At 70.8% G+C, this 55008-nt stretch carries 49 protein-coding genes, 6 pseudogenes and 1 riboswitch; of the genes and pseudogenes, 21 read left to right on the top strand and 34 right to left on the bottom strand.

Translation table 11 applies throughout. From position 1 onward, the window contains the following. Positions 1–77: 77 nt before the first annotated feature. Positions 78–755 carry a site-specific integrase gene (locus ACIRR8_RS29515; RefSeq protein ID WP_404070495.1) on the bottom strand — a complete coding sequence of 226 codons (678 nt, stop codon included), beginning with the start codon at positions 753–755 and terminating at the stop codon, positions 78–80. Positions 756–878: 123 nt separating this feature from the next. Here ACIRR8_RS29515 and ACIRR8_RS29510 point away from each other — a divergent pair, with 123 nt between their 5' ends. Further along, complete coding sequence (locus tag ACIRR8_RS29510) at positions 879–1277, top strand: hypothetical protein (RefSeq protein ID WP_404070493.1); 399 nt, start codon at positions 879–881, stop codon at positions 1275–1277. Here ACIRR8_RS29510 and ACIRR8_RS29505 read toward each other — a convergent pair. The 3 genes and pseudogenes from ACIRR8_RS29505 to ACIRR8_RS29495 all read right to left on the bottom strand — a co-directional run bounded on the left by ACIRR8_RS29505 (position 1272) and on the right by ACIRR8_RS29495 (position 3951). After that, on the bottom strand, positions 1272–2114 hold the full coding sequence (locus tag ACIRR8_RS29505) for an IS5 family transposase (protein WP_404070491.1): 843 nt from the start codon (positions 2112–2114) through the stop codon (positions 1272–1274). The genes ACIRR8_RS29510 and ACIRR8_RS29505 overlap by 6 nt on opposite strands. Before the next feature lie 522 nt (positions 2115–2636). After that, positions 2637–2999, bottom strand: a pseudogene (locus ACIRR8_RS29500) (transposase); the annotation flags it as partial. Positions 3000–3372: 373 nt separating this feature from the next. Then, on the bottom strand, positions 3373–3951 hold the full coding sequence (locus tag ACIRR8_RS29495; RefSeq protein WP_365944093.1) for a TetR family transcriptional regulator: 579 nt from the start codon (positions 3949–3951) through the stop codon (positions 3373–3375). Between the two features lie 69 nt (positions 3952–4020). Here ACIRR8_RS29495 and ACIRR8_RS29490 point away from each other — a divergent pair, with 69 nt between their 5' ends. Further along, complete coding sequence (locus ACIRR8_RS29490) at positions 4021–4614, top strand: dihydrofolate reductase family protein (protein ID WP_404070489.1); 594 nt, start codon at positions 4021–4023, stop codon at positions 4612–4614. Continuing rightward, positions 4553–5503 carry an IS5 family transposase gene (locus ACIRR8_RS29485; RefSeq protein WP_404070487.1) on the top strand — a complete coding sequence of 317 codons (951 nt, stop codon included), beginning with the start codon at positions 4553–4555 and terminating at the stop codon, positions 5501–5503. Before ACIRR8_RS29490 ends, ACIRR8_RS29485 begins: the two co-directional genes overlap by 62 nt. 11 nt (positions 5504–5514) lie before the next feature. Here ACIRR8_RS29485 and ACIRR8_RS29480 read toward each other — a convergent pair. Further along, a protein-coding gene (locus ACIRR8_RS29480) for an IS5 family transposase (protein WP_404070719.1) occupies positions 5515–6374 on the bottom strand; the annotation gives its coding sequence in 2 pieces (ribosomal slippage) (positions 5515–6000 and positions 6003–6374; 858 coding nt in all). A gap of 157 nt (positions 6375–6531) precedes the next feature. Further along, positions 6532–7386: pseudogene (locus tag ACIRR8_RS29475) on the bottom strand (hypothetical protein). A gap of 166 nt (positions 7387–7552) precedes the next feature. Between ACIRR8_RS29475 and ACIRR8_RS29470 the strand changes: the two are divergent. Continuing rightward, a pseudogene (locus ACIRR8_RS29470) lies at positions 7553–8063 on the top strand (protein phosphatase). A 67-nt stretch (positions 8064–8130) separates the two neighbouring features. Here ACIRR8_RS29470 and ACIRR8_RS29465 read toward each other — a convergent pair. The 4 genes and pseudogenes from ACIRR8_RS29465 to ACIRR8_RS29450 form a co-directional block, all read right to left on the bottom strand. Then, the gene (locus ACIRR8_RS29465; RefSeq protein ID WP_404070485.1) at positions 8131–8694 is read right to left on the bottom strand and encodes a hypothetical protein; all 564 of its coding nucleotides are present in this window, start codon (positions 8692–8694) and stop codon (positions 8131–8133) included. Further along, the gene (locus ACIRR8_RS29460) at positions 8691–10187 is read right to left on the bottom strand and encodes an ATP-binding protein (protein WP_404070483.1); all 1497 of its coding nucleotides are present in this window, start codon (positions 10185–10187) and stop codon (positions 8691–8693) included. The genes ACIRR8_RS29465 and ACIRR8_RS29460 overlap by 4 nt, the downstream gene beginning before the upstream one ends. A 20-nt stretch (positions 10188–10207) precedes the next feature. After that, positions 10208–10889, bottom strand: a pseudogene (locus ACIRR8_RS29455) (response regulator). A 60-nt stretch (positions 10890–10949) separates the two neighbouring features. Further along, entirely contained in the window at positions 10950–12212 is a 1263-nt protein-coding gene (locus tag ACIRR8_RS29450) for a lipid II:glycine glycyltransferase FemX (RefSeq protein WP_404070481.1), read from the bottom strand. A gap of 258 nt (positions 12213–12470) precedes the next feature. Between ACIRR8_RS29450 and ACIRR8_RS29445 the strand changes: the two genes are divergently transcribed. Then, positions 12471–13673, top strand: a complete 1203-nt coding sequence (locus tag ACIRR8_RS29445) for an Ig-like domain-containing protein (protein WP_404070479.1) — start codon at positions 12471–12473, stop codon at positions 13671–13673. On the opposite strand, the pseudogene ACIRR8_RS29440 reads toward ACIRR8_RS29445, so the two are convergent. The 5 genes and pseudogenes from ACIRR8_RS29440 to ACIRR8_RS29420 form a co-directional block, all read right to left on the bottom strand. Further along, a pseudogene (locus ACIRR8_RS29440) lies at positions 13657–13944 on the bottom strand (IS5/IS1182 family transposase); the annotation flags it as partial. The gene ACIRR8_RS29445 and the pseudogene ACIRR8_RS29440 sit on opposite strands and share 17 nt — an antisense overlap. Before the next feature lie 137 nt (positions 13945–14081). Beyond that, positions 14082–14369: pseudogene (locus tag ACIRR8_RS29435) on the bottom strand (hypothetical protein); the annotation flags it as partial. Positions 14370–14694: 325 nt separating this feature from the next. After that, on the bottom strand, positions 14695–16173 hold the full coding sequence (locus ACIRR8_RS29430; protein ID WP_404070477.1) for an alpha/beta hydrolase: 1479 nt from the start codon (positions 16171–16173) through the stop codon (positions 14695–14697). Between the two features lie 190 nt (positions 16174–16363). Next, positions 16364–17215, bottom strand: coding sequence for an LLM class flavin-dependent oxidoreductase (locus ACIRR8_RS29425; RefSeq protein ID WP_404070475.1), 852 nt, complete (start codon positions 17213–17215; stop codon positions 16364–16366). Between the two features lie 100 nt (positions 17216–17315). Then, entirely contained in the window at positions 17316–20018 is a 2703-nt protein-coding gene (locus ACIRR8_RS29420) for a BTAD domain-containing putative transcriptional regulator (protein WP_404070473.1), read from the bottom strand. An 85-nt stretch (positions 20019–20103) separates the two neighbouring features. Here ACIRR8_RS29420 and ACIRR8_RS29415 point away from each other — a divergent pair, with 85 nt between their 5' ends. Then, on the top strand, positions 20104–20796 hold the full coding sequence (locus ACIRR8_RS29415) for a hemerythrin domain-containing protein (protein WP_404070471.1): 693 nt from the start codon (positions 20104–20106) through the stop codon (positions 20794–20796). Between the two features lie 423 nt (positions 20797–21219). Then, a complete protein-coding gene (locus ACIRR8_RS29410; protein WP_404070469.1) occupies positions 21220–22758 on the top strand; it encodes a S8 family serine peptidase in 1539 nt (512 codons plus the stop codon). Positions 22759–22826: 68 nt separating this feature from the next. Here ACIRR8_RS29410 and ACIRR8_RS29405 read toward each other — a convergent pair whose 3' ends face one another. Beyond that, a complete protein-coding gene (locus tag ACIRR8_RS29405; RefSeq protein ID WP_404070467.1) occupies positions 22827–23387 on the bottom strand; it encodes a VanZ family protein in 561 nt (186 codons plus the stop codon). Between the two features lie 149 nt (positions 23388–23536). On the opposite strand from ACIRR8_RS29405, the gene ACIRR8_RS29400 reads away from it, so the two are divergent. The 3 genes from ACIRR8_RS29400 (at position 23537) to ACIRR8_RS29390 (ending at position 25958) form a co-directional block, all read left to right on the top strand. Beyond that, on the top strand, positions 23537–24775 hold the full coding sequence (locus ACIRR8_RS29400) for a sensor histidine kinase (RefSeq protein WP_404070465.1): 1239 nt from the start codon (positions 23537–23539) through the stop codon (positions 24773–24775). Then, positions 24772–25422, top strand: a complete 651-nt coding sequence (locus tag ACIRR8_RS29395; RefSeq protein ID WP_404070463.1) for a response regulator — start codon at positions 24772–24774, stop codon at positions 25420–25422. Before ACIRR8_RS29400 ends, ACIRR8_RS29395 begins: the two co-directional genes overlap by 4 nt. Positions 25423–25511: 89 nt before the next feature. Beyond that, positions 25512–25958, top strand: coding sequence for a Rieske (2Fe-2S) protein (locus tag ACIRR8_RS29390; RefSeq protein WP_404070461.1), 447 nt, complete (start codon positions 25512–25514; stop codon positions 25956–25958). Here ACIRR8_RS29390 and ACIRR8_RS29385 read toward each other — a convergent pair. Next, positions 25945–26631 (bottom strand): cysteine hydrolase, encoded by a 687-nt coding sequence (locus tag ACIRR8_RS29385; RefSeq protein ID WP_404070459.1) that lies wholly within the window; start codon positions 26629–26631, stop codon positions 25945–25947. The two genes, ACIRR8_RS29390 and ACIRR8_RS29385, sit on opposite strands and share 14 nt — an antisense overlap. Before the next feature lie 154 nt (positions 26632–26785). On the opposite strand from ACIRR8_RS29385, the gene ACIRR8_RS29380 reads away from it, so the two are divergent. Beyond that, positions 26786–27259, top strand: coding sequence for a pyridoxamine 5'-phosphate oxidase family protein (locus ACIRR8_RS29380; RefSeq protein WP_404070457.1), 474 nt, complete (start codon positions 26786–26788; stop codon positions 27257–27259). Here ACIRR8_RS29380 and ACIRR8_RS29375 read toward each other — a convergent pair whose 3' ends face one another. Beyond that, complete coding sequence (locus ACIRR8_RS29375) at positions 27260–28183, bottom strand: LysR family transcriptional regulator (RefSeq protein ID WP_404070455.1); 924 nt, start codon at positions 28181–28183, stop codon at positions 27260–27262. A 133-nt stretch (positions 28184–28316) separates the two neighbouring features. Between ACIRR8_RS29375 and ACIRR8_RS29370 the strand changes: the two genes are divergently transcribed. Next, complete coding sequence (locus ACIRR8_RS29370; RefSeq protein WP_404070453.1) at positions 28317–29324, top strand: DMT family transporter; 1008 nt, start codon at positions 28317–28319, stop codon at positions 29322–29324. A 38-nt stretch (positions 29325–29362) separates the two neighbouring features. Here ACIRR8_RS29370 and ACIRR8_RS29365 read toward each other — a convergent pair whose 3' ends face one another. Then, the gene (locus tag ACIRR8_RS29365; RefSeq protein WP_404070451.1) at positions 29363–30694 is read right to left on the bottom strand and encodes an aminotransferase class I/II-fold pyridoxal phosphate-dependent enzyme; all 1332 of its coding nucleotides are present in this window, start codon (positions 30692–30694) and stop codon (positions 29363–29365) included. A gap of 35 nt (positions 30695–30729) precedes the next feature. Between ACIRR8_RS29365 and ACIRR8_RS29360 the strand changes: the two genes are divergently transcribed. After that, positions 30730–31395 carry a pyridoxamine 5'-phosphate oxidase family protein gene (locus tag ACIRR8_RS29360; protein ID WP_404070449.1) on the top strand — a complete coding sequence of 222 codons (666 nt, stop codon included), beginning with the start codon at positions 30730–30732 and terminating at the stop codon, positions 31393–31395. Positions 31396–31465: 70 nt separating this feature from the next. Here the strand turns inward: ACIRR8_RS29360 and ACIRR8_RS29355 are convergent, their stop codons facing one another. The 3 genes from ACIRR8_RS29355 to ACIRR8_RS29345 form a co-directional block, all read right to left on the bottom strand. Then, positions 31466–32431 (bottom strand): DMT family transporter, encoded by a 966-nt coding sequence (locus ACIRR8_RS29355; protein WP_404070447.1) that lies wholly within the window; start codon positions 32429–32431, stop codon positions 31466–31468. Between the two features lie 158 nt (positions 32432–32589). After that, positions 32590–33621: an EamA family transporter gene (locus tag ACIRR8_RS29350; RefSeq protein WP_404070445.1), complete on the bottom strand. Its 1032-nt coding sequence runs from the start codon at positions 33619–33621 to the stop codon at positions 32590–32592. Positions 33622–33696: 75 nt separating this feature from the next. Then, positions 33697–34266 carry a Clp protease N-terminal domain-containing protein gene (locus ACIRR8_RS29345; RefSeq protein WP_404070443.1) on the bottom strand — a complete coding sequence of 190 codons (570 nt, stop codon included), beginning with the start codon at positions 34264–34266 and terminating at the stop codon, positions 33697–33699. Between the two features lie 255 nt (positions 34267–34521). Between ACIRR8_RS29345 and ACIRR8_RS29340 the strand changes: the two genes are divergently transcribed. Continuing rightward, positions 34522–34737 (top strand): hypothetical protein, encoded by a 216-nt coding sequence (locus ACIRR8_RS29340; RefSeq protein WP_404070441.1) that lies wholly within the window; start codon positions 34522–34524, stop codon positions 34735–34737. Between the two features lie 61 nt (positions 34738–34798). Next, a complete protein-coding gene (locus ACIRR8_RS29335; RefSeq protein WP_404070439.1) occupies positions 34799–35236 on the top strand; it encodes an SRPBCC family protein in 438 nt (145 codons plus the stop codon). Between the two features lie 56 nt (positions 35237–35292). Here the strand turns inward: ACIRR8_RS29335 and ACIRR8_RS29330 are convergent, their stop codons facing one another. Then, positions 35293–35913 carry a PadR family transcriptional regulator gene (locus ACIRR8_RS29330; RefSeq protein ID WP_404070437.1) on the bottom strand — a complete coding sequence of 207 codons (621 nt, stop codon included), beginning with the start codon at positions 35911–35913 and terminating at the stop codon, positions 35293–35295. A gap of 352 nt (positions 35914–36265) precedes the next feature. On the opposite strand from ACIRR8_RS29330, the gene ACIRR8_RS29325 reads away from it, so the two are divergent. Together ACIRR8_RS29325 and ACIRR8_RS29320 are read left to right on the top strand one after the other, a co-directional pair. Further along, a complete protein-coding gene (locus ACIRR8_RS29325) occupies positions 36266–37513 on the top strand; it encodes an MFS transporter (protein WP_404070435.1) in 1248 nt (415 codons plus the stop codon). Positions 37514–37650: 137 nt separating this feature from the next. Further along, positions 37651–38472 carry a PhzF family phenazine biosynthesis protein gene (locus ACIRR8_RS29320; RefSeq protein WP_404070433.1) on the top strand — a complete coding sequence of 274 codons (822 nt, stop codon included), beginning with the start codon at positions 37651–37653 and terminating at the stop codon, positions 38470–38472. Between the two features lie 19 nt (positions 38473–38491). Here the strand turns inward: ACIRR8_RS29320 and ACIRR8_RS29315 are convergent, their stop codons facing one another. Next, complete coding sequence (locus ACIRR8_RS29315; protein WP_404070431.1) at positions 38492–39271, bottom strand: CPBP family intramembrane glutamic endopeptidase; 780 nt, start codon at positions 39269–39271, stop codon at positions 38492–38494. A gap of 196 nt (positions 39272–39467) precedes the next feature. Between ACIRR8_RS29315 and ACIRR8_RS29310 the strand changes: the two genes are divergently transcribed. Continuing rightward, the gene (locus ACIRR8_RS29310; RefSeq protein ID WP_404070429.1) at positions 39468–41258 is read left to right on the top strand and encodes a substrate-binding and VWA domain-containing protein; all 1791 of its coding nucleotides are present in this window, start codon (positions 39468–39470) and stop codon (positions 41256–41258) included. A gap of 64 nt (positions 41259–41322) precedes the next feature. On the opposite strand, the gene ACIRR8_RS29305 is transcribed toward ACIRR8_RS29310, so the two are convergent. Continuing rightward, on the bottom strand, positions 41323–42828 hold the full coding sequence (locus tag ACIRR8_RS29305) for a glutamate--cysteine ligase (RefSeq protein WP_404070427.1): 1506 nt from the start codon (positions 42826–42828) through the stop codon (positions 41323–41325). A gap of 482 nt (positions 42829–43310) precedes the next feature. On the opposite strand from ACIRR8_RS29305, the gene ACIRR8_RS29300 reads away from it, so the two are divergent. Together ACIRR8_RS29300 and ACIRR8_RS29295 are read left to right on the top strand one after the other, a co-directional pair. Next, on the top strand, positions 43311–43895 hold the full coding sequence (locus tag ACIRR8_RS29300) for a hypothetical protein (protein WP_404070425.1): 585 nt from the start codon (positions 43311–43313) through the stop codon (positions 43893–43895). 315 nt (positions 43896–44210) lie between these two features. Then, on the top strand, positions 44211–44417 hold the full coding sequence (locus tag ACIRR8_RS29295; RefSeq protein ID WP_007452228.1) for a DUF5999 family protein: 207 nt from the start codon (positions 44211–44213) through the stop codon (positions 44415–44417). A 95-nt stretch (positions 44418–44512) separates the two neighbouring features. Here ACIRR8_RS29295 and gcvP read toward each other — a convergent pair whose 3' ends face one another. Next, positions 44513–47398: an aminomethyl-transferring glycine dehydrogenase gene (gcvP, locus tag ACIRR8_RS29290; protein ID WP_404070423.1), complete on the bottom strand. Its 2886-nt coding sequence runs from the start codon at positions 47396–47398 to the stop codon at positions 44513–44515. A gap of 193 nt (positions 47399–47591) precedes the next feature. Further along, positions 47592–47689: riboswitch (glycine riboswitch) on the bottom strand. Positions 47690–47844: 155 nt separating this feature from the next. On the opposite strand from gcvP, the gene ACIRR8_RS29285 reads away from it, so the two are divergent. Further along, positions 47845–48216 carry a PRC-barrel domain-containing protein gene (locus ACIRR8_RS29285; protein ID WP_404070421.1) on the top strand — a complete coding sequence of 124 codons (372 nt, stop codon included), beginning with the start codon at positions 47845–47847 and terminating at the stop codon, positions 48214–48216. Here ACIRR8_RS29285 and ACIRR8_RS29280 read toward each other — a convergent pair. The 8 genes from ACIRR8_RS29280 to ACIRR8_RS29245 form a co-directional block, all read right to left on the bottom strand. Then, positions 48138–49580 carry a DNA polymerase IV gene (locus tag ACIRR8_RS29280; RefSeq protein ID WP_404070419.1) on the bottom strand — a complete coding sequence of 481 codons (1443 nt, stop codon included), beginning with the start codon at positions 49578–49580 and terminating at the stop codon, positions 48138–48140. The genes ACIRR8_RS29285 and ACIRR8_RS29280 overlap by 79 nt on opposite strands. 102 nt (positions 49581–49682) lie before the next feature. Further along, positions 49683–50309 carry a MerR family transcriptional regulator gene (locus tag ACIRR8_RS29275; protein ID WP_404070417.1) on the bottom strand — a complete coding sequence of 209 codons (627 nt, stop codon included), beginning with the start codon at positions 50307–50309 and terminating at the stop codon, positions 49683–49685. Between the two features lie 170 nt (positions 50310–50479). After that, complete coding sequence (locus ACIRR8_RS29270; protein ID WP_006123076.1) at positions 50480–50953, bottom strand: bifunctional nuclease family protein; 474 nt, start codon at positions 50951–50953, stop codon at positions 50480–50482. Positions 50954–51006: 53 nt separating this feature from the next. Next, positions 51007–51750: a MerR family transcriptional regulator gene (locus ACIRR8_RS29265; protein ID WP_404070415.1), complete on the bottom strand. Its 744-nt coding sequence runs from the start codon at positions 51748–51750 to the stop codon at positions 51007–51009. 41 nt (positions 51751–51791) lie between these two features. Further along, positions 51792–52577, bottom strand: a complete 786-nt coding sequence (locus ACIRR8_RS29260) for an FHA domain-containing protein (protein ID WP_404070413.1) — start codon at positions 52575–52577, stop codon at positions 51792–51794. A gap of 190 nt (positions 52578–52767) precedes the next feature. After that, a complete protein-coding gene (locus ACIRR8_RS29255) occupies positions 52768–53595 on the bottom strand; it encodes a DUF881 domain-containing protein (protein WP_404070411.1) in 828 nt (275 codons plus the stop codon). A 5-nt stretch (positions 53596–53600) separates the two neighbouring features. Continuing rightward, positions 53601–53933, bottom strand: coding sequence for a small basic family protein (locus tag ACIRR8_RS29250; protein ID WP_003970459.1), 333 nt, complete (start codon positions 53931–53933; stop codon positions 53601–53603). Next, positions 53930–54844, bottom strand: a complete 915-nt coding sequence (locus tag ACIRR8_RS29245; RefSeq protein WP_404070409.1) for a DUF881 domain-containing protein — start codon at positions 54842–54844, stop codon at positions 53930–53932. Before ACIRR8_RS29245 ends, ACIRR8_RS29250 begins: the two co-directional genes overlap by 4 nt. Between the last annotated feature and the right edge of the window lie 164 nt (positions 54845–55008).

The following is a 55008-nucleotide window of genomic DNA, read 5'->3' as shown; positions in this document are numbered from 1 at the left end:
TCAACGGAATGCTTCTCTGGAGCGTAGAGGCCGCGAACACGGGTCAAAAGCTCTGGAGAGAATCTGGGGGGTTTCGGCTAGCAAGCTGATCTCCCACGTTCCCCGAGCAGACCGTCGATGGCGCCGCGCCCCTTGCTGCCGGCCTCCGGCATGAAGTGAGCATAGTAACCAAGAGTGATCGCAGGCGAGGAGCGCCAGAGCCACCGAGACAGGGTCACGACGGACTCTCCGGCTACCGACATGATCGAGGCGAAGGTGTGCCGAAGCACATGGAAGTCGTCCTTCGGAGACGCCGCCCACTGCCAGGCTTTCGCTCCCTCGGCTCGCGGCGGGATGACGCCCGCCTTGGCCAAGGCGGGCTTCCAGGTGTAGGGGTTCCATGTGTTCACCGCTACGGCGTTGCCGAAGCGCGTGGTGAGCAGCAGGGAGAACTTCTTCCTCTCTGTCTCCGGCTTCCCCCACGGCAGCTCCACTTCTACCGGCGGGAACGCTTCGATGTGACGCTTGAGTTCCGCGGCTACCGAAGGTGGCAGATCCATCGTGCGGATCTTCTTTCCCTTCGGCAGGGCGAAGTACAGCCGTCCATGAATCGCCTGCACTTGGCGCCGAACGTGCAGCTGGCCGCGCTCGTCATCGATATCCTCGGGACTGAGCCCGAAGACCTCCCCCTGGCGGAGTCCGCACCCCGGGCCGACGACGACGGCGATCCTGTTCCGCTCGCTGACGGCGTCGCGGACGCGCAGTGCCGTGTCCATCGGCCACGCGTCGCGCCGCTCCCGTGGCGACTTAGAGAGCGTTTTGTCCTGGCCAGGGCGTTTGATAACTGGCGCGATGTTGGCCGCTTTGGTAGGCCCGTGCCGGCGTGTGAGGATCCGCCTGTGGAGTGTGATGTGTGCGGGCGGTTGATGTGGCGGTGGCCGGTGCCACCGACGGCCTGGGAAGAGGAGATCTGGTCCTGTTCCTGGTGCCATGCGGCCACCCATGTGGGCGGCGAGTGGTTCGAGATTTCGCGACCGCCGTATCTGCCCCTGGGGATGCGCTGGGAGAAGGCCGTCGCGGACGGCCTTGCCTCTGGTGCCTCCCACGCGTTCGGCATCTTCGACAAGACGATGTGCGGCATTCAGGAAGCCGGCATGTCACCGTCCGACTACTTGTGGCTGCCGGAACGGGAAGATGCGTGCGGCGCCTGTCGGGAAGCGGCGAGTCTCATCGATAGCCGCTGGCCGCAGTCGATGAGGAGTAAGGATGCGCGGGTCACCGTGGCCCGGCGGCTATGAGTCCTTCCAGTTCGGAGTCGACTCTCGGGTGAGCCTGCGGCTCATCAGGTCGATCATCGCGAGGTGGATCATCGCCTCGGAGCGATGGGGGTGGGTTTCGTAGTCGCGGGCGAGGCGGCGGTGGTGCATGAGCCATCCGAAGGTCCGCTCGACGACCCAGCGTCGCGGAATCACCTTGAAGCCCTTGAGAGCGGGGTCGCGGCGGGTGATTTCGACGTCGATGCCGAGGCGGGCGCCGTGGTCGATGACCTTGGTGCGGTAGCCCGTGTCGGCCCACGTCTTCGTGATACGCGGATGGTCTGCGGCGATGCTCGAGAGAACCTGAATGCCGCCGACGTTGTCGGAAACGTTGGCGGCTGTGACCAGCACGGCCAGGAGGAGGCCGAGCGTGTCGACGCCGATGTGCCGTTTGCGGCCCGCGATCTTCTTGCCTGCGTCGATGCCCTGGCCGGCCGCGGGCACATTGGCCGAGGTCTTGATGCTCTGGGCGTCCAGGACGCAGGCGCTCGGCTCGGCGTCGCGGCCTTCGGCCTCTCGGACCAGTCGCCGCAGGAGACCTTTGAGTTGGTCGAAGACCTCGTCCTTCTGCCAGGCGGCGAAGTACCCGTAAACCGACTCCCATGGGGCGAAGTCGTGAGGCAGGTATCGCCAGGGGATCCCGGTCCGGTCGACGTAGAGGATGGCGTCCATGATCCGGCGCAGATCGTGTTCGGGCGGTCGGCCGATGTCCAGGCCCTTCCCTCTTCGCTCGGCCCGCCAGGCTGTCAGCGTTGGTTCCAGCAGTTGCCAACGGGCATCGGACAGGTCACTCGGATAGGGCCGCTGCTTACGAGGCATGTTTCCGTAGTACCGATGGCCGCCGCCCTGCCACAGGGCGCAAACCAGTGCGACCGGGGGCGCGTTAGGATCAGACAGGAGCGAAGGGGCCGAAACGGGCCCTCGAAGGCCGTCATTCGTCTCACCTGTCGCAAAACACGTCTACTGCCCCAGTCGACCTGAAGCGGTCCGTTACCTAAACGGCAATGAAGCACCCCTATAGGGACAAAACGCTCTCTTAGAGAGCGTTTTATTCTGGAAGGAGTGTTTGGTAAGGCGGCGGATCGCGATCGCTCCTGGGTGCGGTCCGTGGGGTTCAATGCGGGTATGGGGAATGCTCTGTGGGGTCGGCTCTTGGTTGAGGTGCAGGCGGAGGTGGACGGCCTCGTTTCGGCCGGACGGAATGTGCAGGCCATTGCCGTGATGCGTGAGCGTGCCGGTCTGCCGACTCCGGCTCTGCATGAGTGTGTTGACCTGGTGGATCAGCGATTCAGGGTGTTGCGGCAGAGGTCGGCGAGCTCGTGATGATGCGGCGACCAGTGGTCATGCTTCGCGCCAGTTCGGGGTCGATTCGCGGGTGAGCCGTCGGCTTATGAGGTCGACCATGGCTACCTTGATCATGGCTTCGGAGCGGTGGGGGTGGGTTTCGTAGTCGCGGGCGAGCCGGCGGTGGTGCATGAGCCAGCCGAAGGTCCGCTCGACGACCCAGCGCCGCGGAATCACCTTGAAGCCCTTCTGGGCAGGGTCGCGGCGGGTAACTTCGACGTTGATGCCGAGGGGGGCTCCGTGGTCGACGACCTTGGTGCGGTAGCCGGTGTCGGCCCAGGCTTTGGTGATGCGTGGGTGGCCTTCGGCGATGTCCGAGAGTAGATGGATACCCCCGGCGTTGTCGGAGACGCTGGCTGCCTCATCTGCCACACGACACGTCCACTACCCCCAGTCGACACGAAGCAGTCCGTCACCTGAACTGCAATGAAGCGCCCTCCCCGGGACAGAACGCTCTTTTAGCTCAATCGGAGGCGAGGCGATCTGGTCGCAGGCACGGTGTCCGTAGGTGATGCTGGCGCCGCACCCACACCTCGGTCGGACACCCGCCTCGTAGCCGTGGCTCCACCTCGTACGTCACGGCCGACGTCACCAACCAGGTCGGGTGCGCTGCAGTGCTGGACTAGGCCGTTTCTTTCGGATCAGCGGAGGGGAGCAAAGGCGGGTACATGCCGAGGCCGGTCCGGTCCGCTTCCACTGCAGCCAGGTGGCGTCAATTCTGGGGCCGAGTCAGCTACTCCGCCGCCACGATGCGCTCCACTGCGGCCGTCACCAGTTGTTCGCGCTCTGCCTCCGTGAAAACGTCCGGCAGGGTGAGCTGCTCAACGATCATCCAATTCAGCGTCAGCATGAGCAGCTTGACGGCCGTGGCGTCGCCGGGGAGACCGGAAGCCTCGTGATAGGCAACATTGGCGGCGACGTCAGCCCGGACCCGTTCGGTGAGAACCTTACGCAGTTCGGGGCGCCGGGTGGCCTCAAGGCGAAGTTCGAGCAACGCGAGGTAGCCGGCGCGGAAGGCGGCCACCCGGCCGGCGAGCTCCCGCATCAGCTCCGCGTACGCATCCCGGTCCCGGCCAGCCGCCTGCTGACGCGCGATCGTGGCCTCATTGGGCTGGAGCCGCTCATAGACCCGGGCACCGGCCTGGGTGAGCAGGTCGTCGCGGCTAGCGAAGTAGTTGGACGCCGTGCCGGCGGGAACAGCGGCCTCGGCATCCACCGCCCGGAACGTCAGCCCTCGCGCACCTTCGCCGGCCAGCACCTCGATCGCCGCGTCGACGAGGGCCGCGCGCCGCTGGTCGTTCCGTCTCACCATTGACACCACTCCAGGTGTAGTACTACGTTGAAACCACTTCAACTAGAGTACTACGTATGGGGGACCACGTTGCGAAAGCTCGTCTACTACGTCGGCGTCTCGCTCGACGGCCGCATCGCCGGCCCCGGCGGCGAGTTCGACTTCTTCTCGCAGGGCAGCGAGCAGCAGGCCGCCGCCTACTCGACCCGGATGAACGCGCAGTACCCAGAGACCCTCCCGACCGCCTACCGGGCGGCCGCGGGCGTCACCGACGCGCCCAACCGCCGTTTTGACACCGTCATCATGGGCCTCGGCACCTACCGGCCCGCCCTCGACAACGGGATCACCAGCCCATACGCACACCTGCGCCAGTACGTCGTCTCCAGCACCCTCAAGCCGGACATCGATCCAGCCGTCACCGTCGTGTCGAGCGACCCGCTCGCCCTCGTCCGCGAGCTCAAGAGCGAGGCGGGCACCGGCCTGGACATCTGGCTCTGTGGGGGAGGCCGACTCGCGGGCACTCTGCTGCCCGAGCTCGACGAACTCCTGATCAAGACCTACCCGGTCATTGCCGGTACTGGAATCTCGGTAGTCAACGGCGCCTTTGACCCCACCGCCTTCGATGTCGCCGAGCGCACCACCTTCCCCAACGGGGTCAATTTCACCCGCCTCACCCGCCGCTAGGGGGTGTCCGCAATGTCGGTGGGTCGTTGGTCCGTTCGTGGTGCGTCGTCATGAAGTGACTGATCAGGCCTGGGCGGTGATCGGGCCGTTGTTGGCTCCGTCTCGGATGGGGCGGCCGGTGCGGGACCGGAGGCAGGTCCTCAACGGGATTCTGTGGAAGCTGTCCACAGGGGCTGCCTGGCGGGACCTGCCGGAGCGGTACGGGCCGTGGAAGACGGTCTACGAACGGTTCCGTCGTTGGTCGGCGGACGGGACCTGGGACCGGATCCTGGCCCACGTCCAGCAGCATTCCGACGCGGTCGGCGAGGTCGACTGGACATGTGTGTGTCGACTCGACGGTCGTGCGGGCCCATCAGCACGCGGCCGGGGCCCGAAAAGGGGGCCCTGGACCGGTGAGGCACTGGGCCGGTCCTGCGGTGGGCTGAGCACGAAGATCCATCTCGCCTGCGACGGGCAGGGCCGGCCGCTCGCCTTCACGATCACGGGCGGGAACGTGAACGACTGCACGCAGTTCGAGCCGGTCATGGCCCGTATCGCCGTCAAGCGGGACGGGCCCGGCCGGCCCCGCACCCGGCCCGACCGGGTGGCCGGTGACAAGGGCTACAGCTCCCGCAAGATCCGCGCCTACCTGCGAAAACGCGGCATCGGGTGTGTCATCCCCGAACGCACCGACCAGATCAGCGGACGCCGACGACGCGGCGAGACACTCTGCCGCCTCGACCGCACCGCCTACCGGCGCCGCAACGTCGTCGAACGCTGCTTCAACAAACTCAAGCAGAACAGAGCCCTCGCCACCCGCTACGACAAACGAGCCCGCCACTACCAAGCCCTGGTCACCATCGCCTGCCTACAACTCTGGCTCCCCACCGACATTACGGACAGGCCCTAGGCGGTTTCGGCTCAGCGGGCGGACCAGGGGAAGATGCCCGCAATATGGAGTCCGGCCAGGTACATGGTCGCTGTCTTCTCGTAGCGGGTGGCGATGCCGCGCCACTGCTTGAGGCGGTTGATGCACCGCTCGACGGTGTTGCGCTGCTTGTAGGCGCCGCGGTCGAAGTCTGGTGGCCTGCCACCGTGGCTGCCGCGCCGCTGCCGGTGGGCCTGCTGGTCCGCCGGGACGAGGATCACTGCGCGGATCCCGCGCTTGCGAAGGTGGACGCGGATCGCGCGTGAGGAATACGCCTTGTCCGCCAGAACCACGTCCGGCCTGGTGTGGGGCCGTCCGCGTCGGCGAGGAACACGCAGACGCGCCATCACCAGCGCGAATGCGGGTGCGTCGCCGGCCTGTCCGGCGGTGAGATGGAAGGCCAGGGGGCGGCAACTGCCGTCGGCGGCGAGATGGATCTTCGTGGTCAATCCGCCGCGGGACCGGCCGATGGCGTGGTCGTCCGGCTCGCCGACCGGGGCCCCTTTTTGCGGGCCCCGGCAGCGTGCTGGTGAGCGCGCACGATCGTGGAGTCCACCGACACGGCCCAGTTGAGGTTCTCGTCCGCGTCGGCCTGGGCGATCAGCGTGGTGAACACCCGCTCCCAGGTGCCGTCGACGGCCCACATCCGCAGCCGGTTGTAGACGCCTCGCCAGTTGCCGTACTTCTCCGGCAGGTGCACCCACTGCGTTCCCGTCTGGAACTTGAAGGCGATCGCATTGATCACCTCACGGTGATCCCGCCAACGGCCACCCCGCTTCGGCGTGCGGTTGGGAAGTAACGGCTCGATCCGCGCCCACTGCGCGTCAGTCAACGGCACGCCCGGACCAACGATCCGGTGATCCAAACGAAACGGCCTAGGTCCGGTGTCGGCAACCGGCACTTGGGTCGCCGGCCAGACGATCACCGTTCGGTTCTGTGAGCGGCTATCTTGACCACAAGTTGCGGCTGAAAGTCGCAAAGGCGGGCGAAAACCCCTCTGAGCTTGTGCTTTATGGTCTGACCTGGTCGCGTTCGATGATGGTCTCGGGCCGTCTGACGGTCTTGCCCACGACGTGGCGAGCCGCTGGTTCTTCGAGCCGAGCGGGCGGCCGGGGCTGGGCCGGTTGGGTTTCGGTGCACGGGCCGGGCATGGCAGGTGGGCACGGAGGTTCCGAAACCCCCACCGGACGCGGGCCGGGGTGAGCCGGCCGGGCTCAGCGGGCTTCTCCCAGGGGCTGCGGAGGTTGCGGGCCGGCGGACGAGCCAGACGGAGCCGCGTGTGCGGGGTAACGACCAGCCAGGTCCAGCGGTCTGCCGCCTCCGGGGTGCGGAGCTTCGGGCGGGTCCGGCCGAGGGTCTGCTTGATCATCCGGAAGGTATGTTCCAGATCGAATCTCCGCAGGAACGCCTGCCACCGCAGGTCCACCTCGCCACCATTCATGCCTGTCCCCGAGGACCACAGCCAGACGGGCAGGGGTTCTCCGCGACCGGACAGGTGGTCGACCTCCGGACGGATCAAGGTGCCTTCGATGAGGGGCAGTTCGGCGTCGTGGTCGGTCCAGGACGAGCCGACGATCCGCGGTTTTGGACTGCGGCAGAGCGACCAGCACCCTCCGCAGCCGTGCAGTGCCGATACGGCCGTTGTTCAGGGCGGCGTACAACGCTCCGTCCCCACGCCGGTGCTCGGGCAGCAGCGTCGGTTCCACTGGCGCCATCACCTGTCCGTCGGCGCGGAGCAGGGCGTCCGTGAGCTCGAACAGTTCGTCGCGGTACGCGTCCAGGCACGCGTAGAGGTCGCTCCGGAAGCGTGACGCTTCGGCGAACGCTTCCCCTGGCTCGTCAAGGTGCGGCAGGCTCGTCCTCATGGCCTTCGTTCTGGTTCGGTGCATTCTTGGTCGGAGCACAGAATCAGGCGGAGGCCGGTCCGCTGTCCGGAGAATGCTCACGTGAAAGAGCATGTTCGAGGGACCATTCGAGCTGAGGGAGAGGCTGTGGCCTGTCCCGCTTTGCCTGGTTCAAGGGGTATCTCGGATGAGGACGCGTCAGAAACGTGGGGGCACACCTGAACCGTCGACTCCCTGAGCGAGGTCGCACCGAGGCTGTGGATGGGCGGTCATCAGTGGACCGACGCTCTTGGGCAGAGCCATGCTGCGGTCGTCGGTACCGAATTTGACCTGGTCATAAGCCTCTTCACCCAGCCCGACCATGGCCCTGAGCCGGAGGTTGAGCATCTGATCGGTGAGATCCCCGATGGCCCGCTCACTGCCGAGCAGATCCAGGCTGTCCAGCAGCTGGCCAATACCGCGGCCCACGCTATGCGGCGCGGGCGTACGGTTCTGGTCCGCTGCAACGCCGGCTACAACCGTTCCGGCCTGGTGGTAGCGCAATCCCTCATCGAGCTGGGCCAGCCCGCAACGACGGCGATCCAGCTCATCCGGAAAGGCGGTCGCCCTGGTCCTTGAGTAATCAGATGTTCGTGGAGTACCTGACCACCGGCCTCGACGTCGCCTCTCTCCTGGTTGGCCTGGACACCGGTACCTGAGCGTATGGAGGAGGTCGGAGATCGGCCTCAGACCATAAGGAACAAGCTGAGCGCTCTCCGCCTGCGCTCAGGGCGCCAGTCCGCAGGTGTCGGAGCTCGACGCCCCGTCCTGGCCCGTCAGCTTCACGACGACCTTGCCGTCGGCCGCCTGGCTGTAGGCGATCGTGCAGGTCAGCTGGCGGCGGGCGGTGGCGCTCAGGGCCTTGAGGGGGAAGGAGAGGTCGGTCGTCACCGTGCCGCCCGGGGTCATCTTCACCGTGACGGTAGTGCCGGGGCGAGCGGGCGGGAGGGCCGTCGTCAGGCCGGCGGCCCGGTCCACCTCGCGCGGGCCGGCCAGCAGCGCCAGGACGGTCTTCTCCGTGGAGGGCGGGCCGGGTGTGCTGCCGGGGTCCGACTCGACGTAGTCGCCGCCGAAGCCGGCCGAGGGCCTGACCGTCCTGAGTACCGGGTTCAGCCCGCCGTCGGGGGTGCGGAAGAACAGCATCATGTCGTCGTCGCGGTTGTAGAAGGCCTCGACGGTCGCGGGGCCGCCGGCCTCGATGGGGTCGGTCTCCTGGATGCCGCAGCCGGCCAGCAGCAGCGGTACGGAAGCCGCCGCGACGGCGAGGGACGTCACCCGGGTACGGCTCATGCGGTCGCCTCCCCGGTGTCGAGTGGGATCTCCACCGTAAAGACCGCGCCGCCGTCGGGGCGGTTCCCGGCGCGGATCGTTCCGCCGTGCAGGCGTACGTTCTCCTGGGTGATCGCCAGCCCCAGGCCGCTGCCCGCCGAGCGGGTACGGGCCGCGTCGGCTTTGTAGAAGCGGTCGAAGATGTACGGGATCGATTCGGCGCGGATGCCGGGGCCCCGGTCCGTGACCTCCGTTATCAGTACGGGTGTTCCCGCCGGGCGTTCGCCGGTGCGCAGGCCCACCGTGACCGGCGCGCCACCGTGCCTCAGGGCGTTGCCGACCAGGTTGGCGATCACGACGTCGAAGCGGCGCGGGTCGAGCCGGACGCGGATCCCGGCGGGGAGTTCGGCGTGGACCCGGTCGTCCTCGTGCCAGTGCCGGTTCAGGAGGGTCTTGCGGATCGCCTCGGCCACATCCACCTCGTCGGCGTTCAGCTCGGCCGCACGGGCGTCGAACCGGGAGATCTCCATCAGGTCCTCGACGAGCACAGCGAGCTTTCCGGTCTCCGCGCTGACCAGCCGGACCGCCCGGGCGGTGTCGGCGTCCAGGTGGTTCGCGTCCTCGTCGAGGACCTCGGTCACGGCGAGCATCCCGGCGAGGGGGGTGCGCAGTTCGTGCGAGACGTCGGAGGCGAAGCGGCGGGCTCGCGCCTCCGCCTCGCGTAGTTCGTTGACGGAGTCCTCCAGTTGGGCGGCCGTTTCGTTGAACGTGGCTGCCAGGTCGGCCAATTCGTCGTTGCCGCGCACCGCGATCCGGGTGTCGAGTCGGCCGCTGCCCATGCTGCTGGCCGCCCTGCGCAGTTCCCGCACCGGGCGCAACACACTGCGCGCGGCGATCAGGCCGGGTACCAGCGCGACGGCCAGGCCGGGCAGAGCACCGTCGCGAGCGGCCGTGAGGAGGGCGTCGACGTTGATCTGCTCGTCGGTCATCCGCATGACGGCGTACAGGACGAGCCCGCTGGGGAGCGTGCTGTACGGGCCGGTCTTGAAGACCGTGGGCATCGCGATCGTCAGGTACGGGACGCCGTCCTTGACGACCCGCTCGAAGCCGCCGTACGGGTTTGCCAGCGCGGCCCGGCGCAGTTGGGGGGTGATGACGGTGGAGACGGGGTTCTCGCCGGAGGAGGCGCGGAGTGAACCGTATTCGGCGAACACCACCCAGGGGCGCGGTTTGCCCTTGCGGGCGAGGTCGCGCAGAAACTCCTCCAGCCCCTCCTCCCGGATGGGCAGGCCGAAGCCCGTCTGCTGGACCTGCTCGCGGAACGTGGCGACCGCCGTGTCCTGGGTGGTCTTCAGCAGCGCGTTACGCGCCTCGCGATAGGTCAGCGCGGACGTCGTGCCCGCGCTGACGGCGGCGACCAGGAGGAAGGCGGCCAGCAGGCGTGTGCGCAGGCCGAACGCGCGGATCCGGGAACGCGGGCCGGTGGTCCTGCGTGGCCGCCGGTCGGTGAGCATCCATGAACGCCAGGCGGTGGTCACAGCGGGCCGAAGCGGTAGCCGAAGCCCCGCAAGGTCTGGACGTAGCGAGGGCTTCCGGCCTCGGGCTCGATCTTGCCGCGCAGCCGGGCGACACAGGCGTCCACCAGACGGGCATCGGCGTGGAAGGTGTGCTCCCAGACGCTCTCCAGGAGTTGCTGCCTGCTGAACACCTGCTCGGGGGCGGCGGACAAGTGCAGCAGGAGCCTCAGCTCCGAGGGGGCGAGCGACAGCGGCCGGCCCGCCTTGCTGACCGTCAGTCCGCCCCGGTCGATGGTGAGTTCGCCGTACACGTCGATGGCCGGACGGCCCGGTCCGCTGTCGTCCATGCGGCGCAGTACGGCACGGATCCGGGCCTCGATCACCTCGGGGCGGGCGGGCTTGACGATGTAGTCGTCGGCGCCTGCCTCCAGGCCGATGACCACGTCGAAGTCGTCGCCGCGCGGTGAGCATGATGATCGGCAGCTGGCTGTTCTCGCGGACCTGACGGCAGACCTGTACGCCGTTCATCCCGGGCAGCATCAGGTCCAGCAGGAGCAGGTCGGGGCGGAACTCGGCCAGTGCGGCGAGGCCGTCCTCGCCGGTCGCGGCCGCCCGCACGTCGTGGCCGCGGCGGCGCAGGCCGAGCTCGACCCCCTCGCGTACGGCGGGGTCGTCCTCGATGAGGAGCACGCGGGGCATCGGCGGTTCTCCCTGGGGGGTGGTGAGGTGGCGATGGTGGGGGCGGTGGTGGGGCGGTGATCAGCGGCGCCTCAAGTACGCCTGGAAGGCACGGTGAAGCGCGTGGTTGGCGCCGCCGCCCACGGACCTCTCCCATTCCCCCAGCGTCTCGACGACCTGTCCCCCGGTGCCGAGCTTCCACCGCAGCAATCCGTACGCACGTTCCGCCGGATCGAGAGTGGAGGGTACCCCACGCATGTCGTAGACGTCCGCGCCGCCCGCGTGGGCGTCCAGCAGCATCCGCCACTGCAACGCGTTGGAGGGCCGGACCTCGCGGCGATGGTCGGCCGAGGCGCCGGTCTGGTACCAGGCCCGGCGGCCCACCGTGATCATCGTGTGGGCGGCCAGGATCTCGCCCTGGTGACGGGCCAGGTACAGCTTCATCCGTCCCGGTTCCTCAGCGTTGAGCGCCGCGTACTGGCGCTCGTAGTACGTGAGCGAGCGGCCGAGCCGGAAGCCGTCGCGCCGCTCGGTGAGCGCGAGCAGCCGGCAGAACTCGGGGAGGTCCGCCGCGCTCCCCACCACCACCTCCACGCCCTCCTTCCTGGCGCGGCGCACATTGCGGCGCCACTCCTGGTTGAGCCCGGACCACAGGTCCTCGGTCGTGCGTCCGGCGAGCGGCACCTGGAAGACGTGGCGGGGCTGGGCGTCACCGCCCCCGCCTCCGGTCCCCCCTCCTCCGTCGCCGCCGGCTCCGTCCGTGCCGGTCGCGCCGCCGCCGCAGCGGCCCCATCCCCGGGCCCGCAACCGCTCGGCGACGGCAGTGCCGAGCGGGTCGACCTCACTGGCGAGGACGTCGCCCAGGCGGCGGCCCGGGCCGGTGAGCGGCTTGAGCCGGGCCGCGCTCCAGCGCCGGTGGGCGGGTGACGGGCCGATGCGTACGGCGAAGGCGCCGGTGCGGCGCAGGTGCTCCAGCAGCGGGGTGAGCCAGGCGTCGAGGTCCGGATCGCTCCAGTCGGCTACAGGGCCTTCGGGGAGGTACGCGAAGTACTTACGGGTGCCGGGGAACTGGCGCAGCAACACCAGCGCCACGCCCGTCAGTTCGCCCGCCTGAGGGTCCGGCCCCCAGCCGAGCAGCTGGGCTCGCCAGCCCTTCTTGACGTCGGCCCAGGACGGGCACTGCAGGAAACCGGCGCCGAGGGCCTCGCCGTGCGGGGAGGCGAGGAACGCGCGGTAGGTCTGCGTGGTGATGGGGCGCAGGACGACGCCCCGGTTCCTGTCGCCACCGGCGTTTCGGCTGGGGCGTGCGGGGCTGGACGACGACGGCACGAGCAGCGCTGACACGGGCTGGCCTCTCCTTCTCCCCGGCACCAGTCGCGGGGACGGCTCCCCGGGCCTTTCTCGGGGATGCAGAGGATGCTCACAGCGGTTCATGAGCGCTCCGCGCGGCGAATGTGACCGGACCATGACCGTTCCTCACCAGTCGCCGTCACACTGCTCCGTAGCCCCTGACCTAAGGTTTTCCGGCTCTACAGTCACGACATCGCCAATCGAACCGGCCTGGTGGCTGGTGCGGCTCTCGTCGCTCTTCCGGAGGTCCCGTTGTCCCGTATCCGCGTACTCGCTCATGCCCGCGTCCGGGCCGCCGTCGTCGCCGCCCTGCTGGCGCCGCTCGCCGCCTGCTCGCCGGCCGCCTCCCCCGGCTCCCCGGTCACCGAGGTGACGCCGAGCCCGGACGACCGCCCCGTCACGGTCACCGTCACACCCGCCGGGGCGAAGGCCCCGGCCGGTGAACCCGTACAGGTCACGGCCACCGGCGGCCGCCTCACCTCGGTGACCGTCACCAACACCGAGGGCCACCGGCTCGCCGGAAAGGCCGCCGCCGACGGCCGGTCCTGGGTCTCCGACCGCAAGGCCGTACCCGGCACGGCGTACACGGTGAAGGCGGCGACCCGGTCCTCCGGCGGGACCGCCGGGAGCACCGAGGCCAGCTTCACCACGGCGCCGGCGGAGAAGGTCAACAAGGTGGACTGGCGGCCGGGTACCGGCTCCACCGTCGGCGTCGCCCAGCCGGTCTCGCTGGTCTTCGACCACCCGGTCGAGAACCGGGCCGAGGTCGAGAAGCAGCTCCGGATCACCACCTCGAACGACACCGAGGGCTCCTGGGGCTGGATACGCGACTGGTCGGGCCGGGACCGGGTGGACTGGCGGCCCCGGACGTACTGGAAGCCCGGAACCGAGGTCACGCTGAAGGCCGAACTGAACGGCACCGACTCCGGAGCGGCCGGCGGCTGGTTCGTACGCGACTACACGACGGCCTTCACCATCGGCGACCGGCAGATCGTCGAGGTAGACCTCGACCGCCACCAGCTCTCCCTCGTACGCGACGGGAGGACGGTCCGCCGCATCCCGGTCTCGGGTGGCACACCCGGCGGCGACAAGCGGTCCTGGCGCGGCACGGCCGTGCTCATGGCCAAGGAGGGCACGATCAACATGAACTCCGAGACGGTGGGCCTCGGCGACGCCTACGACAAGATGGTCGACCACTCGATGCGGCTCACCTGGTCGGGCATGTACGCGCACGCCGCCCCGTGGAACGCCAAGCACTTCGGCCGGTCCAACCAGAGCTCCGGGTGCATAGGGATGAGCGACGCGGACGCGGCCTGGTTCTACGCGCAGGTGCGGCCGGGCGACCCGTTCGAGATCACCGGCAAGGACACCAAGGGCGTGGTCGACCCCGGGAACGGCTTCGGCGCGTGGAACCTCTCGTGGGCCGCGTGGCAGCAGCGGAGCGCGCTGCGCTGAGGGGGTGGCGCCGACGAGGGCGAACGCATCGACCGAGAGCCACAGAATCTCGCCGGCCGGGTCCGTGACGACCTGCACGCTCACCCCGTGCCGCTTGTGTTTCGAGGGCCCTGCCGTCGCCGACGCGGTCGCACTCTGCGAGCGTGCCGTCCAGGAGGACGAAGTCCGGGTCGTGCGCGCGCAGCGTCTTCAGCAGGCCCGGCGCCTGCTCGGCGAGGAGACCCCTGACTGCGGTGACGTAGGCATGGGCGGTACCGACGGATATACCGAACTCGTGCGGGCGCGAGAAGTTTTCACGGGCGAGAAACGTGCGTCCCGCCCGGCTGCGTAGGATCTCCTCGATCTCGTAGAGGTTGTGGCCGGTGGGCTCGGCCAGATCAGCGGCGGCCAAGCCGCCTCCCGACGCGGTCAGCAGGCCGAGCAGTTCACGTTCCGTTTCGGGTCCGGCCAGCAGTCGCACCAGTTCCCGCTCGCAGTCGGCACGGACCGCCGACGCGACGGTAGCCTCCGGTCTTCGAGCGGATCGCCGAGGCACGACCTCCGCATGAAGTGAGCATAGTAACCGAGAGTGATCGCAGGCGAGGAGTGCCCGAGCCACCGAGTCAGGCTCACGACGGACACTCCGGCTTCCAACACGGCCGAGGCGCAGGTGTGCCGAAGCACAGGGAAGCCGTCCTTCGGAGCCGCCGCCCACCGAGCCGTTTCCAACATGCTGGTGTGGTGCAGCAGTTGGCGTGACAGACGAGTGAAGCCTCTGGCGTACGGGTTCACGACCAAGATCACCCGTTCCGCCGGAGGCTGGGCCTCCGCCGTCGCCCGGGGCCCCGGTTCGCGCTCGGGTACCGCTACGCCTCTCCAGGCCGCCGCACGGCAACCCCGATGTGGCCGCCGCTCCTGGAGCGCGCTGCCCGTGGCGCCCGTGCGGTGCCTGTCGAGGTGCCGGGCCGGGTTGGTACGGGGAGCGCCGTATGGCCTGCCCCTGCGCAGGTGTGCCGCACGGGCAGGCCACGGGCTACCAGGGTCAGTTCGGAGGACAGGCGGTGTCTTCGTCGGGGCGTTCGCCGGTGGTGAGGAAGGTGGTGACGATGTCGTTGGCGCACTTGTTGTCGAGGAACAAGTACGCCAGGTGTCCGCCCTGGTCGGCCGTCACCAGTCGCGCCCGGTCCCCGAGTGCCGCGCGCGTCTTGAGGGCGCTGTGCAGTGGCGTCGCGGGGTCACGGCGGTTCTGTAGCAGCAGGATGTTGGACGGGCCGCGGTCGGTGAGCTCCACCGGCTTCTCGCTGGGCTCCGACGGCCAGAAAGCGCAGGGGGTGACGTTCCCGCCGGCGGCCCCGAACTTGGGGTATGCCGCGCGGTCCTGTTCGACGTTCCGGGCGTAGGCCGCGACGTCCGCGGGCCAGTCGGAATCGTTGCAGATGACGTGCATCTGACTCGCCAGATAGTTGTCGGAGGGCACACCGGACGAACCGCCTGCCGGACTCTCGCCCTCGGCCGGCTTCGGTTCGGGGATCGGCTTGCCGGTGTTCAGCGCCTTCCATATGCCTGCCAGTTCCGGCAGCTTGCTGTCGTAGTAGAAGCGGTCGAAGGTCACCTGCCGGAACGCCGCGCCAGTGAATCCCTCGACGCTCGGCTTCCTGTCGAGCTTCGCGGCGATGTCGAAGAAGGTCTCTTCGACCTCCTCGGGCGTCCGGCCCAGACCGTACTTCTCGTTCCGGGCGGCTGCGAACCCGGCGAAGTCGGGGAAGCGGTCCTCGAAGCCCCGACCGAAGTCTCGCGCGAACGAGGCGTTCCAGCCGCCGGGGCCGGTCACGCTGTCCAGGAACACCCGGTCAGTGCTGCCGGGGAACATGGTGGCGTAGACGGAACCGAGATAGGTGCCGTAGGAGATACCGAAGTAGGAGACCTTTGACTCTCCGAGGGCCTCGCGGACCCGGTCCAGGTCTCGGGCGGTGTTCGCCGTGGTGATATACGGAAGGAGGGACGCCGTCCTGGAGGAGGCGCACTTCTTCGCGACCGCTTCGACACGCTTGGCCTCGGCCGCAACGTCCATCGCGTTCCGTGCGTAGGTGGGAATGTTGCTCGGGTGGTCCGTCAGTTTCAGCCCACAGGTCACCGGCGTGCTGCGCCCGACACCCCGCGGGTCAATTCCGATGATGTCGTAGCTGTCCAGGACGCTTTTGGGAAGACCGAGCTTACGCAGTGTGGCCGGCATGGTGAGGGTTTCCCCGCCGGGACCCCCGCTGTTGGTGAGGAGGACGCCGCGGCGCTTGTCGGGGTTCTTGCTCACCAGTCGGGAGACGGCAATTTCGATCGTCTTCCCGTCGGGTTTCTCGTAGTCGAGCGGAACATCGAGCGTGGTGCAATCGACTCCCGCCGCTGCCACACCTGCGGGGCATTTCTTCCAGGAAAGCTTCTCCGTTTCGGCCTCGGCCGGCGAACACGCAGTTGACAGCGTTGTCAGCAGACCTATAGCGAGCACTGCTGCAGCGGACTTCCTCACGAGCGAGCCTTTCTGGGAAAGCCGGCGGATTGAGATGGTGCGACGGGGGCAGGACCGGTCGAGGTCCCGGCCGCCCGCCGGTCGACGGAATGCACACGGTCACTTCACGCAGGGCCCGAAGTGTCGGATGAATCCCAACTGCCCTCCAGATGGCGCCATATGCATGCGCAGGAGAGACGTGAGCTTCGCGTCAGAGGACGATGTCGGCCAGCCGGGTGACCTCGTCGAGGTCGTCGGTGCCGGGGCCCAGGATCAGTTCGTCGACGCCCAGGGCCTCGAATTGCTTGACGGCTTCGCGCAATGATTCCGCGTCGGTGTGGACGTTGTTGACGACGACGTCCTGGTAATCGCCGGTAGCGGCGTAGTAATCGGCGATGTTGGCCCGACCGCGCTCGGGATCGCCCAGCGCGAAGTAGTTGAGGGCGACCAGCCTGGGCTGTCCCGGCCGCCCGGCCGCCTGCCACGCGGCACGGGCAGCTTCGAAAGCACCGGACGCCAGGGCAGCCGGCACCGATCCGGCGATGTACCCGTCCGACGACTGAGCCATCCGGCGGTAGGCCGCCGCAGTGGTGGCGCCGAACAGCAGCGGCACCTGTCGGCCTCCGGCCGGCACCGCCGGGTTCGGGCTTCCCGGAACGGGTTCGCCGGCCCACATCGACCGGTAGGTCGCCACGTCACGGTCCATCCGAGCGCCCCGGTCTCGTGGGCCGTGCCCGGGCACGACGAAGTCGTCCTCGCGGATGCCCACCCCGATGCCGAGGGTGAGCCGACCGCCGGAGACCCCATCGATCGAGGCGGCTTCCTTGGCCAGCAGCGCCCCCGGCCAGGTGGTCGCCAGCAGCACCTGGCTCAGCAGCCCGATCGAGGTGGTGGCCCCGGCGGCCGCGGCCAGGGCGACGGTGTCCATCACGCCCGGGTAGGCGATCCGGCCGGTGGTGCCCAGAGTGGCGAAGCCCGCTTCCTCCGCCCGGCGGGCCCAGGCGGGAATCACCGGGGCGTGGACGTCGCGGACCTGGTTGGGTATTCCGATGCCGATACGCATCGAGAAGCTCCTTAGCTGGTACGGGTGTCGACGTAGTGCGGGCCGTCGACCGCTTCCAACCCGATCCTGGTCAGGCGCCCATACAACCGGGTTACATCGGTCAGACAGCGCGCGCCGAGGCGCTCAGGGCGGCGATGGCGTCGTCGAGTGCCGGCGGATGGGAGGGAGGAGCGCCCTCGTACCAGCCCTGAGGCACGGTCGACTGCAGAAAGGTGCCAGCCGGCCGGATGTCGCTGTGCGCCTGGTGAAAATGGACGACGTTACGGAGCAGCGCGGCGCCGACCGCGTCGTCGGCCGCGTCCAGGACCAGGGCCCCATTGTGCAGCACGGCCAACTGGTTGCTCAGGTCTCCTTCGATGAGGAAACGCCGCAGCGAGGACCGCAGCAGGGGCAGCGCTTCGCCGCCCTTCATGTCGACGAGGGTCTGGGCCAGCATCAGTTCGCTGAGCGCGGCTGTCCAGACGAACCCGGAGGCGTCGGCGAGCCGCACCGCGGCCCGCAACCGGGTTCGGCCTTCGGCGGTCCGGCCGACCATGACGAGGGCCGCGCCCAACGCCATCGCGGTGGCGGCGATCAGCCAGGTGGTCTGCGTCTCGGTGGCGATGGCGTGCGCCTCGGCCGACGCGTCCAGCGCGATCAGCGGGTCACCTCCCGGCAACTGGACCAGAGCCTGGTAGTAGCGGACCTCGGCGAGCAAGCTGCGATACCGCGGTTCCGAGGCCACCGCCAAGTTCGCCTCGGACAGCACGCGGCGTGCCGTGGTGACGTCGCCGGTGAAGTAGAGCAGGGCGGCCGACGAGGTTCTGGCACGCACGATGTCGCCGAGCGGGGCGTCCGGCGCTGCGGCCAAGGCCGCGCTCAGCGTCCGGTTGCCCTCGGCAAGCAGGCCGCTGCGGATCCAGAACCACATGAGCCGCGCGGCCGTACGCAATGCCTCGCCCGGGGCATGTACCAGGTCGTGTGCGAGCCCCGCGCGCAGGTTCGGCAACTCCGGACGCAACGCCGCCATCGCGGTCGCGGAGCGTACGCCCTGCAGGTCGCCCTCAGCCTGGGCGGCCAGCTCGCGGACCCAGAGGGCATGAGCAGCCCGGGTCGCCGCCGGATCTGCGTCCACGGACCGGCCGTACGCCCGGATCGTCTCCAGCATCCAGTAGCGCGCCGTGCCGCCGCCGGTCTCGGCGGTGATCACGGACTGGTCGACCAGTGAGACGAGCGTGCCAAGACCAGCTGCGGAACTCGCGGCCTCCAGCGGGAAGCCGCCTTCGTACGGCCAGAGCCGCACCGCCAGATCCCGCTCCTCACGGGAGAGGAGGTCGAAGCTCCAGGCGACGGCCTCCTGCAACGTCGCGTGCGGGGTCATCTTGCTGTGCGGAATCCTGCCCAGCACGGTGAAACGGTCGTCCAGGTTCTCGATCAGCCCCCGTACGCCGAAGGTCCGCACCCGCGCCGCCGCGAGCTCCAGGGCCAGCGGCAGCCGGTCCAGCGCGTCGGCGAGGCGGCGCAGATCCTGGCGGTCGGCGTCCTGCCCGATCCAACCGGGCCGACCCGCGCGGATGCGATCGGTCAGGAGCGTCACTGCGTCGTCGGCGGCCAGCGGACCGAGCGGCAGACTGTGCTCGCCGTCGACGCCGAGCGGGCTGCGACTGGTGGCCACCACCCTCAACGTGGGAATCCGGTCGAGCAGGTCGACGACGAGCCGGGCCACCTCGTCGACGAGGTGCTCGCAGTTGTCGAGTACCAGAGCTTTCCCGTACAGGCGCAGCCGCTTGATCAGCGCCTCGTACGGGTCCCCGGTGAACCCGGTGACGCCGGTCGCCGCGGCGACGGCTGAGACCAGGTGGGCGGGGTCGGCCACATCGGCGAGCCGGACGACTGCGTCCCGCCCTGCCCATTCCACGGCCAGGCGGGTCTTGCCCGACCCCGCGGGCCCGACGAGGGTGACGAGCCGGTGCACGCCGACGAGACGGCTCAGCAGGGCCAGATCGGCGTCGCGGCCGATGAACGACGACAGCGGCCGGTCAACGGGCGTCGCGGCCGGGGCGTCGGAGGCCGCCAGGCCCGGATCCTGTGCCAGGATGCGGCCTTCGAGCTGCCGCAACTCCGGCCCGGGGTCGACACCCAGTTCCTCGGCCAGCAGGCTCCGGACCCGGCGCACCGCGTGCAGAGCGTCTGCCTGGCGCCCCGCCCGGTAGAGCGCCAGCGCCAGCAGCTGCCAACGGCGTTCGCGGTACGGCGCGGTGTGCACGAGTGGTTCGAGCCCGGCCACCGCACCGGCGTGGTCGCCGGTGGCCAGCAGGGCCGCGGCGGCCTCCTCCTGAGCGCTGTCACGCTGTTCCACCAGTGAGGCGCGGATCGCCGCCGTGGACTCGTCGTCGATCAGATCCTCGTACGGTGTCCCGCGCCACAACCGCAGCGCCGCCTCGAAAGCCTCGTGCGCATCGGCGTGGCGGTCGTCGGCCACCAGCGCACGGGCGCGGACGAGGTGGCCGCGGAAGCGTTCGGCGTCGGTGTCGGCGGCAAGGAGCCGGTAGCCGCCGACGGAGCGTTCGAGTACCGTGCCCGGCAGCACCCGGCGGAGCCGCGAGACGTACACCTGCAGGGCACCCGCGGGGTTGCGTGGCGGGCGGGCGCCCCACACCCCTTCGGCGAGGCTGTCCTCTGAGACCGGCCGTCCTTCCCCGGCAACCAGGATCGCCAGCAGCCTGCGGGGTAGTCGGCCACCTACGTGGACCGGCTGATCACCCGCACGGACTTCGAACGGTCCCAGCACCGCGAACGTCAGCACCGCACCATGTAAGCCCATGTCATCGACGGACGGCAACGTCGTGACGCCCTCGCGGTATCCGGGCTGTAGGCAGTTTGAAAGGCACGGCCTCGAAGCTGCTCCCATGCACACGGAGAAGAACGAGAAGATGGCCGACAGCCGCGACATGATCGGCGCGCACGACGCCATGCGGAGGGAGTTCGGTGCTCTGCCCCAGCTGATCGCCGGTGTGCCGACGGGTGACTCGCAGGGCACCGACGTCGTCGTCGGCCACGTCCTGATGATGGTCGACTTCCTGCACGCCCATCACACCAGCGAGGACGACCATGTGTGGCCCCGACTGCGGGAGCGCTGCCCCGACGACGTCGAGCCCCTCATCGAGACGATGGACCAGCAGCACGCCTCCATGGACGACGAGTTGAAAGCGCTCGCCGCGGGCGGCCGGCGTTGGCAGGCCACCGCTGACGCCCCCGAGCGGGATGCCGTCGCCGCCGTCGCGGAACGTCTGCTGCCTGCGCTGTACGAGCATCTGGCGCTGGAGGAGGAGCAGATCCTGCCGCTCATCGATCGCCACCTGACCGAACACGAGTGGAAGACGACCGTCGAGGCGTCCCTGAACAAGGTGTCCTTCGCGCGGCGGCTGCTGATGCTGGGCATGGCCCTGCACGGGGCGAGCGAGGAGCAGGCCCGGCTCCTGCGCGCCGCCGTTCCCGCCGTCGTCTGGCATGTCGGCCGCCCGCTCGGGACCCGCCTCTATCGCACCCACCGTGACCGCCTGGCCTCCGCGAGTCGGGATTCAGGTATCAGCACCGGCTGATCGCCCACAACAGCAGATCTCACCCTCTCGTCCGTGCGACGCGTAAAGCCGTGGGCCGCTATCAGGGCACGGTCGAGACCAGCGGCAGTGCCGGGGCCATCCCGTCACATGTGTCGCGTCCGCTTCTCAGCATCTTCCCGGGCCACCCGTCCTCTCCGCCTCGCTTCTCCCGGCCGCCGGCCGTTCGTCCGGTGTCGCCGGTCGATGACCGGCGGCATGGAGTGACCAGGGTGATCACCGGCGAAGAGCGCCCGAGCCGCACGTCGGACCGGCGGCCGGATGCGGCCGCGCAGGTGCATCCTTCGAACCCACACGCCCCTGAGCATTGATGGGCCGGGAAGATCGACGATAGCTTCACTCGTCATGTACGCGACCGAACACGCCAGGTGTCCGGTCGACCGGCACGGATGATGTGGAGAACCCATGGCTCATCTGGCATCGAGACGGACCCGCGCTCTCGCGCTGCCCGTCGGACTCGCGCTCGTCGCCTCGCTCGGCTTCCTCCCGGCGACCACGGCCACGGCGACGCCCACCGGCGCACCGGCCACCGCGACTCCGCGCGCCGACGGACCGAAACTGAGTTACGTCGTCAACACCGGCAGCGGCCGCGCGGCCGTCCGCCAGGTGGAGAGGGCCGTCGAGCAGGCCGGCGGCACGGTCGTCATCTCGTACGAGCAGATCGGCGTCATCGTCGCCCACGCGCAGAACCCGGATTTCGGCGAAACGATCCGCCGCGTACGAGGTGTGCAGTCCGCCGGTGCCACCCGCACCAACCCCATCGTGCCTCAGGCCACCAAGGATGTCGGTGCCATGGCGCAGCCGCTGACGGAGGCTCAGGCGGCGGCCGCCGCCGCGCAGGCGACGGCGGCGGAGGATCCGCTGGAGCCGCTGCAGTGGTCGCTGCCCGCGATCAAGGCGGACAAGGCCCACCAGAGGTCGCTCGGCTCGAAGCGGGTCACGGTCGCGGTCATCGACACCGGCGTGGACGACACGCACCCCGACCTGGCACCCAACTTCGACCGCGAAGCCTCCGTCAACTGTGTGACCGGCGCACCGGACACCACCGCCGGCTCCTGGCGCCCGGCGGCGGGCGAGAGCGACCACGGCACGCATGTGGCGGGCACCATCGCCGCGGCGAAGAACGGGATCGGCGTGACGGGCGTGGCGCCGGGTGTGAAGGTCTCCGGCATCAAGGTCTCCACACCGGAGGGCTACTTCTACACCGAGGCCGTCGTCTGCGGCTTCCTGTGGGCGGCCGAGCGCGGTGTCGACGTGACGAACAACAGCTACTACACCGACCCGTGGCTGTTCGCGTGCAAGAACGACCCGGACCAGGGCGCGCTGGTCGAGTCCCTCACGCGCGCGGTGAAGTACGCCGAGCGCAAGGGCACGGTCAACGTGGCCGCGGCCGGCAACGCCCGCCACGACCTGGCCTCCCGGACGATCGAGGACCGGTCCAGCCCGAACGACACCGAGCCGGTCACCCGGACGGTCGACCCGCGCGTCTGCCCGGACATCCCGACCATGCTGCCGGGTGTCGTGACGGTCGCCGCGACGGGCGCCAAGGGATGGAAGTCCTCGTACTCCAACTACGGCAAGGGCGTCATCGACGTGGCCGCTCCGGGCGGTGACTCGACGGTCTACCAGACGCCCGAGCCGCCGGCCGTCAGCGGGCTGATCCTCTCCACGCTGCCGGGCGGCCGGTTCGGCTACAAGGCCGGTACATCGATGGCCTCCCCGCACGTCGCGGGCGTCGTGGCCCTGATCAAGTCCCGCCACCCGTACGCCTCACCGGCCGCCGTCAAGGTGCTGCTGGGCCTCCAGGCGGACGCCAAGGCGTGCGGCGCACCGTACGACTACAACGGTGACGGGGTCATCGACGCGGTCTGCGAGGGCGGCACGGGCTACAACGGCTTCTACGGGGCCGGTGTCGTGGACGCGCTGGACGCGGTCCGCTGGTAGGCGGATGACCGGCCTATGAGCGAGGGCCCGGGGGCTGCTCCCCCCGGGCCCTCGCCGTTGGCGGCCGGTCAGACCGTGCTGGGCGCCGGGGACGCCTTCTCCAGCACGGTGCGCGTGGCCGCCGAGCGCTGTGCGGCGCGCAGGACGGCGTAGCCGATGAGGCCGCCGAGGGTGTTGGCGATCAGGTCGTTGACGTCGACGGAGCGGCCGTTGCCGAAGGCGATGTACTGGAGCAGCTGGACGATCTCGATGCCGAGGCTGACCAGGGCGCAGATCACGACGGTGCGGCCGCGGCCGGTCCCGGAGAGGAGCAGCGGCAGGAGGAAGCCGAGCGGGACGAACATGATCACGTTGGGAGCCATGGAGAGGTCCGCCATGAGGAACGGGATCGGCTGGATCTGTCCGGTCCACGGCGCCTGGTTGCGGTGGTCCCCGCCGTAGATCCACAGCGGGAAGAAGGTGAGCGTGGCGACCGCCGTGGCGTGGAGCGCGGTGACGGCGCGGAGCGCCAGCGGTCCGCCGCGCCACCCGGGGGCACCGCCTCTGCGGCGTACGAGCGCCACGGCGGCGAAGACCGCCAGCGCCGGTCCGAGAACGGCGGCGGTGGGGATCTGGGTCTGGAAGGTCATGGCGGGCTCCTGTGGGGTGCTGGTCGATCGTCGTCCGCGATCGTGTCCGTCCGGGGTGCCCGCGCGGATCTGCCGAAGGCCGGAGACCGGCCCCGGACCTATGACTTTCGGCAGAGGAGCCCGCCACGGCAGGTCCGTACGCTGCGGGTATGTACATCGCTCACTTCGGCAGAGGCCCCTCCTGGCTGCGGGGCGTGCTGGTCTGCCTCGGCGTCGCCCTCGTGGGATCCGTCCTGGTGCTGGCACTCGCCGCCGACTTCCGTACCGGCGTCCACCGCGCGGCACTCGCGCCCCAGGTCCTCCTCTCGGCCTCGGCACCGTTCCTGATGGTGCCCGCCTGGGCGGTGCGCCGACGGCGGGTGGGTCCGGTGGCCTTGGCGGTGGCCGGGGGGATCGCGGGCGCCGTCTCGCTCGGGTGCAGCGCGTGGATGCGGTGGGCGGCGGAACAGCCGGGATCGTCGGTCGGGCGGGCCGACGCCTACACGCTGTTCGAGATCGCCGCGCTCACCGTGGTGCTGGTCATCACGGTCCGCTACGGCACCGCCCGGCCGGCCGCCGGCGCGGCCCTGGTGCTGTGTGCGGCGGTGGTGCTGCGGCCGGTGGCGGTGGAGGCGAGCGAGAACAGCCTCATCGTGGCGCTGTTCTGCACGTTCGCCGTGTGTGCCGCGCTGGTCGGTGCGCTCGTGGCCCGGCTGGTGGCGGTCGACCGCCGCCGGCACGCCGAGCGGGTGCGCCTCGAACAGCGGCTGGCCTTCGCGCGGGACCTGCACGACTTCGTCGCCCACCATGTGACGGGGATCGTCGTACAGGCGCAGGGCGCGCAGGTGGTCGCGGCGTCGAAGCCGGAGCTGACCGTACCGGCGCTGGGGCAGATCGAGGGGGCCGCCTCGGAGGCTCTCCAGGCGCTGCGGCACATGGTGAGCGGGCTGCGCACCGAGGCCGCGCCCGTACCGGCGGGAGGGGTGGAGCAGCTGCGCGCGCTGGTTGCGGCGTTCGCCCCGTACGAGAACGGCCCGTCGGCCCGGCTCGTCGAGGAGGGGCCCGTCGGTCGCCTGCCCGCCTCGGCCATGGCGGTGGTGCACCGGGTCGTCATGGAGTCGCTGACCAATGTGCGCAAGCACGCGCCGGAGGCCCGGCAGGTGACCGTGACGCTCACGGTCCTCTCCCGTACCGCCGAACTCGACGTCGTCAACGACCGGCCAGGACCGGGAGTGCCGGCGCGGGCGGGATACGGTCTGCTCGGGCTGGAGGAGCGCGTCACCGCCGAGGGCGGCACCTTCCGTGCGGGCCCGGACGGCCGGGGAGAGTGGCGGGTGAGCGCCCGGATCCCGTTCGAGAGCGCGGCGGGCCGGGTTCCCGTCGGGAGCGTGGCGGGGGAGCGTCCGTGATCCGGGTCCTTCTCGCCGACGATCAGGAGATCGTCCGCACCGGCATGGCCATGATCCTCTCCGCCGAGGACGACATCGAGGTGGTCGCCCACGCCCAGGACGGCGTGCACGCCGTGGAGATGGCGGCCCTGCACCGGCCGGACGTCGTGCTGATGGACATCCGGATGCCGCGCCTGGACGGCCTGGACGCCCTGTACCGGCTCACCCGCCCGCACGCCGCGCACCGGCCGCAGGTCGTCATGGTGACCACCTTCGACGACGAGGAGTACCTGACCCGCGCGGTGGAGGCGGGCGCGGCCGGGTTCATCCTCAAGGACTCCGGCCCCCGGCTGCTCGCCGAGGCGGTACGGGCGGCCGCGGCCGGTGACTCCCTGGTCAGCCCGTCGATCACCGTGCGGCTTCTGCAACGGCTCCGTACGGGCTCCGCCCGGCCTGAGCCCGCCGACCGGCTCTCGCCGCGCGAGAGGGAGGTGGTCGTGCTGCTGGCCGAGGGGCTGACCAACGCGGAGATCGCCGCGGCCCTGTTCATCACCGTGGGCACGGTCAAGACCCATCTGACCAACGTGCAGGCCAAGCTCACCGCCCGCAACCGGGTGGAGATCGCCGCCTGGGCCTGGCGCACCGGCCTCGTGGGACGCGGCACCTGAGCGCATCCCGGCCCCCTTCGCTGAACACCGGCGCCCCGCTCTCCGTACCCATGCCCGAAGCCATGGACACCGATGAAGGGAATGCCACGATGAGCGCAGCGCAGGAGCGCCACCATCTCCTCGAACGCCGCACCGTCGTCCTGGCGGTGGGAGCGGCCGGGGCGGCTGCCGCACTCACCGCGTGCGGAGGTTCGGACGGATCGGGCGGTGCGGAGTCGGTCGAGCAGCCGGGGAGCGGCGGCGCGGGCGGTGCCGTCCTGGCGAAGACCGCCGACATCCCCGAGGGCGGCGGGGTCGTCCTCGCGGCGCAGAAGGTCGTGGTGACCCAGCCGAGCGCGGGTGAGTTCAAGGCGTTCTCGGCGACGTGCACCCACCAGGGCTGCGCGGTCAAGGACGTCACGGACAACGTCATCACCTGTCCCTGCCACAACTCCACGTTCGACGCGGCGACCGGCAGCCCCACCGGCGGCCCAGCCACGCAGCCGCTGCCCGCGCGGGAGATCTCGGTGGAGGGCGGGTCGATCACGCTGGCGTAGGAGGCCTCTCCCCCGGTCGGCCGCTCGCTCTGCGCGGCGCCTTCCAGCGGCCCAGGATGTCGTCGGTGGTGGCGATGGTGGCGACCAGGGCGAGGGTGTTGCGGATCATCGCGGGGGTGTACTCGGCGGGCACCCCCGCGATCGCGTCGGACGGGACGACGGCCGTGTAGCCGAGGTTGACGGCGTCGAACACGGCATTGGGGATCGCGACGTTGGCCGAGACGCCGGTGACGACGAGCGTGCGGCAGCCGAGGTTGCGGAGGAGGGCGTCCACATCGGTCCCGGCCAGCGGCGAGAGCCCGTGCAGCCGTCGTACGACGAGGTCCTCGTCCGCCACCTGGAGGGGCGCCGCGACCCGTACGGCGGTGGTGCCGGTGTGTTGCTGGACCGGGAGGCGGGCGGCGGCGCGGAAGAGCCGGGCGTTGCGGCTGGCGCCGCGTCCGTCGGGGCGGCTCTCGGCGACGGCGTGCATGACCTGGACCCCGCCTTCGTGGGCGGCGGCGACCAGCCGGGCGATGTTGTCGAGGGCGCCGGAGGACCGTGCGGCCGCGGCGAGTTCGGGCAGGGCGCTGTCCGGTCCGACGACCCCCTGCTGGCATTCGACGGTCAGCAGTACGGTGGTGGCGGGGTCGAGCAGCGCGGCGAGCCGTTCCTGCGCTTGCCTGGAGACCACGGCGGCTCCTCCTGCCTGTTCCCGTTGCGTCGGCGGGAAAGAGCCCCCATGATTTCTGATGACCCATCAGATGGCAAGGGTGGCAAGGCAGATGCCAAGGACGACAAGGCAGACGGCAAGGTCTAGCACGGCAGACGACAAGGGGAGGACCCGCATGACCGACACCCAGCGACGCGGCCGCCGGATCATGATGACCCCCAAGGAGCGGGACGCCTACCTCGGCGAGCAGCGCACCTGCCGGGTCGCCACGCTCGCCGCCGACGGCCCTCCGCACATCGGCGCGCTCTGGTTCGTCTGGGACGGCACCTCGCTCTGGCTGTACTCCATCACCCGCAGCCTGCGCTGGTCGCAGCTGCGGAAGGACCCGAGGATCGCGGTGGTGGTCGACGACGGGGAGGCGTACGACGAGCTGCGCGGCGTGGAGCTGTCCGGCACGGCGGAGTTCGTCGGCGAGGCGCCGCGCACCGGCGAGCCGTGTCCCGAACTCGACGTACCGGAGCGGCTGTTCCCCGCGAAGTACTTCGGGATGGAGGAGATGCCGCACGACGGCCGGCACGCCTGGCTGCGGCTCACACCGGACACCATCACCTCGTGGGACTTCCGCAAACTCGCGGCGCTGGGGCGGTAGTCACCGCCTCGCGGAAGCTCCGGCCGCCACCCGCGCGCCCGCCGTCCGCAGCGCTTCGACCGCGGCCCGGACCGAGGGGCGGCGGTCGGCGTCCGTGCGCCAGACGGCGTGGATGTGGCGGCGCATGGTCTGCCGCACCGGCACCAGGCTGACCCCGTCGGGAACAGGACCGCGGCCGAGCCGAGGCGCCACGCAGACACCGAACCCGGCCGCGATCAGGGCGAGTTGCGTGTGGTGCTCACCGGCCAGATGGGAGATGCGCGGCTCGATGCCACGGGAGCGAAGGGTGAACATGAGCCACTCGTAACAGAATTCACCTTCGGGCCAGGACACCCACTCGTCCTGCGCGAAGTCCTCCAGCTCCACCTCGGCCCGGCCGGACAGCGGATGCCCGGACGGCATGGCGATGTCCGGTGCGTCGTCGAGGAGTTCGACCTTGGACAGGCCACCGGGGACAGGCAGCCGCTTGTTGCTCCAGTCGAGCGCCACCGCCACGTCGACATCGCCTCGCAGCACGGCCTGGAGCCCTTGCTCCGGCTCCAACTCGCGCGTTTGAACCTTCAGTTCGGGATGGTCCGCGCGCAGCGCGGTGAGTGTGGCGGGCAGCAGTCCGCGCGCCGCGGTGGGAAACGCGCAGAGCGTCACCTCGCCGACCACCTCGCCGCGCTGGGCCTCGATGTCGGACTGGGCCAGCTCCACCTGCGACAGGATCCGCGCGGCGTGGTCAGCGAGCAGCCGGCCCGCGTCGGTGAGGCGGACGCCGCGGCCGTTCCTGGCGAGCAGTTGCTGTCCGACCTCACGCTCCAGCTTGGCCATCTGCTGCGAGACCGCCGACGTGGTGACATGCAGACCTCCGGCGGCCCCGCTCACCGAACCGTGCCGGGCGAGGGCGTCCAGCGTGCGCAGCCGCTCCAGATTCAGCATGTGCCCTCCAGGTTGACGTAGGCACTCCGGGTTCACCAGGTCCGCCCCGGAGCTCGACAGGTAAGCGATGCTACGCGAACACGAACAGAAACTCTCGCTTGTTCTAAGGAGTGCTGTTCGTCATCGTTGAGCCATGAGCGCCCCCTGCCAGCAGCCCGCCGCCCCTGCGGCCGCACCCGCATCCGTCCCCCTGTCCCCCGTGACCACCGCCCGCCGACCGGCCGTCGACTGGCGGATCCGGTTCGCCGCGCTCTCGCTGATCTGGGGGTTCAGCTTCCTGCTCATCAAGGTGGGCACCGAGGGGTACGCGCCGTTCCAGGTCACGCTCGGCAGGCTGCTGGCCGGGACCGCCGTCCTGGCCGCGGCGATGGCGATGCGCCGTGAACGGCTGCCGCGCTCGGCCCGGACCTGGGGGCACATCACGGTGGCGGCGTTCTTCCTCAACGCGCTGCCGTTCTCGCTCTTCTCCTACGCCGAGCTGACCATCCCCTCCACGCTCGCCGGCATCTGCAACGCGACCTCGCCGCTGTGGGGCATGGTCCTCTCGGTGGTCGCCCTCTCCGAGGACCGCCCGACCCGCCGCCGCGTCGCGGGGCTGGGCGTCGACTTCCTCGGCGTGCTGACGGTCCTGGGCGCCTGGCAGGGCTTCTCCGGCCTGGACCTGGCCGGCACGGGGATGGCGCTGCTGGCCTCGTTCAGCTACGCGGTCGGCTGGATCTACGTCCGCCGTACGCTGGCCGGCACCGGCGCGTCGACGCTGACGCTCACCGGCAGCCAGCTCTTCGTCGGCACGCTGCAACTGGCCGTGGTCACCCCGGTGTTCACCTCGGCCCCGGACACCTTCCCGCTGCTGCCCACGCTCTCGGTGCTGGCGCTCGGCGCACTCGGCACGGGGCTCGCGGTGCTGCTCCAGTACGGACTGGTCCAGGAGGTCGGCCCGACGACCGCGCAGATGGTCACGTACTTCATCCCGGTGATCGCCACGGCGGCGGGCGTGACGCTGCTCGGCGAACAGCTGACCTGGAACACGCCGGTGGGCGCGGTGATCGTGCTGGCCGGGGCGGCGCTCACGCAGAGCCGGCCGTCGGCTGTACGGGCCCGTGCGGCGGGCGGCCGTACGAAGCGGCTCAGCCGTACGTGACCGGTGCGTACGGCTGAACACCCGCCCCGCCGAGGACCTCAGCCGTACGTCACCGGCCGCGCTGGTCCGGCCGCCGCCGCCACCGCGTCCGCCAGCGGCCCGATGTCCTCGGCCGTCAGCCGGGAGACGGTGAGCCGCACCGCCTGAGGCGTGCCCATCCGGAACCGCGCCCCGGGCGCCACGGCCCAACCCGCGTGCAACAGCCGGGCGATGGCCCCGGTCTCGTCGCTGACGGGCACCCACACGTTCATCCCGCTGCGCCCACGGGCCGCCACGCCGCGCTCCGCCAGCGCGCGCACCAGGGCGTCGCGCCGCTCTCCGTACGACCGGGCGACGGCGGCGGTGTCGACGGCGCCCGAGGTCCACAGGTGGAGCACCGCACGCTGGAGCAGCCGGCTGACCCACCCGGGCCCGAGCCGCTGCCGGCCCGCCACCCGGTCGACCGTGACCGGGTCGCCGGTGAGCACGGCGACCCGCAGATCGGGCCCGTACGCCTTGGCCACCGAGCGGACGAAGGCCCAGTGGTCCGTGGTGCCGGCCAGCGGGTGCAGCGGCAGGTCGACGATGGCGTGGCCGTGGTCGTCCTCGATCAGCAGCACGTCCGGGTGGCCGGCGAGCACGGCCCGCAGCTCCCGGGCGCGTGCGGCGCTCACCGAGGCGCCGGTCGGGTTCTGCGCCCGGTCGGTGACGACGAGCGCCCGCGCCCCGGCCCGCAGCACCCGCTCCACATCCGCGACGAGCGGACCGTCGTCGTCCACCCCGACCGGTACGGCACGCAGCCCGAGCGCCGGTACGAGGTCGAGCACGCTGCCCCACCCGGGGTCCTCCACCGCCACCGCGTCGCCCGGCCGCAGGTGTGCCGCGAGCACCCGCTCGATGGCGTCGAGCGACCCGGAGGTCACCGCGACCGGCCCGTCGGGCACTTTGTCGGCGTCCATCGCCCCACGCGCGTACGCGGCGAACTCCGGGACCACCGGCACCTCCCCGTACAGGCCGGGGCTCTCGGCGTCGACCGCGGCGGCCACGGCGAGCGCCGGGCCGAGCGCCGGCAGCAGGCCAGGATCGGGGTTGCCCTCGCCGAGGTCACGTACGCCCGGCGGCGCCTCGATGCGCAGGGAACCGCGCGCAGTGCTCGCCGGTCGCGGCCGCACCCGGCTCCCCCGGCGGCCCGCCGTCTCGATCACCCCGCGCTCGCGCAGCGTCCGGTAGGCGGCGGCCACCGTGTTCGGGTTGACCTCCAGATGTGCGGCCAACTCCCGCATGGGCGGCAGCACATGACCGGGCGGGAGGTCTCCGGAACCGACCCCGCGCTCCACACTGGCGGCAATCTCCGATGCGCGCCGCCCACTGATCCGATAGTCTCCTAGCACAAACAACAGTATGCACTAGTGCAATGAGGTACGCAATGTCAGCCACCGCCGCCTACACCGCCACCGACCGCACGGTCCCCACCCGGGCGAAGGAGCGCGCCTCCTACGACCGCGAGCTGGTCCACTCGATACTCGACGCGACCTACCTCTGCCACCTCGGCTTCGTCCGGGACGGGGCACCGGTCGTGCTGCCGACCATGTTCGGACGGGTCGGAGAGCGGCTGTACGTCCACGGGTCGACCGGCTCCCGCCCGCTGCGGAGCACCCGGGCCGCCGCCGACCCGGGGCTGCCGGTCTGCCTGACCGTCACCCATGTCGACGCGCTGGTGCTGGCCCGGTCCGCCTTCCACCACTCGCTCAACTACCGCTCGGTGGTGGTCCACTCCACCGCCACCACCGTGACCGACCCCGAGGAGCGGCGCATCGCCCTGGACGCGATCGTCGACCAGGCCGTCCCCGGCCGTTCGCGGGACGCGCGCCCGGCCAACGCCAAGGAGCTGGCCGCCACCGCCGTGATCCGGCTGGACCTGGACGAGGTCTCCGCCAAGGTCCGCACCGGCGGCCCCAACGACGAGCCGGAGGATCTCACCCTCCCGCACTGGACCGGCATCGTGCCGCTCACCCGGGGCTACGCGCAGCCGGTCCCGGCGGACGACCTGGACCCGGCCGTCGGCGTACCGGACTATCTCCGTGCGCTCTGACCCCGGGAATCTGGGAACGGTCAGGGCCGGGAGCTCGACCACCGGCTCCGGGCCCTGACCCGCGACAGCACTACACCGCCACCGCCTCGGCCTGCCTCCGGCGAGCGACCGCCGCGCCCCGCGCCTCGGCCAGCGCCAGCCCGGCCACGGCAGTCAGCAGGAGCAGGGTCCCGACGACGGTGGCCGCCGTCAGCCGCTCCCGCAGGACGGTCACCGCGATGAGCGCGGCGCTCACCGGCTCCAGGAGCATGATCACGGAGACGGTGGCCGAGCGGACGGCCGCGGCCCCGGCGAAGTACAGCGCGTACGCGAGCGCGGTGGGCACCGCCGCCACGTAGACGAGCAGCCACAGCACCTGGCCCGTCTGGGCGGTGTGCGGCACGAGACCCTCGGCCGCCGCCATGGGCAGCAGTCCGACGGCTCCGATGCCGAACGCCCAGGCGCTGGTGGTCAGCGCGTCACCGCCGCCGCCGTCCCGCCCGAGCCACCGCGTGAGCAGGGTGATCGCGGCGTACCCGGCGGCCGACAGCAGCGCGAGCAGCACCCCCGCCGGCACGACCTCGCCGCCCTCACCGCCGAGGACGAGCACGGCGAGACCGGCCAGCGCACCGGCCACCGCCGCCAGACCGCCCAGGCCGAGACGTTCGCCGAGCATCACGCGCGCGCCGACGGCGATCAGGACGGGCCCGGCGCCGAGCGTGACGACGGTCCCGACGGCGAGGCCGGTGAGGTCCACCGCCGCGAAGTAGGCGCTCTGGAACGTGGTCAGCCCCACCCCGGTCCCGAGGATGCGCAGCATCCGGCGGCGCCGGGGCTCGGGCTGCCGGGGTGCGCGGCGGGGCCGCAGGGCGAGCGCCCCGGCCAGCAGGACCAGGCCGCCGACGCAGCGCCAGAAGGACAGGGCGAGAGGGCCGAGATCGCTGACCCGGAAGATCAGGGAGGCGGCCGCACCGGCGGTGCCCCAGGCGACTCCGGCGACGACGAGGTATAGCAGGCTCCGGCCGACGGGCAGCGCGGAAACAGCGGGCATGGACATGGGACTGCTCCTGAGGAAGACAGGGTGTGGTGGTCGCTCGGCTCCGCGCGCGGGCAGCGACGAGCCGCTCGGGGACTGCCCGAGCCCGGTCTTCGTCAGGAGTGGCCGCGCGCTAGGCGACAGGCGGCGGCAGCACAGTCAGATGCATGGTCGGCACACTAATGCGAAGCCCGCCCGGCCGACAACTCGCCCTCCGCGGCCCCGGCCACAGCGCCCGCGCCCGTACCCGCGGCAACCGGCCCCGACGGCGGTTTCGGGGCGGCCGACTGGGCGATGAACGCACCGGCCAGCACGACGAGACCGCCGATGAGCTGCGGGGCGGAGAGGTGCTCGCCGAGGAGGACCCAGGCCAGCACGGTCGCGATGACCGCCTCCAGGCAGGCGACGACCCCGGCGACCTGCGGCGAGAGCCTGCGGACGGAGACGACGCCGGTGCCGTACGCGAGCACGGTGGCGATCAGCACGATCCAGCCGAGCAGCAGCCAGGCGGGGACCACGGTGCCGTCCATCCCGGCGCCACCGCCGAGCAGCGACCAGTCCATGCCCCACGGCCGCGCCACGACGGTGAGGACCAGGGCGCCGACGATCAGTCCGTACGAGATGACGCCGAGCGGATGCGGAGGCTCGGCCCGCCGGCCGTCCTCGCCCCTGCCCTCCTGGCCGCCGTGGTCGGAGAGGACGAAGTAGCCCACCTGGCAGCAGGCGGCGCCGAGGGCGAGCAACAGGCCGAGGGCGTCGAAGCTGAGCCCGGCCCAGACCTCGACGACACAGGCGAGGCCGCCGACCGCCAGGACCACACCGAGGGCCGCGGCCCGGGTGACGGGCCTGCGCTGGACGAACCGGACCCAGCCGAGGACCAGCGCGGGAGCGAGATATTCGACCAGGAGGGCCACCCCGACCGGGATGCGGGAGATCGAGGCGAAGTAGAACGCCTGGACCCCGGCCACGGCGAAGAGCCCGAACCCGGCCAGCAGCGCGGGCCGTTCACGTACGAGGTTCCGGTGGCGCCAGGCGACCGGCAGCATGATGACGGCGGCGCCCGCCACCCGTAGCCACACCACGTGCAGCGGGTCGAGCCCCGCCTCGATCAGTGGCTTGGCGGCGACTCCCGAGCCGCCGAAAGCGAAGGCCGAAAGGAGCGCGAGCCCCAGGCCGGCGCTTCGTTTCTGAGTACCCCGAGACGCGTGCATCGGCACATCATGACAGCAGCCGACAGGACCGTCACCTCCGTGACACCTGTCGAGACGCCGACCTCGAACCGGGGCTCACCTCAGCCCGGACGCCTCCGCCGTACGCTCCACCGCCCGGCCAGACAGCCACCGCGCGTCCACGCCCGCCCGGCCCAGCACCTCCACCGCACGGGACTCGCCGTCGGCGGCCAGTGCGGCGAGGAGGTCCAGCCCGCCGGCGCGCGGCTCCCCGCGCCGTCCGGCACGGCGCAGGGCGTCCTCCATCGCGGTGACGGCCGCCGGCGACCAGCCCTCCGTAGCCGGATCCCGTACGACGGGAACGGCCCCGGAATCCTCCACCGAGCCCTGCCAGCGGAGCCCGTAACCGATGCTCCGCTGCACGAGGTAGCCGAGGACCTTCGCGAGCTGCGGTCCGCCGTCGAAGGCCTCGCGGACCTCGGGATCGCTCTCGATGAGCGAGTGCAGAAGGTGGGCGGTGTCGATCTGCCGGTCACCGTCCCGCAGCGCACGCCGGCGCGCCCCGGTCACCACCGAGGCCAGTTCGACGGTGAATCTGGCGTCGGGACCGTCGGGACTGGGGAAACTGAGGGATCCGACGGGGTTCGGCGCAGGCTGTTCGGGGATCCGCGGCGTCCGGTTTTGCACTACTCCACCCCATCAGTCCCCGGGCGGCGAAGCATCGGCGGAGCGGCCCATTCGCGCGTCCCACCCAAGGTGGGCACACCGGAGCGACCCCTCATCCCTGCGGATGAGATCGGGCCGCGGCGTACAACCATCGCCCCCAAGGGGCGCGCCGCCTTGCGCCGCGCGCCCTCGGGCAACCGCCGCACCCGCGCCCACGTCCCTCAGACGACAGCACGCATCAGCACGCATCGGCTTCGGGAGGAAGGGGAACGACGGTTGTTCTGGATGGTCGCCCTGCTCGCCCGGGACGGGATGGAGTACGTCTACCGCGTGTACGCACCGGACGACGCGCTGCCCGCCGATCTGTTCTGGACCGCCTTCCACTGCCATGACGAGGGCCCGCACCCGCGCGCGTCGGACCGGTTCGACGCGGCGGAGATCTGGCGGGCGGAACCGGCGGCCCCGACCAACCTGACGGCACATCAGCATTGAATGTTGGAGCGGCTGCCGTTACCTTCCGCGCACCGTAACCGGAGGAAGCAGAGGTGGTCGCATGGCCGAAGTCAGCGCGGAGGCACGCATCGAGGCACCCGCCGAGAAGGTCTGGGCGCAGCTGACGGACTTCTCGTCGTACGGCCAGTGGAACGCCACCCACACCAGCTTCCCCAAGGGCGGCCCGGCGGCGCTGGAGACCGGGGCCACCTACGAGGAGAACATGAAGCTCATGGGCTTCCCGGCCGAAGTGGCGTGGACGGTGGCGGAGCTGGAGGACGGCCGGCTGCTGACGACCCGGGGCAAGGGCCCGATGGGGGTCAACCTGGCGATGCGCTACTCCTTGGCGCCTTCGCCGGACGGGGCCGCCACCACGGTCCGCATCGAGGGCGAGTTCGCCGGCGCGGCGGTCTCCCTGATGGGCGGCAAACTCAAGGACTCGGCGACGGCGGCGCTCCAGGAGTCCCTGCGCAAGCTCGACGGCCTGGTCACGCCCTGACCGCACGAACGCGGCAGGGGTCCCGCCGGTAGCGGGACCCCTGCCACAACGCCTGCTCAGTGCTCGTCGGCAAGAATCAGGTAGAGCTTCTTACGGGCGTCGTTGATGACGGTCAGCGCCTTCTGCCGCTGATCGGCCGAACCGGTCTTCCAGACCTGCCCGAACGCCTCCATCAGACCGAATCCGGCCTGGCGGATCTCGTTCACGCCTTCCCAGTCCGCACCGCGCCCGGCCCCTTCCCAGGGCGCCTCGGGACCGGACTCGGCCTCACCACGTCCGGAATCGGTGAGCGTGAACAGCTTCTTGCCGCCCTCGCTCGCGCTGACGATCAGCCCCTCGTCCTCCAGCAGCTGGAGCGTCGGGTAGACCGAACCGGGGCTGGGCTTCCAGGCCCCGCCACTGCGCTCGCCGATCTCCTGGATCATCTCGTACCCGTGCATCGGCCGGTCCTTCAGCAGGGCCAGGATCGACGCCCGCACGTCACCGCGCCGCGCCCTCCCCCGACCGCCGCCCCGGCCACGCCCGCCACCGAAGGGCCCGCCACCGAACGGCGGCCCGAACGGCCCGAAGGCGGCACGGCGGCCGTCGTGACCACCTCGACCGTGATGACCGTGATGGCCGGGCCCGTAATGCCCCGGTCCGTGCTCATGCCCGTGCTCGTATCCGTGTGAACGCATCGCTACGCTCCTTCCATCGTTGATCTGTCGTGATACTTCAACGATATATCGGAAGCTATCGGCTGGCAAGGCGCTGCCCCTGTGGGCGCCCACACCCTGGGCGGTGGCCGCAATCGCCTTTCACCTCTCGCCGCCGAGCGCTAGCGTTCGGGGCCACGAGTGGCCCACGAGGAAAGCGGTGAGGCATGCCCGGTCGTCCGAGCGCGCGTTGACGCCGTAGGCCGGGTCCGGCCCGTCATCGCGTGCTGCCCCTGAGATCGCGGCACAGCGAGCCCTTCACCCCGCCCGAAGCCCGGGTGCGCCTCCGCGCGCCGGGCCGGCGGTCCTCGTTCCGGCGACTCCAGAGGTTTCCGTGCCGTCCTCCTCACCCTCCGCCGCGCGCTCCTCCGTGTGGCGGGATGCCGACTTCCGCAGACTCTGGGCGGGCCAGAGCGCCTCCCAGCTCGGCGAACACACCACGCTCGTCGTCCTCCCGCTCGTCGCCGTCCTGACGCTGCACGCCGGCGCGGGCCAGTTGGGCGTCCTCCGTGCCGTGGGGCAGGCGCCGATCCTGTTGCTCTCGCTCCTCGCGGGTGCCTGGGTGGACCGGTGGCGGGCCCGCACGGTGATGGTCCTGACGGACGCCGCCCGCGCGATGGTGCTGGGCGCGGCCGCCGTGGCCGGTCTCCTCGGGCTGCTCGGTCTGCCCGCGCTGTTCGTGGTGGCCTTCACCGTGGGAGCGCTGTCCGTCCTCTTCGACGTGGCCTATCAGGCCTCTCTCGTACGGCTGGTGGGGCGCGACCAGCTCCTCCAGGGCAACAGCGCGCTGGAGGGCAGCCGGTCCGCCGCGCAGATCGGCGGACCCGCCCTCGGCGGCGCGCTGGTGTCGGCGCTCGCGGCGCCGGTCGCCGTGGCCTCAGGGGCGTTCTTCTTCGCGGTGTCGTTCGTATCCCTCCGGCGGATCCGCCGGGCCGAGTCCGTACCGCACCACCACGAACGCGCCCCGCGGATCCGCGAGGGCCTCCGCTTCGTCGCCGGGCACGCCCTGCTGCGGGCCGTGTGCCTGGCCTCGGCGGCCTTCCAGTTCTCCTTCGCCGCCACGATGACCGTCTACCTGCTCTTCCTCCCCCGCGAACTGCACCTGCCGGGCGCCACCATCGGCCTCGCCCTCGCGGCGACCGGCCCGGGCGCGCTCCTCGGGTCGGTCCTGGCCGCGCGGCTGCCCGGACGGTACGGCCATGGCGTGGTGCTGGTGTCCGCCGCGGTGCTCGGCAACGGCGCCCTGCTCTGGGTGCCCGCCCTGCACGGCTCGTCGGCGGTGACGGTGCCCGCGCTCCTGGCGGTCAACTTCGTGTTCGGGACCTTCGGCCAGCTGGTGAACGTCACCGTCATGTCGGTACGGCAGGCCGTCACGCCGGACGGGATGCAGGGCCGCGCGGCCGCGACGATCACCTTCGCCGGCATGGGCCTCACCCCGCTCGGCTCACTCGTCGGCGGTGTCCTCGCACAGGAGTGGGGGCTGCGCACCGGCCTCCTGGTGGCGGCCGCGGGGATGATGCTGTCCCCGGCCGTCATGGCCGCGTCACCACTCGTACGCCTGGGACGGAAGCTCCCGGTATGAGGTGGTCCACACCCGCCCTGGCCGCCCCGGCCGCGCCCGCTGCTCCTGAGCCGTCGAAGCGCGCCCGGCGGACAAGGAGGCCAGGAACCCGCGATTGGCCTTGGTCCGTGGCCGTGCCGCCGTTCTACGGTCGCCCCATGAGGATTCGTATCGTCGACGCGTTCACCGACCGCCCCTTCTCCGGCAACCCCGCAGGCGTCCTCCTGCTGGAGACCGCCGCCTTCCCGGACGCCGAACGGCTCCAGGAGATCGCCACCGAGGTCAACCTCTCCGAGACGGCCTTCGCGCACCCGCTGCCGCCCGGCGGCGAGGCCGACTGGGCGCTGCGCTGGTTCACGCCGGCCACCGAGGTCGACATGTGCGGCCACGCCACGCTCGCCACCGCGCACGTCCTGCACACCACCGGCCGGGCCACCGGCACCGTACGGTTCACCGCGCGCTGCGGGATCCTCACCGCCACCGCCCACCCGGACGGCTCCCTCACCCTCGACTTCCCCACCGCACCGCTGCGCGAGGAGACCGCGCCGCCCGGCCTCGCCGAGGCGCTGGGAGCGGAGCCGGTCTCCGTCCACGACACCGGCGAACACATCGGCGACCTGCTCGTCGAGCTGCGCGACGAGGCGACCGTACGGGCTCTGGCCCCGGACTTCGCCGCCCTCGTGGCCCACTCGCGGCGCGGTGTCATCGCCACGGCCGCCGCCGAGGACCCCACGCGCGGCTACGACTACGTCTCGCGCGGCTTCTTCCCCGGCGTCGGCGTCGACGAGGACCCGGTGACCGGCAGCGCCCACACCGCGCTGGCCCCGTTCTGGTCGGCCCGCCTCGGCCGCGACGACCTCACCGGGCTGCAGGCCTCGGCCCGCTCGGGGTTCGTACACACCGCCCTGCGCGGCGAACGCACCCTGCTGACCGGCGCGGCGGTCACCGTCATCGACGGCGAACTGCTGACCACCCTCTGAGCCCTGGAACAGGCCGTCCCTACAGCGTCGGCAGCCAGTCCACCTTCCCGGCGAGCAGCGCGTACCCGACGAACGCCCCGATGTCGAGCAGCGTATGGGCGACGACCAGCGGCCCCACCCGGCCCCAGCGCCGGTACAGCAGGACGAAGACGACGCCCATCACCATGTTGCCGATGAAGCCGCCGATGCCCTGGTAGAGGTGGTACGAGCCGCGCAGCACCGAGCTGGCCACCAGCGAGGCCATCGGGGTCCAGCCGAGCTGGTCCAGCCTCCGCAGCAGATACGCGACGACGATCACCTCCTCCACCACGGAGTTCTCCGCCGCCGAGAGGATGAGCACGGGGAACTTCCACCAGACGTCGGGCAGCGACTCCGGTACGACGGTGAGGTTGAAGCCGGTCGCGCGGGCGATCAGGTAGAACGCGAGCCCCGCGCTGCCAATGCCCGCCGCGATCAGCGTCCCGCGACCGAGGTCGAACCAGGGCCTGGTCCGGTCGAATCCGATCGTCCGCAGCCCGGCGCCCTCCCTGATCAGCAGGTGCGCCACCAGCGCCACCGGCACCAGGGCCGTTGCGATCCCGAACATTTGCCAAGCCAGATCCAGCCATGGACGGCCCGGGGCGTACGAACCGTTCAGCGTCGCCGCCTGGTCCTTCAAGCCCCCCGGTTTCGTCAGCGATCCGACAAAACTGATGAGCGCGGAGACCGCACTCGCGCCCAGCGAGAGTGCCAGGACCAGCACCGTCTCCGACCGCAAGATCCTTCGTGATACGCCCTCTTGGGGATAAGAATCAGCCACGCGCCCCACCTCCACCGGTCCACCTGCCTTTTGTTCTGCAATCGCGTCTCATCCCGCCCACCGTCCCGCTAGGGTCTCGAATGCAGGTACGAAGATCATGCGCGACAGGCCGGGGGACGACCACCATTGCCGATGGTGCGGTCCCCCTTTTCCTTGTTCACCGTTCATCGTTCGTCTTCAGGGGGGCACCACCGACATGGGACGCCACAGCTTGCCCGACGCCCACGCGCCGGAGGAACGCGGGGGCACGTCTCCCCGGCGCCGGCGGCGCACCATCGCCATCGCCACGCTGCTCGTCCTCGCGGTGGCGGCGGGAACGGGGGTGGCGGTCAACAGCGGCCTGTGGTCGTTCTCCGAGTCGTGCGAGGACTCCGCCGTACGCCTGACCCTGGCCGCCTCGCCGGACATCGCGCCGGCCGTCCGGGACATCGCCGAGCAGGCCCTCGCGGACGAGGTGAGATCCGACGGCCACTGCCTGGACGTGGAGATCGTGGCCCGCGACTCCTACAAGGTCGCCGACACTCTCGCGAGCGGCGCCGAGGCCCCGGACTTCCAGGTCTGGCTGCCCGACTCCGACCTGTGGCTGGACCGGGCCGAAGGGCTCGGCGCCGGCACGCCGATCTCGCCCTCGGACTCGGTGGCCTCCTCGCCGGTGGCCCTCGCCATGGTGCCGGCCGCCTCGAAGCGGCTGGGCTGGCCGGAGCAGACGTACTCCTGGGCCGAGGTCGTCACCGCCGCTCTCACCGCGGACAAGGTCCGCCTCGGTGCGGCCGATCCGGCGCGCAGCGCCACCGGCCTCCTCGCTCTCACCAGCATCGGCGGCTCCTCCGCGCAGCAGGGCGGGGACAGCGACACCCGGGTCGCGGAGACCGCGAAGGTGCTGGCCGAGCGGATGTCGGACAGTGACGCGCAGGTGCTGGAGACGCTGGCGCGGAGCGGCACGGGTGCCGAGGAGGGCAATCCGAGACGCAACCAGGCCGTCCTCATATCCGAGCAGGCGGCCTTCACCCACAACGCGGAGGCCACCGGCAGCGGCAAGCTCGACCTCTTCTACCCCAAGGACGGCACTCCGCTGCTCGACTACCCGTACACGCTGGTCGACGAGGAGAAGCTGACCCTCGCCCAGTCCCGCGCGGCCCTGCGCTTCATGACCCTGCTCAACGACAAGAGCTCGCGGGACGTCTTCGCCCGGCACGGGTTCCGGCCGCCGAGCGGAGCCGCCGAGGACACCGTCGTGGCGTCGGCGGGCGGCAGGTCACCGCAGCCGTACGCCACTTCGGCGGCCGAACCGCCTTCGGCGAAGCAGCTCCAGGAGATGCTGGGGATGTGGACGATCACCGTCCAGAGCGCCCGGCTGACCACGGTGGTCGACGCCTCGGGCTCCATGGCCACGCCGGTGCCGGGACGCGGCCTGTCGCGGATGGACGTCACGAAGGAGTCGCTCATCCAGGCGCTCGCCCAGTTCACTCCGGACGACGAGATCGGCCTGTGGGAGTTCGCCACGACTCTGGACGGCGCGAAGGACTACCGCAAGGTCATGGAGACCCGCCGGCTGGGCGACCCGGTCCAGGGCGGCTCGACCCACCGGGAGAAGCTGTCGGCGGCGTTCGCGGGGCTGCAGCCGGTGCCGGGTGGGGCGACCGGGCTGTACGACACGGCCTTGGCGTCGTACGAAGAGGCCCGGTCGACCTTCGTGAAGGGCAAGTTCAACGCTCTGGTGATCCTCACCGACGGCTCCAACCAGGACGACGACGGCATCTCCCGGAGCGGGCTGATCGACCGCCTCAAGGAGCTGGCCGACCCCGAGCGCCCGGTCCCGATCATCGCCATCGCGGTGGGCCCGGACGCCGACCGCGAGGAGGTCGCCGAGATCGCGCGGGTCACCGGCGGCGACGGCTACGAGGTGAGCGACCCGGCGGAGATCCAGGCCGTCATCCTCCAGGCCATCATGGCCGCCGGCCAGAACGGCCGCGCCGCCCAGGAGTGAGGGCGGCGCGGGGACCCGGCCGCCCTCACTCCCGTACGGAAGCACGCCACGTTACGAACGTGCCTCAGGGCGCCGGGAACCCCACCGCCCAGGTGTGCACCGGCTCCCCCGCGTGCATCAGCTCGGCGTAGCGCCGGGTCGTCGCCGCCAGTGCCGCTTCCCGTCCGAGTCCGGCCTCCAGTGCCCGGCGGTAGGTGGCGACCTGCCAGGAGGCCCCGTTGACCCGGCGCTTGCAGCGCTCCTCGATGACCCCTAGGTACCGGTCCCGGTCGGCCGGCTCGATCTGCCAGGCGTCGAGCCCGGCCGCGGCCAGCGGCAGCAGCTCCTCCTGGACGAGCTGTACGGCGGGGATCCTGGCCAGTCCGCCGGCGCGGCCCGGTCGCGGCCAGAGGAGTTCGGCCTCGATGCCGTGGCGGCAGGCCTCGGTGAAGTTCTCGGCGGCGGCCTCGAAGGGCAGCTTGCTCCACAGCGGCCGGGACTCCTCGGCGAGCGCCCGGACCAGCCCGTAGTAGAAGGCCGCGTTGGCGATGACGTCCGTGACGGTGGGCCCGGCCGGCAGGACCCGGTTCTCCACGCGCAGGTGCGGGACACCGTCGGCGACGTCGTACACCGGGCGGTTCCAGCGGTAGACCGTCCCGTTGTGCAGGACCAGCTCGGCCAGCTCCGGCACGCCGCCCTCGTCCAGGACCCGCAGCGGCTCCTCCTCCTCGCAGATCGGCAGCAGCGGCGGGAAGTAGCGCAGGTTCTCCTCGAAGAGCTCGTACGCGGAGGAGATCCACCGCTCCCCGAACCACGTCCGGGGCCGCACCCCCTGGTTCGCCAGCTCCGGCGGCCGTACGTCGGTGGCCTGCTGGAACAGCGGCGGCCGCGACTCCCGCCAGAGCTCCTTGCCGAAGAGGAACGGGGCGTTGGCGCCGAGCGCGATCTGGACGGAGGCGATCGCCTGCGCCGCGTTCCACACGTCCGCGAACCGGGCCGGGGTCACCTGGAGGTGCAACTGGACCGAGGTGCAGGCCGATTCGGGCGCGATCGAGGGCGAGGAGCAGACCAGGTGGTCCACGCCTTCGATATCCAGGGTGAAATCCTCGCCGCGGGCCGCCGCCATTTGATCGTTGAGCAGCGTGTAGCGGTCCACGTCCGAGAGATTCGCCGAGACCACGTCGTGCTCGCCGAGCGTCGGGAGGATTCCGATCATGACGATCCCCGCGTCCACCTCACCGGCCTTGCGGTGGGCGTAGGCGAGACCGGTCCGCAACTCCTCCGAGAGCTGATCGAATACCCGGCCGCCGAGCCGGTGCGGAACGATATTTACTTCCAGATTGAACATCCCGAGTTCGGTCTGGAAATCCCGGCTCGCGATGCGCTGGAGCACTTCCTGATTCATCATCCGGGGCAGACCGTCGGAGCCGGCGAGATTCAGCTCTATCTCCAGCCCCATCAGGTTTCGCGGCCGGTCGAACCTCCGCTCCTCCAGCAGTCTGCCCAGCCCCTCCAGGCACTGGTTGAGCTTGGTCCGGTATGCCTGCCGATCGGACAGGTCAACGGCTCCCGCCACGACCTTCTCCCCCATCGAGGGGTCCCTCCTCCAGTGGTCGGCCCGCCGACCGGGCCGCGCATCACGATCGATAATGCCCAGTGGGAGTGATCCGTAACGCCCCACAGCCCTCCGGAAACCCGCTAGGCTGGGTGAAGGAGACCGGGGGCACATTCCGGGGGCACGCGGCGAGCGGCATTTTCGGCCGGGGAGTGCGTGGCGGAATGACCGATGAGTTTCGGCCTACCGCTCCACAGAAAGAGGCGCAGGCCGGGGCGGAAAGCGGCCGATCAAATCACCAGGAAACCCGCATTCCGAAGTCCGGATGTCGCCTTGCGCGAAATATCCCCGGCAGCTAGCGGAAACACTGTGTGAACACGTGTCGTATAAACTCCGCCTGACGAGGCAGAGAGTTGACGCAACCGGCCCGCCATCGGCCTCCTCTGGCCCCGCACGCCGACAGCGCCGTCTGCACCCGCCCACGCATCACCGTGTCTCCAAGTGAGAGGCGACCCACTATGCCGCTGCATGTCCCCCCGGCTCCCGCGCCCGCCCTGCGCAGTGTTCTCGCGGCCCTCGGTTCCCCCACCGCGGTCCGTCAGGCGCGCACGTCCGCCCTCCGGTCCGCCCAGGGACCGCTCAGCCCCGAACTGCCGCTTCCCGTACACGTCCTGGACCGGATCGCTCCGACCAGAACCGCACCCCGAACCCGTCTGGCGGCCTGGCGCTTCCTGATCCGGAGCGAGGACCGGGCGATCGCCGCCGCGGACACCATGCTCACGCCGGACGGCTGGAGCTTCTCGCACTTCTTCGAGGGCCCCTATCTCGCCTCGACGGAGCTGGCGGTCCGCCAGGCCGAGGCCTCCGCCACCACGTACCAGGCGAGACTTCTCTCCATACCGGAGCTGTACATGCTCACCCTCTGGCTGCACGACGACACGGAGGACGACGCCTCCACCGGGGTGCTCGCCCCGGCCGACGTCCTGGTGCCGCTGGCACCGGCGCCTCCGGGCATCGCCGCGCACCGGCCGCACCGGGTCGCCGATCTGCTGCCCGTCATGACCCTGCGCGTGGCACCCGGACCGCTGCTCAGCTCGGCCTGACCGGCGGCCGGGAGGGACAGGCCCCCGCGGTGACCGGTACGCCCCTCGGCGGAACGGGCCACCGCGGGGGCTCCCTCTTACCCACTCGGACTAGCCCGGTCCGGCCACCCCGAACCACCCGAAGGGACAGTGCAGTTGCGGTGAACCGTCCGCGCGGGTGACGCGTCATGAGAGGAGTAGGGGAGCTGCCGCGAAATCCCTGCGGAATCACCCCCGTAGGGCAACACTGGGACCGGACCGACTGATACGGGGGCGGCCATGAACCACTCATCCAGCCGCAGGACACTCGACTCGACGCAGCGAAAGAACCCATCCATGTGCCAGCATCAGCCACCCTGCCCCACCGCCGACTCCCCCGACCGGGAGGCGGCCCGCCTGACGGCCCACCACCCGGAACAGGGCTGGAGCCTTCTGTGCAACGGCGTCCTCCTCTTCGAGGACACCGGCGAGCTGCTGCCGGACGGGCAGATCATCGCACCGCACCGGCCGTTGGCGGCAGGCCGCGTGGTGAAGGCCGCCTGAGGGCGAACGTAAGGGACCAGCTGTACGGAGAAGGGGCCGGCCCGGGGAGATCCCCGCACCGGCCCCGACGCGTGTCAGGCGTGAGCCTTTGAGCGTCAGTTGTCGTACTCCTCCAGCGGCGGGCAGGAGCAGACAAGGTTGCGGTCGCCGAAGGCACCGTCGATACGGCGGACCGGCGGCCAGTACTTGTCCGCGGCGAAGACACCGGCCGGGAAGACGGCCTCCTCGCGGCTGTAGCCGTGGTCCCAGTCGCCGCCCAGCGCGGCGGCGGTGTGCGGGGCGTTGGCGAGCGGGTTGTCGTCCGCGCTCCACTCGCCGGACGCGACCTTCTCGATCTCGGCGCGGATCGCGATCATGGTGTCGCAGAACCGGTCGAGCTCGGCGAGGTCCTCGCTCTCGGTCGGCTCGATCATCAGCGTGCCGGCCACCGGGAACGACATGGTCGGCGAGTGGAAGCCGTAGTCGATCAGACGCTTGGCGACGTCGTCGATGGAGACGCCGGTCGCCTTGGAGATCGATCGCAGGTCGACGATGCACTCGTGCGCGACGAGTCCGGCCGGGCCGTTGTACAGGATCGGGAAGTGCGGCTCCAGCCGCTTGGCGATGTAGTTGGCGGCCAGCACCGCGACCTGTGTGGCCCGCTTGAGCCCCTCGCCGCCCATCAGGCGCACGTACGCCCACGAGATCGGCAGGATGCCCGCCGAGCCCCACGGGGCGGCCGAGATCGGGCCCACGCCGGTCTCCGGGCCCGCGGCGGGCTGGAGCGGGTGGTTGGGGAGGTACGGGGCGAGGTGCGCGCGGACGCCGACCGGGCCGACGCCGGGGCCGCCGCCGCCGTGCGGGATGCAGAACGTCTTGTGCAGGTTGAGGTGCGAGACGTCGCCGCCGAACTTGCCGGGCTTGGCGAGCCCGACCAGCGCGTTGAGGTTGGCGCCGTCGACGTAGACCTGGCCGCCCGCGTCGTGCACCTCGCCGCAGATGTCGGCGACGTGCTCCTCGAATACCCCGTGCGTGGACGGGTAGGTGATCATGAGGACGGCCAGCTCGTCGCGGTACTGCTCGATCTTGGCCCGCAGGTCCGCGATGTCGACCTCGCCGTCGTCGGCGGTCTTCACCACGACGACCTTCATGCCCGCCATGACGGCGCTGGCGGCATTGGTGCCGTGCGCCGAGGACGGGATCAGGCAGACGGTGCGCTGGTCGTCGCCGTTGGCCCGGTGGTACGCGCGCACGGCGAGCAGGCCCGCGAACTCGCCCTGGGAGCCGGCGTTCGGCTGGATGGAGACGGCGTCGTAACCGGTGACCTCCGCCAGACGCTCTTCCAGCTCGCGGATGAGGGTGAGGAAGCCCTGCGCCTGCTCGGCCGGGGCGAAGGGGTGCAGCGCGCCGAACTCGGGCCAGGTGATGGACTCCATCTCGGCGGTCGCGTTCAGCTTCATGGTGCAGGAGCCGAGCGGGATCATGCCGCGGTCCAGCGCGTAGTCGCGGTCGGCGAGCTTGCGCAGGTAGCGCAGCATCGCGGTCTCGGAGCGGTGCTGGTGGAAGACCGGGTGGGTCAGGATGTCGTCGGAGCGCAGCAGCGCCTCGGGCAGCGCGTCGGCGGCCGAACCGTCCAGCGCCTCGATGTCGGCGTCGGCGCCGAAGGCGGCCCAGACGGCGGAGAGCTGGGCCCGGGTGGTGGTCTCGTCGCAGGCGACGGAGACGTGGTCGGCGTCGACGCGGCGGAGGTTGACGCCGCGCTCGCGGGCGTCCGCGACGATGTCCGCGGCCTTGCCGGGCACCTTGACGGTCAGCGTGTCGAAGAAGTCGCCGTGCACGACGTCGGCGCCGGCGGCACACAGGCCCTCGGCGAGGATCGCGGCGTAGCGGTGGGTGCGGCGGGCGATCGTGCGCAGCCCGTCGGGGCCGTGGTAGACGGCGTACATCCCGGCCATGACGGCGAGCAGCACCTGTGCCGTACAGATGTTGCTGGTGGCCTTCTCGCGGCGGATGTGCTGCTCGCGGGTCTGGAGGGCCAGGCGGTAGGCCTTGTTGCCGTCGGCGTCGACGGAGACGCCGACGAGGCGGCCGGGCAGGGAGCGGGCGAACTTCTCCCGGACCGCCATGAAGCCGGCGTGCGGCCCGCCGAAGCCCATCGGGACGCCGAACCGCTGGGTGGTGCCCACCGCGATGTCGGCGCCGAGCGCGCCGGGCGAGGTGAGCAGCGTGAGGGCCAGCAGGTCGGCAGCGACGGTGACGATCGCGCCGAGTCCGTGGGCCTGTTCGATGACGGGCTCGATGGCGCGGACGGCACCGGAGGCGCCCGGGTACTGGAGCAGGACGCCGAAGACGCCGCGCTCGGCGATCTCGGCCGGGATGCCGTCGCTGAGGTCGGCGACGACGACCTCGACGCCGGTCGGCTCTGCGCGGGTCTGGATGACGGCGATGGTCTGCGGCAGGGTGTCGGCGTCGATCAGGAAGACGCCGTTCTTGACCTTGCCGACGCGCCGGGCGAGCGCCATGGCCTCGGCGGCCGCGGTGCCCTCGTCGAGCAGGGAGGCGCCGGAGGTGGGCAGTCCGGTCAGGTCGGCGACCATCGTCTGGAAGTTCAGCAGGGCCTCCAGGCGGCCCTGGGAGATCTCCGGCTGGTACGGCGTGTACGCCGTGTACCACGCCGGGTTCTCCATGACGTTGCGCAGGATGACGGGCGGCGTGAAGGTGCCGTAGTAGCCGAGACCGATCATCGGGGCGAGCACCTTGTTGCGGTCGGCCAGCGACCGCAGTTCGGCGAGCACCTCGGCCTCGGTGCGGGCCGAGGGAAGGTTCAGGGCCTCCGCACTCTTGATCACGTCGGGCACCGCGGCGGCGGTCAGCTCGTCGAGGGAGCCGTAGCCGACCTGGGCGAGCATCTTCGCCTGGGCCTCGGCGTCGGGCCCTATGTGGCGCTGCTCGAACGGAATGCCCTGCTCCAGCTGGGAGAGCGGAGTGCGACGGGGGGTCATGGTGGAGGCCTCCTGGTCTGTCACGACCTGCGAGGGGCACCACGGCGCGGGTGCCCGAACGGCCTCCCCCTCTGTCATCTCAACCTGAGAGCTTCACCGGCGCGCCCGGAGGCGTGCCGACTTTCACCGTCGGTGAGGGTCGGATCCGTCCCGGCATCTGCCGGCACGAACCCGCCCTGCTTTCCAGAGTGACCTCGTCCGTGCGGTACGGGGGCCTGAGAGATTCCGGGGAGGATTTGCTCCTTCGGCGCCTCCGGATTCTGCACCGGAGGACTCTCCCGCACGGGGTCAGCAGCCACCTGCCAGCCTACCAGCGGCCATCCCCGTGGAGTCCTCGAGTGGCCGACGCCACGGATCTGCACTTGTCTGGTGCTGGTGGAGCGAGAGGGACCCTCGTGAAGCGGCCGGGGAAACCCCTTGAGCAGAAGCGACCAGTGGGAGGCCACGTGCAGACCGACATCGATCCGCGCCGCCTGATCGGCCGCAAGGCGTTCGATCGCAAGGGCGCCAAGATCGGAACGGTGGATGAGGTCTATCTCGACGACGCGACGGGCGTCCCCGAGTGGGCGGCCGTCCGCACCGGCCTCTTCAGCCGGGACGCCTTCGTCCCGCTGGAACCCAGCGAGTTCGTCGAGGACACGCTGCGGGTCCCCTTCGACCGCGCGCTGATCAAGGGCGCCCCGGACTTCGGCGTCGGCCGGCACCTCTCCCCGGAGCAGGAGCTGCAGCTCTACCGCCATTACGGGCTTGACTCCCCGCCCGCCGAGGAGACCGGACCCGACCGTGACTTCGGCAGGCTGGCGGGCCAGGAGGAGTAGTCGACCGGGTCGCGCACCAGCGGCATGGGGTCGGCCGGGCTCAGCTCCGGGTCGTCGATCCGGAACGTGACGACCCGGCCGACCGGGCCGCCGGGCTCCTCGAACCGCACCGTCACCCGCCCCACCCCGCTCCCCTGCACCCAGCCGTGTCCGTGCACCGCGTGGCGGACGTCGTGTCCGGCGGGCCAGCGCCGGGCGGCGAACTGCTCGGCGCTCTCGGGCTCCTCGTCGACCGGCTTCCTGTCGTCGTCCGCGACCGGCTTCTCGGGCGCCTCCGCCAGCTCTCGGGCATCCGCGGCCTGCGCGAACAGGTCCTCCTGCGTGAAGTCCGCAAGCCCCGTGACGCCAACGCCGAGCAGCCGTACGCCGCCGGTGGTGTCCACCGCCTCCAGCAGCCTCGCCGCCGCCTCACGGACCACCGTGGGGTCGTCCGTGGGGCCTCGAAGCGTCTCGGAGCGGGTCAGGGTGGAGAAGTCGTAGCGGCGCACCTTCAGCACCACCGTGCGCCCCGACCGGTCGGCGGACCGCAGCCGCTCCACGCACCGCACGGCCAGCCGCTCCACCTCGGCACGCACGCGCACCCGGTCGTGCAGGTCCACGTCGAAGGTGTCCTCGACCGATACGGACTTGGCGTCCCGCTCGGCGACCACCGGCCGGTCGTCGAACCCCAGCGCCATCCGGTAGAGCCCGTGGCCGTGAGCCTTGCCGACCAGCCGTACGAGCTCCGCCTCTCCGGCCTCCGCGAGGTCGTGGACGGTGGTCATGCCGGCCCGCCTCAGGTGGTCGCCGGTGGCGGGCCCGACGCCGGGCAGCGTCCGTACGGACATGGGGGCCAGCAGCTCGCGCTCGGTGCCCGGCTCTATCAGCACCAGCCCGTCCGGCTTGGCCTGCTCTGAGGCGATCTTGGCGAGCATCTTGGAACCGGCGAGACCGACCGACCCGCTCAGCCCGGTCACCTCCCGGATGGCCGTACGCAGCCGCTCCCCCGTCATCCGGGCCGACACCGAGTCGTCCGCCACCCCGCCCGCCTCCAGGTCGACGAAGGCTTCGTCCAGGCTCAGCGGCTCCACCAGCGGCGAGAGCCGCCCGAGCAGCTCCATCACCTGCTCGCTCACCGACCGGTACAGCGGGAAGCGGGGCACCAGATAGGCGGCGTTCGGCGCGAGCCGCCGGGCCTGGGCCGTCGGCATCGCGGAATGCACGCCGAGGATCCGTGCTTCGTACGAGGCGGTGGCGACGACCCCGCGAGGGCCGAGGCCGCCCACCACGACCGCCTTTCCACGCAGACTGGGCTTGGCTGCCTGCTCCGCAGAGGCGTAGAAGGCATCCATGTCCAGGTGGAGGATGGTCGGCGCGGGTCTCACACCTCCGATGCTGCCCTACGCCACTGACAACGGGGCGGCCCGGCACTCCGTGGAGTGCCGGGCCGCCCCGTTGTCGGTAGCCGCCCCTGTGCGCTCAGCCGCTCATCCGGCGCGGTTGCGCCGCCGGGCCAGCTCGTCGGCCGGGTTGTTGCCGATGAGGGTCTCACCGGTGTCGACCCGCTCGCCGTGGAGCTGGGAGAGCGCCGCGTCCACATCCCGCCAGACGACACCGACGGCGATCCCGAAGATGCCCTGTCCGCCCTGGAGGAGGCTGACGACCTCGTCCGGCGACGAGCACTCGTAGACCGTCGCGCCGTCGCTCATCAGCGTCATCCGCTCAAGGTCCTGGAACCCCCGGGCCCGCAGGTGCTGCACCGTGGTGCGGATGTTCTGCAGAGCGACCCCGGTGTCCAGGAACCGCTTGACGATCTTGAGGAGGACCACGTCCCGGAAACTGTAGAGGCGCTGGGTGCCCGACCCGTAGGCCGGTCGCACACTCGGCTCGACCAGCCCCGTACGCGCCCAGTAGTCCAGCTGGCGGTACGTGATGCCCGCCGCCGCGCACGCCGTCGGTCCGCGATAGCCGATGTCTCCGGCACCGCTCGCCGCTGCCACGCCGCCCGCTGCCACCGCTGCCGGTTGAACCGGCTGCCTGATGGCGTGGTCGGCTCCACTGCCGTGCTGCGGATACGGCCCACCCGCCGCCGTACCGTCGCCGCTGCTTCTCACGCCGACCTCCGTCCTTGACCTGCCCACTCGAAGGTAGGCAGTCACTGGGGGTGCGTCAACGATCGCCACACTCGGCACGCCGAGTGATAATCACCCTGAGGGTGGTTTCCCGTGTCTCGCTTCCGGGAAAGGCTTGTCGGATGCGCTGACGGTGCCCCTGTGCGGGACGGTCACTGACTGTTGGTACCGAAGTCCTCCGGTGAGATCTGGTCGAGGAATTCGCGGAACTTCTCCACCTCGTCCTCCTGCTCGTCGGGGATCGCGATACCCGCGTCGTCCAGCACGCCGTCACTGCCGTAGATCGGCGTGCCGGTCCGCAGGGCGAGCGCTATGGCGTCGGACGGCCGGGCGCTCACCTCGACCCCGCTGGCGAAGACGAGCTCCGCGTAGAAGACCCCTTCGCGAAGGTCCGTGATGCGGACCTCGGTGAGCTCCTGGCCCACGGCCTCGAGCACATCCTTGAACAGGTCATGGGTCAGCGGCCTGGCCGGAGCCATGCCCTGCTGGGCGAAGGCAATGGCGGTCGCCTCCCCCGGACCGATCCAAATGGGGAGGTACCGGTCGCCTCCCACTTCACGCAGGAGAACGATCGGTTGGTTGGAGGGCATTTCCACCCGGACACCGACAACGTCGAGCTCGTTCACACAGCAACCCTAGGACGTGCTCGCCATGTTTGGGTAGTCGGGCTCCGCCGAGCTCAGTGCAGACGGCTGCGCAGAGCGCTCTGGACGAGTGCCGCGTGCAGCCGTACGGAGAGCTCGGCCAGCTCGTTCGCGGTGGCCTCGGCATGGGCCCTGGTCTGCGGATTACGGTGCCGTCGCAGCGGCGCGACCAGCTGCTCGACCAGCCCCGCCTCCCGGTCGGCGGAGGCACGCATGGCGCGCAGATGCCGCGGCTCAAGGCCGAATCGCCCCAGATCCGCCACCAGCTTGGCCACGGTCACCATCTCGGCGTCGTAGCCGCCCTCAGGAGCCGGGACGATGAGTCCGTACGACTCCCACTCCTCCAGCTGCTCCTCGTCGACCTGGGCGGCCGCCAGAAGCTCGGCACGCCCGATCCGCGCGGCGGTCGCCGCACCCGGGCCGGACTCCCACACACCGTCGCCGAGGTCGCGCTGACCGCCCGGCGAGGGCAGCGCGGGCTGCTCTCCCCGGGCCACGGCGTCCAGGTGCTCCCGGATGACCTTGAGCGGCAGATAGTGATCCCGCTGCATGCGGAGCACCTGCGCGAGGCGCTCCACATCGCCGGGCGCGAACTTCCGGTACCCGGAGGGAGTCCGCTGCGGCTCGATGAGCCCCTCGGCCTCCAGAAAACGGATCTTGGAGATCGTGACTTCCGGAAACTCTTCGCGCAGCCGGGTGAGCACCGTACCGATGCTCACCCAGCGCGCGTCCGCGGTGGCGGTACCGTCACCGGCACCGCCTGTCGGTGTTCGCAGCATGGGCCTTCCTGGGGGTCCCCCCGGACAGATCCGGGGGCTGGTCACACGCCCCGCGGGCTCGCATAGAAGACCAGGCGGTACTTTCCGATCTGGACTTCGTCGCCGTTGGACAGCAGGACCGAATCGATGCGCTCACGGTTGACATAGGTGCCGTTGAGGCTGCCGACGTCACCCACGGTGAAGCTACCGTCCGGACCCCTGCGGAACTCCACATGACGCCGCGACACGGTCACGTCGTCGAGAAAGATGTCGCTCTGCGGGTGACGGCCGGCGGTCGTGAGATCACTGTCCAGCAGGAAACGGCTGCCGGAATTGGGGCCACGGCGCACGACCAGCAGCGCCGAACCTCCGGGCAGCGCGTCGACGGCGGCCTGGGCCTCCGGGGAGAGCGAAGGCGCGGCCGTCTGGCCCGTCGCCTCGGCCTCGTACGCCTCAAGACCGGAGATCGAGATCGTGGACGTCGTCTCCGAGGCACGCTCGGGGACACCGCCCCGCAGCGGCGCGCCGCAGTTGGAGCAGAATCGGCTGGCCTCCGCATTGGAGTGACCGCACCTCGTGCAGACCGGCATCGACGAGCCCTCCGGGGTGAACCCTCCACCAGAACGTGAGGTTGATGATTCGCCGAAACCTATGCGGCCGGCACCGGCAGGGTCAACGGACGACACGTCGATACCCGTCTGAGTGGCGTCACCGGACACCTCATCGCGGAAGAGCGGACGCTCCGCCTCCTGCTCCTCGCCCTGGCCATGGCGCGGAGCACGGTGGCGGGCAGCACTGTTGCTGTCCTCGCGCGCGCTCTTCCCGAACAACTTCGCAAAAAACTTCACGGGCGATTCCCCTTGACCGACATAGACCCGCCCGTGGGGCAGGACGAACCCTGAATGAACACACCTGCCGACCCGGACATCTTCAGAACGTCCGTATCCACCCGACAGTTTCCACCACGCACCACCAATCCGGTGCGCCGACCCCCCGCAACCTCGTACCCTCGTCCACCGGCCCTACGGCCCGGCGCGATCACGGGGACGACGACCGAGCGTAGTCAGGCCGCTCCGCCGGTCGCAAGGCGTCGACGACGATGTCGTCGGACCGCTCCACCACCGCCGTGGCCTGCTCCTTCTCCAGCGTCTGCACCACACCTCCGGGGATGTTGAGGGCAGGCTCCAGATCCTGCGGCTTGCCGATCACCTGGAACTCGTACGGTGCCTCGATCTTCCTGCCGTCCACCTGGATGTCACCGCCCTCCCCGGAGAAGTACGTATTGGCCACCACCCGCACGCCGTTGACCTCGATGGCCTCGGCTCCGGCCGCGCGCAGCTCCTGGACGGTGTCGAGCAGCTTGTCGGCCGCGACCCCACCGGAGGGGTCGCTGATCGTCAGCGTGATGCCGGGCCCCTGGGCCGCAACCGTACCCGCGAGGATCCCCAGCTGGCGTTCCTTCTCCAGCGTCTGCTTCCGGGCCTCCTCGGCCTGGTCCGAGCTGTTCTCCAGCTCGGTGCGCTGGTCGTCCAGTCGCTGCTTCTCGTCCGCGAGGCGCTGCGTCCGGTCGTCGACCTCGTCGAGGATCCGGACCAGGTCCTCCTGGCGCGCTCCGCGCAGCGTGCTGTCGTCGCTGGTGGACCGCACCTGGATGGCCAGGCCCAGGCCGAGCCCGAACAGCAGGACGGCGACGATGAGTTGAGCACGGCTCAGCCGGGGCGGCCACAGGCCCGCCAGCAGCCTCCGGCGCCCCGATGCCTCCTCGGCGGCGGGCGGCTGCACAGGGGCGTCCGGCTTCTCCGGCTCGGGCACCGGCTGAGGCTCGGGCAGCGGCTGGGACCGGCTCTGGTTCTCGTCGTTGTTCATCGGCCTCAAGCCCGGAAGACGTGCCGGCGGATCGCGGCGGCATTGGAGAAGATCCGGATACCGAGCACGACCACCACACCGGTGGACAGCTGCGCGCCGACACCCAGCTTGTCGCCGAGGAACACGATCAGCGCGGCGACGACGACGTTGGAGAGGAACGACACCACGAAGACCTTGTCGACGAAGATGCCGTCGAGCATGGCCCGCAGGCCTCCGAAGACCGCGTCGAGCGCGGCGACCACGGCGATCGGGAGATAGGGCTCGACCACCGCCGGTACCTCGGGCCGGACCAACAGTCCGACCACGACTCCCACGACGAGGCCCAGTACGGCGATCACGATGTGCCCTTCCCTGATTCTGCCGCATCACTGCCGGCGGCCTTCGGCTCTGCTGTACGGACGATCAGGCTCGGCGCGGCAGGCAGCCGCACCTTCGCCTGATCGGACAAGCTGGTGCGGATGTCGAAGCTCTCCTTGAGCGCGTTGAGGTACTGGCCGTCGGCGCTGTCCCGGAACGCGGCGGCGAGGTTCTTCCCGTCGCCCACCGCGAGCACGGTGTACGGCGGCACCAGCGGTCGGTTGTCGACCAGTATGGCGTCGCCCGCGGCGCGGATCGCCGACAGTGCCGTAAGCCTTTGCCCATTGATGGCGATGGCCTCGGCGCCGGACTCCCACAGGCCGTTGACGACCCGTTGCATGTCCCGGTCGCGCACCCGGCCCGTGTCGGAGAAGCTCGACGACTCACGGGGCCCGCCGCCGCCCTGGTCGGTGTTCTTGGCATCGTCCACGACGAGCTTCACCCCGGGCCCCTCGACCGGCGTCGCCCCGGACAGCAGGGCCACCAGCTCCCCCTGGTCCCCGCCGTGCTGCTCCAGGGCCTTGCGCTGCCGCTCGCTCACATCGCTGCGGAGCTTGTCGACATCCGACTCCAAGGTGTCGGCAGCCCGGGTCTCCGCGTTGATCCGGTCGATCAGCTCCTCGCGCTCCTTGGCGACGACCGGGGCCGACACTCGCGCCTCCGCGGCACCCAGGGTCACCACGAGGGCGGCCACCACGAGACCGGCGGCGAGCCAGAGCTTCGACTTGAGCGTACGGGGCAGCCCGGCGCTCCCGTCGGCCTTGCGGCGGGCCGATGCCTCCGCGTACCCCTCGTCGAGGCTGTGGTCCATCACGTTGTTCAGCAGCGACATGGAGGCGTCGGGACGTGCGGGCGGCGAGGATGTGCTCCGATCGGGGGGCTGCTGCGACATGCCGCACATCGTCGCACGTCACCACAGCTACCGCCGAATGGCCCCACCGGTGAGGCCGGTGCGGCCGGCCCCCCCGGCCCCGGGGTTCCGGGCCCCCGCCCCAATAGGTGCCGCGCCCCCCCGCGCCCCCCCCGGCCCCCCCCCCGGGCGCCGCCCCCGGGCCC

Origin of the sequence: Streptomyces sp. NPDC101178, from assembly GCF_044767965.1 — a bacterium.
GTDB lineage: Bacteria > Actinomycetota > Actinomycetes > Streptomycetales > Streptomycetaceae > Streptomyces.
Note: the sequence above shows the minus strand (reverse complement) of the source record. Positions and strands in the feature narration are given on the sequence as shown.

What these genes read in the sequence shown, in the direction of transcription:
- ACIRR8_RS29460 (WP_404070483.1), bottom strand. Translation starts at nt 10,187, where the DNA reads ATGCTCACCGACCGGCGGCCACGCAGGACCACCGGCCCGCGTTCCCGG.
- ACIRR8_RS29350 (WP_404070445.1), bottom strand. Translation starts at nt 33,621, where the DNA reads ATGCACGCGTCTCGGGGTACTCAGAAACGAAGCGCCGGCCTGGGGCTC.
- ACIRR8_RS29300 (WP_404070425.1), top strand. Translation starts at nt 43,311, where the DNA reads ATGCCGCTGCATGTCCCCCCGGCTCCCGCGCCCGCCCTGCGCAGTGTT.
- ACIRR8_RS29320 (WP_404070433.1), top strand. Translation starts at nt 37,651, where the DNA reads ATGAGGATTCGTATCGTCGACGCGTTCACCGACCGCCCCTTCTCCGGC.
- ACIRR8_RS29380 (WP_404070457.1), top strand. Translation starts at nt 26,786, where the DNA reads ATGACCGACACCCAGCGACGCGGCCGCCGGATCATGATGACCCCCAAG.
- ACIRR8_RS29255 (WP_404070411.1), bottom strand. Translation starts at nt 53,595, where the DNA reads ATGAACAACGACGAGAACCAGAGCCGGTCCCAGCCGCTGCCCGAGCCT.
- ACIRR8_RS29390 (WP_404070461.1), top strand. Translation starts at nt 25,512, where the DNA reads ATGAGCGCAGCGCAGGAGCGCCACCATCTCCTCGAACGCCGCACCGTC.
- ACIRR8_RS29425 (WP_404070475.1), bottom strand. Translation starts at nt 17,215, where the DNA reads ATGCGTATCGGCATCGGAATACCCAACCAGGTCCGCGACGTCCACGCC.
- ACIRR8_RS29485 (WP_404070487.1), top strand. Translation starts at nt 4,553, where the DNA reads ATGTCGCCGAGCGCACCACCTTCCCCAACGGGGTCAATTTCACCCGCC.
- ACIRR8_RS29330 (WP_404070437.1), bottom strand. Translation starts at nt 35,913, where the DNA reads ATGCGTTCACACGGATACGAGCACGGGCATGAGCACGGACCGGGGCAT.
- ACIRR8_RS29465 (WP_404070485.1), bottom strand. Translation starts at nt 8,694, where the DNA reads ATGAGCCGTACCCGGGTGACGTCCCTCGCCGTCGCGGCGGCTTCCGTA.
- ACIRR8_RS29420 (WP_404070473.1), bottom strand. Translation starts at nt 20,018, where the DNA reads ATGGGCTTACATGGTGCGGTGCTGACGTTCGCGGTGCTGGGACCGTTC.
- ACIRR8_RS29245 (WP_404070409.1), bottom strand. Translation starts at nt 54,844, where the DNA reads ATGTCGCAGCAGCCCCCCGATCGGAGCACATCCTCGCCGCCCGCACGT.
- ACIRR8_RS29370 (WP_404070453.1), top strand. Translation starts at nt 28,317, where the DNA reads ATGAGCGCCCCCTGCCAGCAGCCCGCCGCCCCTGCGGCCGCACCCGCA.
- ACIRR8_RS29505 (WP_404070491.1), bottom strand. Translation starts at nt 2,114, where the DNA reads ATGCCTCGTAAGCAGCGGCCCTATCCGAGTGACCTGTCCGATGCCCGT.
- ACIRR8_RS29335 (WP_404070439.1), top strand. Translation starts at nt 34,799, where the DNA reads ATGGCCGAAGTCAGCGCGGAGGCACGCATCGAGGCACCCGCCGAGAAG.
- ACIRR8_RS29515 (WP_404070495.1), bottom strand. Translation starts at nt 755, where the DNA reads ATGGACACGGCACTGCGCGTCCGCGACGCCGTCAGCGAGCGGAACAGG.
- ACIRR8_RS29360 (WP_404070449.1), top strand. Translation starts at nt 30,730, where the DNA reads ATGTCAGCCACCGCCGCCTACACCGCCACCGACCGCACGGTCCCCACC.
- ACIRR8_RS29310 (WP_404070429.1), top strand. Translation starts at nt 39,468, where the DNA reads ATGGGACGCCACAGCTTGCCCGACGCCCACGCGCCGGAGGAACGCGGG.
- ACIRR8_RS29405 (WP_404070467.1), bottom strand. Translation starts at nt 23,387, where the DNA reads ATGACCTTCCAGACCCAGATCCCCACCGCCGCCGTTCTCGGACCGGCG.
- ACIRR8_RS29355 (WP_404070447.1), bottom strand. Translation starts at nt 32,431, where the DNA reads ATGTCCATGCCCGCTGTTTCCGCGCTGCCCGTCGGCCGGAGCCTGCTA.
- ACIRR8_RS29305 (WP_404070427.1), bottom strand. Translation starts at nt 42,828, where the DNA reads ATGGGGGAGAAGGTCGTGGCGGGAGCCGTTGACCTGTCCGATCGGCAG.
- ACIRR8_RS29410 (WP_404070469.1), top strand. Translation starts at nt 21,220, where the DNA reads ATGGCTCATCTGGCATCGAGACGGACCCGCGCTCTCGCGCTGCCCGTC.
- ACIRR8_RS29415 (WP_404070471.1), top strand. Translation starts at nt 20,104, where the DNA reads ATGCACACGGAGAAGAACGAGAAGATGGCCGACAGCCGCGACATGATC.
- gcvP (WP_404070423.1), bottom strand. Translation starts at nt 47,398, where the DNA reads ATGACCCCCCGTCGCACTCCGCTCTCCCAGCTGGAGCAGGGCATTCCG.
- ACIRR8_RS29265 (WP_404070415.1), bottom strand. Translation starts at nt 51,750, where the DNA reads ATGCTGCGAACACCGACAGGCGGTGCCGGTGACGGTACCGCCACCGCG.
- ACIRR8_RS29295 (WP_007452228.1), top strand. Translation starts at nt 44,211, where the DNA reads ATGTGCCAGCATCAGCCACCCTGCCCCACCGCCGACTCCCCCGACCGG.
- ACIRR8_RS29495 (WP_365944093.1), bottom strand. Translation starts at nt 3,951, where the DNA reads ATGGTGAGACGGAACGACCAGCGGCGCGCGGCCCTCGTCGACGCGGCG.
- ACIRR8_RS29375 (WP_404070455.1), bottom strand. Translation starts at nt 28,183, where the DNA reads ATGCTGAATCTGGAGCGGCTGCGCACGCTGGACGCCCTCGCCCGGCAC.
- ACIRR8_RS29400 (WP_404070465.1), top strand. Translation starts at nt 23,537, where the DNA reads ATGTACATCGCTCACTTCGGCAGAGGCCCCTCCTGGCTGCGGGGCGTG.